Source organism: Micromonospora sp. NBRC 101691 (genome assembly GCF_030269285.1).
GTDB lineage: Bacteria > Actinomycetota > Actinomycetes > Mycobacteriales > Micromonosporaceae > Micromonospora > Micromonospora echinospora.
In genome coordinates this window covers 1-57459 of record NZ_BSTB01000025.1, presented here as the reverse complement: position 1 = coordinate 57459, position 57459 = coordinate 1, and the positions used below count along the sequence as shown (strand labels likewise).

The 57459-nt window shown below is 70.8% G+C and carries 50 protein-coding genes and 2 pseudogenes (1 of these 52 only partly in view); 24 read left to right on the top strand and 28 right to left on the bottom strand.

Features of this window, described 5'->3' with window-relative positions; translation table 11 throughout:
- Positions 1–108, bottom strand: partial view of a carbohydrate ABC transporter permease gene (locus QSK20_RS28430; protein WP_285791691.1) — the start only. 801 nt of this gene lie to the left of the window's left edge; the window shows 108 of its 909 coding nt (coding positions 1–108); it begins with the start codon at positions 106–108; the stop codon falls past the left edge of the window.
- A gap of 55 nt (positions 109–163) precedes the next feature.
- A complete protein-coding gene (gene ngcE / locus QSK20_RS28425) occupies positions 164–1579 on the bottom strand; it encodes an N-acetylglucosamine/diacetylchitobiose ABC transporter substrate-binding protein (RefSeq protein ID WP_285791690.1) in 1416 nt (471 codons plus the stop codon).
- 488 nt (positions 1580–2067) lie between these two features.
- Between ngcE and QSK20_RS28420 the strand changes: the two genes are divergently transcribed.
- The 5 genes and pseudogenes from QSK20_RS28420 (at position 2068) to QSK20_RS28400 (ending at position 4853) form a co-directional block, all read left to right on the top strand.
- Complete coding sequence (locus QSK20_RS28420; RefSeq protein WP_285791689.1) at positions 2068–2502, top strand: hypothetical protein; 435 nt, start codon at positions 2068–2070, stop codon at positions 2500–2502.
- 293 nt (positions 2503–2795) lie between these two features.
- Positions 2796–3614 carry an SAM-dependent methyltransferase gene (locus QSK20_RS28415; RefSeq protein ID WP_285791688.1) on the top strand — a complete coding sequence of 273 codons (819 nt, stop codon included), beginning with the start codon at positions 2796–2798 and terminating at the stop codon, positions 3612–3614.
- Positions 3615–3694: 80 nt separating this feature from the next.
- Positions 3695–3874, top strand: a complete 180-nt coding sequence (rpmF, locus tag QSK20_RS28410; RefSeq protein WP_285791687.1) for a 50S ribosomal protein L32 — start codon at positions 3695–3697, stop codon at positions 3872–3874.
- A pseudogene (locus tag QSK20_RS28405) lies at positions 3871–4086 on the top strand (GTP-binding protein); the annotation flags it as partial. The gene rpmF and the pseudogene QSK20_RS28405, both read left to right, overlap by 4 nt.
- A gap of 14 nt (positions 4087–4100) precedes the next feature.
- Positions 4101–4853, top strand: a complete 753-nt coding sequence (locus QSK20_RS28400; RefSeq protein ID WP_285791686.1) for a class I SAM-dependent methyltransferase — start codon at positions 4101–4103, stop codon at positions 4851–4853.
- Positions 4854–5096: 243 nt separating this feature from the next.
- Here QSK20_RS28400 and QSK20_RS28395 read toward each other — a convergent pair whose 3' ends face one another.
- A complete protein-coding gene (locus tag QSK20_RS28395) occupies positions 5097–5360 on the bottom strand; it encodes a type B 50S ribosomal protein L31 (RefSeq protein WP_285791685.1) in 264 nt (87 codons plus the stop codon).
- The gene (locus QSK20_RS28390; protein ID WP_285791684.1) at positions 5357–6658 is read right to left on the bottom strand and encodes a CobW family GTP-binding protein; all 1302 of its coding nucleotides are present in this window, start codon (positions 6656–6658) and stop codon (positions 5357–5359) included. The genes QSK20_RS28395 and QSK20_RS28390 overlap by 4 nt, the downstream gene beginning before the upstream one ends.
- Before the next feature lie 189 nt (positions 6659–6847).
- On the opposite strand from QSK20_RS28390, the gene rpmB reads away from it, so the two are divergent.
- From rpmB to rpsN, 3 genes are read left to right on the top strand one after another with little or no spacing between them, the layout of a single operon-like run.
- The gene (gene rpmB, locus QSK20_RS28385; protein ID WP_285791683.1) at positions 6848–7084 is read left to right on the top strand and encodes a 50S ribosomal protein L28; all 237 of its coding nucleotides are present in this window, start codon (positions 6848–6850) and stop codon (positions 7082–7084) included.
- The gene (gene rpmG, locus QSK20_RS28380) at positions 7084–7251 is read left to right on the top strand and encodes a 50S ribosomal protein L33 (RefSeq protein WP_013287204.1); all 168 of its coding nucleotides are present in this window, start codon (positions 7084–7086) and stop codon (positions 7249–7251) included. The genes rpmB and rpmG overlap by 1 nt, the downstream gene beginning before the upstream one ends.
- Entirely contained in the window at positions 7251–7556 is a 306-nt protein-coding gene (gene rpsN, locus QSK20_RS28375) for a 30S ribosomal protein S14 (RefSeq protein ID WP_285791682.1), read from the top strand. Before rpmG ends, rpsN begins: the two co-directional genes overlap by 1 nt.
- Positions 7557–7660: 104 nt before the next feature.
- Here the strand turns inward: rpsN and QSK20_RS28370 are convergent, their stop codons facing one another.
- Complete coding sequence (locus tag QSK20_RS28370) at positions 7661–9718, bottom strand: FAD/NAD(P)-binding protein (protein ID WP_285791681.1); 2058 nt, start codon at positions 9716–9718, stop codon at positions 7661–7663.
- A gap of 332 nt (positions 9719–10050) precedes the next feature.
- Here QSK20_RS28370 and QSK20_RS28365 point away from each other — a divergent pair, with 332 nt between their 5' ends.
- The 6 genes from QSK20_RS28365 (at position 10051) to QSK20_RS28340 (ending at position 15241) form a co-directional block, all read left to right on the top strand.
- Positions 10051–11013: a methionine ABC transporter ATP-binding protein gene (locus QSK20_RS28365; RefSeq protein WP_285791680.1), complete on the top strand. Its 963-nt coding sequence runs from the start codon at positions 10051–10053 to the stop codon at positions 11011–11013.
- On the top strand, positions 11013–11675 hold the full coding sequence (locus QSK20_RS28360) for a methionine ABC transporter permease (protein WP_285791679.1): 663 nt from the start codon (positions 11013–11015) through the stop codon (positions 11673–11675). The genes QSK20_RS28365 and QSK20_RS28360 overlap by 1 nt, the downstream gene beginning before the upstream one ends.
- 41 nt (positions 11676–11716) lie before the next feature.
- On the top strand, positions 11717–12532 hold the full coding sequence (locus QSK20_RS28355; RefSeq protein ID WP_285791678.1) for a MetQ/NlpA family ABC transporter substrate-binding protein: 816 nt from the start codon (positions 11717–11719) through the stop codon (positions 12530–12532).
- A 66-nt stretch (positions 12533–12598) separates the two neighbouring features.
- On the top strand, positions 12599–12940 hold the full coding sequence (locus QSK20_RS28350) for a tautomerase family protein (protein ID WP_285791677.1): 342 nt from the start codon (positions 12599–12601) through the stop codon (positions 12938–12940).
- 55 nt (positions 12941–12995) lie between these two features.
- A complete protein-coding gene (locus QSK20_RS28345) occupies positions 12996–13994 on the top strand; it encodes an aldo/keto reductase (protein WP_285791676.1) in 999 nt (332 codons plus the stop codon).
- Entirely contained in the window at positions 13991–15241 is a 1251-nt protein-coding gene (locus tag QSK20_RS28340; protein WP_285791675.1) for an amidohydrolase, read from the top strand. Before QSK20_RS28345 ends, QSK20_RS28340 begins: the two co-directional genes overlap by 4 nt.
- Before the next feature lie 68 nt (positions 15242–15309).
- On the opposite strand, the gene QSK20_RS28335 is transcribed toward QSK20_RS28340, so the two are convergent.
- A complete protein-coding gene (locus tag QSK20_RS28335) occupies positions 15310–16323 on the bottom strand; it encodes a glycoside hydrolase family protein (RefSeq protein WP_285791674.1) in 1014 nt (337 codons plus the stop codon).
- 319 nt (positions 16324–16642) lie between these two features.
- Between QSK20_RS28335 and QSK20_RS28330 the strand changes: the two genes are divergently transcribed.
- A complete protein-coding gene (locus tag QSK20_RS28330) occupies positions 16643–18988 on the top strand; it encodes a chitinase C-terminal domain-containing protein (protein ID WP_285791673.1) in 2346 nt (781 codons plus the stop codon).
- Between the two features lie 125 nt (positions 18989–19113).
- Here QSK20_RS28330 and QSK20_RS28325 read toward each other — a convergent pair whose 3' ends face one another.
- The 13 genes from QSK20_RS28325 to QSK20_RS28265 form a co-directional block, all read right to left on the bottom strand.
- Positions 19114–20814, bottom strand: a complete 1701-nt coding sequence (locus tag QSK20_RS28325) for a vWA domain-containing protein (RefSeq protein WP_285791672.1) — start codon at positions 20812–20814, stop codon at positions 19114–19116.
- Positions 20815–21110: 296 nt separating this feature from the next.
- The gene (locus tag QSK20_RS28320) at positions 21111–23405 is read right to left on the bottom strand and encodes an FtsX-like permease family protein (RefSeq protein WP_285791671.1); all 2295 of its coding nucleotides are present in this window, start codon (positions 23403–23405) and stop codon (positions 21111–21113) included.
- Entirely contained in the window at positions 23402–24097 is a 696-nt protein-coding gene (locus tag QSK20_RS28315) for an ABC transporter ATP-binding protein (RefSeq protein ID WP_285791670.1), read from the bottom strand. Before QSK20_RS28315 ends, QSK20_RS28320 begins: the two co-directional genes overlap by 4 nt.
- Positions 24094–24624 (bottom strand): PadR family transcriptional regulator, encoded by a 531-nt coding sequence (locus tag QSK20_RS28310; protein ID WP_285791669.1) that lies wholly within the window; start codon positions 24622–24624, stop codon positions 24094–24096. Before QSK20_RS28310 ends, QSK20_RS28315 begins: the two co-directional genes overlap by 4 nt.
- Before the next feature lie 128 nt (positions 24625–24752).
- Positions 24753–25094, bottom strand: coding sequence for an ArsR/SmtB family transcription factor (locus tag QSK20_RS28305; protein ID WP_285791668.1), 342 nt, complete (start codon positions 25092–25094; stop codon positions 24753–24755).
- Positions 25095–25269: 175 nt separating this feature from the next.
- The gene (locus QSK20_RS28300; protein WP_285791667.1) at positions 25270–25965 is read right to left on the bottom strand and encodes a pentapeptide repeat-containing protein; all 696 of its coding nucleotides are present in this window, start codon (positions 25963–25965) and stop codon (positions 25270–25272) included.
- Between the two features lie 126 nt (positions 25966–26091).
- Positions 26092–26304, bottom strand: a complete 213-nt coding sequence (locus QSK20_RS28295; RefSeq protein WP_285791666.1) for a hypothetical protein — start codon at positions 26302–26304, stop codon at positions 26092–26094.
- Between the two features lie 54 nt (positions 26305–26358).
- Positions 26359–27519 (bottom strand): cytochrome P450, encoded by a 1161-nt coding sequence (locus QSK20_RS28290; protein WP_285791665.1) that lies wholly within the window; start codon positions 27517–27519, stop codon positions 26359–26361.
- Positions 27516–28472 carry a CgnE/CgnB domain-containing protein gene (locus tag QSK20_RS28285; RefSeq protein WP_285791664.1) on the bottom strand — a complete coding sequence of 319 codons (957 nt, stop codon included), beginning with the start codon at positions 28470–28472 and terminating at the stop codon, positions 27516–27518. The genes QSK20_RS28290 and QSK20_RS28285 overlap by 4 nt, the downstream gene beginning before the upstream one ends.
- A 156-nt stretch (positions 28473–28628) precedes the next feature.
- Complete coding sequence (locus tag QSK20_RS28280) at positions 28629–28859, bottom strand: hypothetical protein (RefSeq protein WP_143740399.1); 231 nt, start codon at positions 28857–28859, stop codon at positions 28629–28631.
- 230 nt (positions 28860–29089) lie between these two features.
- Complete coding sequence (locus QSK20_RS28275) at positions 29090–30892, bottom strand: ABC transporter ATP-binding protein (protein WP_285791663.1); 1803 nt, start codon at positions 30890–30892, stop codon at positions 29090–29092.
- A gap of 254 nt (positions 30893–31146) precedes the next feature.
- Positions 31147–32508, bottom strand: a complete 1362-nt coding sequence (locus QSK20_RS28270; protein ID WP_285791662.1) for a glycoside hydrolase family protein — start codon at positions 32506–32508, stop codon at positions 31147–31149.
- A 765-nt stretch (positions 32509–33273) separates the two neighbouring features.
- The gene (locus tag QSK20_RS28265) at positions 33274–33960 is read right to left on the bottom strand and encodes a beta/gamma crystallin domain-containing protein (RefSeq protein WP_285791661.1); all 687 of its coding nucleotides are present in this window, start codon (positions 33958–33960) and stop codon (positions 33274–33276) included.
- Between the two features lie 364 nt (positions 33961–34324).
- On the opposite strand from QSK20_RS28265, the gene QSK20_RS28260 reads away from it, so the two are divergent.
- Positions 34325–36928 carry a helix-turn-helix transcriptional regulator gene (locus QSK20_RS28260; protein WP_285791660.1) on the top strand — a complete coding sequence of 868 codons (2604 nt, stop codon included), beginning with the start codon at positions 34325–34327 and terminating at the stop codon, positions 36926–36928.
- Entirely contained in the window at positions 36906–37400 is a 495-nt protein-coding gene (locus QSK20_RS32200) for a zinc ribbon domain-containing protein (RefSeq protein ID WP_352232324.1), read from the top strand. Before QSK20_RS28260 ends, QSK20_RS32200 begins: the two co-directional genes overlap by 23 nt.
- An 11-nt stretch (positions 37401–37411) precedes the next feature.
- Here the strand turns inward: QSK20_RS32200 and QSK20_RS28255 are convergent, their stop codons facing one another.
- A complete protein-coding gene (locus QSK20_RS28255; protein ID WP_285791721.1) occupies positions 37412–38050 on the bottom strand; it encodes an N-acetylmuramoyl-L-alanine amidase family protein in 639 nt (212 codons plus the stop codon).
- Positions 38051–38261: 211 nt separating this feature from the next.
- Here QSK20_RS28255 and QSK20_RS28250 point away from each other — a divergent pair, with 211 nt between their 5' ends.
- Positions 38262–38720 (top strand): hypothetical protein, encoded by a 459-nt coding sequence (locus QSK20_RS28250; RefSeq protein WP_285791659.1) that lies wholly within the window; start codon positions 38262–38264, stop codon positions 38718–38720.
- 131 nt (positions 38721–38851) lie between these two features.
- A complete protein-coding gene (locus QSK20_RS28245; protein ID WP_285791658.1) occupies positions 38852–41131 on the top strand; it encodes a hypothetical protein in 2280 nt (759 codons plus the stop codon).
- Between the two features lie 82 nt (positions 41132–41213).
- On the opposite strand, the gene QSK20_RS28240 is transcribed toward QSK20_RS28245, so the two are convergent.
- From QSK20_RS28240 to QSK20_RS28225, 4 genes are all read right to left on the bottom strand, one after another.
- Positions 41214–41645, bottom strand: coding sequence for an ankyrin repeat domain-containing protein (locus QSK20_RS28240; RefSeq protein WP_285791657.1), 432 nt, complete (start codon positions 41643–41645; stop codon positions 41214–41216).
- 41 nt (positions 41646–41686) lie between these two features.
- The gene (locus QSK20_RS28235; protein WP_285791656.1) at positions 41687–43639 is read right to left on the bottom strand and encodes a potassium transporter Kup; all 1953 of its coding nucleotides are present in this window, start codon (positions 43637–43639) and stop codon (positions 41687–41689) included.
- A 116-nt stretch (positions 43640–43755) separates the two neighbouring features.
- On the bottom strand, positions 43756–44439 hold the full coding sequence (locus tag QSK20_RS28230) for a TetR/AcrR family transcriptional regulator (RefSeq protein ID WP_285791655.1): 684 nt from the start codon (positions 44437–44439) through the stop codon (positions 43756–43758).
- A gap of 107 nt (positions 44440–44546) precedes the next feature.
- Positions 44547–45449 (bottom strand): alpha/beta fold hydrolase, encoded by a 903-nt coding sequence (locus QSK20_RS28225; RefSeq protein ID WP_285791654.1) that lies wholly within the window; start codon positions 45447–45449, stop codon positions 44547–44549.
- A gap of 141 nt (positions 45450–45590) precedes the next feature.
- On the opposite strand from QSK20_RS28225, the gene QSK20_RS28220 reads away from it, so the two are divergent.
- Positions 45591–46541 carry an extracellular catalytic domain type 1 short-chain-length polyhydroxyalkanoate depolymerase gene (locus QSK20_RS28220; RefSeq protein ID WP_285791653.1) on the top strand — a complete coding sequence of 317 codons (951 nt, stop codon included), beginning with the start codon at positions 45591–45593 and terminating at the stop codon, positions 46539–46541.
- 271 nt (positions 46542–46812) lie between these two features.
- Positions 46813–48915: a copper-translocating P-type ATPase gene (locus QSK20_RS28215; protein WP_285791652.1), complete on the top strand. Its 2103-nt coding sequence runs from the start codon at positions 46813–46815 to the stop codon at positions 48913–48915.
- Between the two features lie 375 nt (positions 48916–49290).
- Here the strand turns inward: QSK20_RS28215 and QSK20_RS28210 are convergent, their stop codons facing one another.
- Entirely contained in the window at positions 49291–49458 is a 168-nt protein-coding gene (locus QSK20_RS28210) for a hypothetical protein (RefSeq protein WP_285791651.1), read from the bottom strand.
- A gap of 4 nt (positions 49459–49462) precedes the next feature.
- Positions 49463–50866 (bottom strand): glycoside hydrolase family 43 protein, encoded by a 1404-nt coding sequence (locus QSK20_RS28205; protein WP_285791650.1) that lies wholly within the window; start codon positions 50864–50866, stop codon positions 49463–49465.
- A 567-nt stretch (positions 50867–51433) separates the two neighbouring features.
- On the opposite strand from QSK20_RS28205, the gene chvE reads away from it, so the two are divergent.
- From chvE to mmsB, 3 genes are all read left to right on the top strand, one after another.
- Positions 51434–52576, top strand: coding sequence for a multiple monosaccharide ABC transporter substrate-binding protein (gene chvE / locus QSK20_RS28200; protein ID WP_285791649.1), 1143 nt, complete (start codon positions 51434–51436; stop codon positions 52574–52576).
- Between the two features lie 77 nt (positions 52577–52653).
- Positions 52654–54192: a multiple monosaccharide ABC transporter ATP-binding protein gene (gene mmsA / locus QSK20_RS28195; RefSeq protein WP_285791648.1), complete on the top strand. Its 1539-nt coding sequence runs from the start codon at positions 52654–52656 to the stop codon at positions 54190–54192.
- Entirely contained in the window at positions 54189–55439 is a 1251-nt protein-coding gene (mmsB, locus tag QSK20_RS28190) for a multiple monosaccharide ABC transporter permease (RefSeq protein WP_285791647.1), read from the top strand. Before mmsA ends, mmsB begins: the two co-directional genes overlap by 4 nt.
- 58 nt (positions 55440–55497) lie before the next feature.
- Here the strand turns inward: mmsB and QSK20_RS28185 are convergent, their stop codons facing one another.
- Entirely contained in the window at positions 55498–57150 is a 1653-nt protein-coding gene (locus tag QSK20_RS28185; RefSeq protein ID WP_285791646.1) for a glycoside hydrolase family 27 protein, read from the bottom strand.
- Between the two features lie 97 nt (positions 57151–57247).
- Positions 57248–57459 (bottom strand): annotated as a pseudogene (locus tag QSK20_RS28180) (RICIN domain-containing protein); the annotation flags it as partial.

The following is a 57459-nucleotide window of genomic DNA, read 5'->3' as shown; positions in this document are numbered from 1 at the left end:
GGTGGAGATCTGGAACGCCTGCAGGTACGGCGAGACGACGAAGACGACGTACAGCAGCAGCGGCGGCACCAGGAAGGTGACGATCAGCGGGTACTTGCCGTGTTTCACAGGGCCTACTCTCCGACGGTGGCCGGGCGGGGCTGCCCCCGCCCGGCCGAAGGTGTCACGCCGCCCGCTTGTACTTCTTGATCGAGCTGTCCTGGGCGATCGAGTCGGCGCCCTTCTGGCACTGGTCCAGGAACTCCGCCGGGCCGATGCGCCCGCTGAAGAACTCGCCGCACGCGGCGTCGACCAGGTTGCGCTCCAGCTTGCGGTAGTAGTTGTTGTAGACCCAGTTGAAGCCGTTGGTCCCGGAGGCGTCCAGCGCCTTGACCACGGTGGTGAGACCGAACGGGAGCTCCACGCCCTCGGTCGCCCCGGCCACCACGGTCAGGCTGGATACCTTCTTGGTGAAGTCCTGGGCGCCCTTCTTCGACAGCATGGTGCGGAAGAAGTCCAGGCCGCCCGCGACGTTCTTGGCCTTGGCCGGCACCATGAACGGCTCGCCGGCGGTGCCACGGATCGCCTCGAAGGGCAGCTTGTCGCCGCTGCCGAGGCTCGGGGTCGGCGCCACGGTCATGTCGAACCCGGGCGGGGTGACCGACTTCTGCTCGCTCTCCAGCCAGGAGCCGCAGGAGATGAACGCGGCCTTGCCCTGGCACCACGCGGTCTGCGACTGGACGTGGTCCAGCCCCGGCGAGCCGTCGAGGATGTACTTGTCCTTGACGATCTGGTGCCAGGCGTCGGCGGCGGCCTTCATCGCGTCGGACTTCCAGGCGCCGGGCTCCAGGTTGTCGATCGCCGTGGCCACCGAGGGGCCGCCGAACTTGACCGCCGTGGAGATGACCGGCCAGCTCATGTAGCGGGGGTGCTTGCCCGCGTACGTCCAGGGGGCGACGCCCGCAGCCTTGATCTTCCTGCACAGGGCGATGTGGTCGTCCCAGGTCTTCGCGTACTCCCAGCCCCGGTCGGCGAAGAGTTTGGTGGAGTGCCAGATGCCGTAGACGGTGTAGGTGTAGTTCATCACCAGGAAGCGGCCGTCGTACGAGCCGACCTCCACCGCGCCCGGCAGCAGCGTCTCCTGGACCGTCTTGCCGGGAACGTCGAGGCTCGGGGCCGAGAGCAGTTCGCCGAGGTCGGCGAGGGCGTTCTGGGAGACCAGGCCGTTGAAGTCGATCTGGCCGGCGCCGGAGTTGTTGACGACGTCCGGCGGGGTGCCGTCGACGAAGCGGGGCTGGAGGGTCTTGCTGATCTCCTGGGTGGCCGTGTGCTTGATCTTCGCCTTCGGGTACCGCTCGGTGTACATGGCCTCGTGGGCCTTGGCGTAGTCCTCGCCGAACCCGCCGTTGAAGATCACGACCTCCAGCGGGGCGTCCTCCTTGACGCCCAGCGGGTTCTGCTCGCTCTTGGTGCCCTGGTACGCCTCGGTGCCGCCCTCGTCGCCACCGCCGGAGGTGGCGCAGCCGGCGAGCAGGCCGGCGGCGGGGGTGGCCAGCAGGCCGGCGGCGGCGCTGCGCCGCAGGATGTCACGCCTGTTCATGCTCTCTCCTCGAATCGGTACGGGCGGCCGTGGAGTTTCGGGGGTGACGGCCACCGCGCGAGGGGCGGGGGAGCTGTCGCTAGTCTTCAGTTCACCGAAAGTTACTGAAGAATTTCTACGGCAGGACCGCGCCGACTTCAAGACCCACGGCCCGGGCGTTGTTCCTTTGTGTCTTTGGCGCGCTCGTGGTCCCCCGCGGAACTCGCGGCCTCGCGCTGTGCCCGTTCCGCCACCGGACCACAAGAGTGCACGCAGACTGCACGACTGTGCGCGCAGCCGTAAGGACATCCCGCGCCACGGCTCGCATCCTCTTTCCAGACGGCACGGCCGGCGCGCCACGGCAGGTCGACCTGCCCGTCGTCGCACGGCGAGTCCTAGGAGGAACGGAGTTCCGCATGTCGCAACCAACGAGAGGTCCATCCAGAAGGCCCACCGGCAGAATCCGGCCGCCGCGCCCCCGGGCGCTGGCCATCATCGCTGCGCTGGTCATGTTGGTCTCGGTCGTCCCGACGACCACCCCGGCGCAGGCCACCGAGGCGACGCGTGAAGGGGCGTCGAGTACGACCGACGTGCGAGCGACGGCCTGGACGCCGGTGGTCAGTCCGTTCTTCAGCGACTACGAGAAGCGGTTTCCGCATGTCGACACGGACGGGCGGAACCTGCTCATCGACCTCTGCCCGAGCAAGCGGCTCTGCGTCGCCGCCGGCGAGGGGAACGGCCAGCACACCGTCTTCTACCTCTACTACTGCACCGAACGGTCGCTTACCAACTTCATCGGCGACGGCTCCGCCAAGAACGCCCAGACCGACGGCGCCACCGCCCGCCTGCTGAACCAGAATCGGGTGATCCGGGTATCCCTCGACCCTGACCCTGATCCGGTGCGCATCGACTGGGACCCGATCTACTACATCGATCCCTGCTGACGCAGCGGACCCGACGCCCGCCAGGTCTCCGGTAGGTGGTCCAACCAGGAGCGACCCACCGCCGGAGACCGCGTGGCCGCGAGCGTCCGGACTCGTGCTCGGCCCGCCACCGGACGGCCTGCCGTCAGGGCAACGTCCGCAAGGCACATGACGACGATGCAACGTTGCCTCACGGGGCACCAGCGTGAATAATCCGATGCCCAGGCCACGTTGTGGGCGTCCTGCCGGGCTGCCAGATCGCTCGGATCCTCGGCCAAGCATGTGGACGCGCCCGGGGAAGGACTCGGAGACAGTTGACCACGGACCGCTCCGGCTCGTCGGACGGCATCGACACCTCCGTCCCCACCGCTGCCGGGATGTACGACTACTACCTGGGCGGCAGGGGCAACTTCGCCGCCGATCGCCGGGCCGCGAACAAGGTGCTCGCAGCGGCTCCCGAGGTGATCCTCATGGCCCGGGAGAACCGTGGGTTCATCCAACGTGCCGTGCGGTTCCTCGCCCGGGAGGCGGGCATCCGCCAGTTCCTCGACATCGGCAGTGGCCTGCCCACCCAGGGCAACGTCCACGAGATCGCCCAGGCCGAGGCGCCGGACGCGCGCGTGGTCTACGTCGACAACGATCCGAAGGTGCTGGCCCGCTCGCGCCTGCTGAGAACCACCGAAGCCAGGACCACGAGCGTGATCACGGCGGACCTGCGCGACCCGGATGCCATCCTGAACCACCCCGAGACCCGGGCGCTGATCGACTTCGACCAGCCGATGGCCATCCTGCTGGTGGCCGTCCTGCACTTCATCGACGACGAGACCGACCCGTACGCGATCGTCGCCCGCCTGCGCGACGCCATGGCCCCGGGTAGCTACCTCGTCGTCAACCACGCCACCGCCGACCCCAGGCCGGACAACGCCGGTGGCGCCAAAGAGGTCTACAAGAACACCAGGTATCCGGCCACCCATCGTTCGCGCGAGCAGATCGCACGCTTCTTCGACGGCGTGCGCCTCCTCGACCCCGGCCTGGTGTTCGTGCCCGCATGGCGGCCCGACACCGAAACCGACATCACTCCGGAGGAGGTCTGGATCCTCGGCGGCGTGGGCCGGAAGCCGACGGTGGACTGACCTCGGGCGGCCGCGCCCCCCGGGTTCTAGATGGAAACGGTAACCGTTAGCATCTAGTCGACCCGGTGAGGAGACCCTTCATGGCCGTACCCAAGCGCAGGATGTCCCGTTCCCACACCCGTCACCGCCGCGCGCGGTGGACGGCGAGCGTGCCCGGGACCGTCCCCTGCCCCTGCCCCCGCAAGGCGCCGGTGGTTCCCCACCGGGCCTGCACGTCCTGTGGTCTGTACAAGGGCCGTCAGGTGGTGGACGAGCCGTGACCGGGCGGCTGCCGGTCACGGTGCTCTCCGGTTTCCTCGGCGCCGGCAAGACCAGCCTGCTCAACCACGTCCTCGCCAACCGGGACGGGCTGCGGGTGGCGGTGATCGTCAACGACATGAGCGAGGTCAACATCGACGCCACGCTGGTTCGCGACGGGGCGGCGCTGTCGCGGACCGAGGAGCGGCTGGTCGAGCTGACCAACGGCTGCGTGCCGGCCCGCTCCACGTGACGACCGCGCTGCCCGCCGCGGCGACCTGTCGGTGGCGGCGGGACTGGGACCCGATGATGGACGACTACCTGCCCGGCCGGGACGCGTGCCTCACGGCCGGCTTCGACGCCGTCGACCAGATCCTCGGGCGACCCCCGTCCGCCGTGCTGGACCTGGGAGGTGGACCCGGCACCACCGTCGAGGCCGTGTTGCGCCGCTGGCCGTACGGTCGGGCGGTACTGGTGGACGTCGATCCGGTGTTGCTGGCGCTGGCCCGTGCCGCGTTGCCCGCCTCGGCGTCCGTGCTGCGGGCCGACCTCGGCTCGCCCGCGTGGCGGGCCGGCGTCGGCGGGCCGTACGACGTCGCGCTGCTGGTGATGACGCTGCACTACCTGCCGGAGGAGCGGGTCAGGGAGCTGTACGGCGAGATCCGTCGGGTCCTGACGCCCGATGGCGTGCTGCTCGTGGCCGACACGGTGCCCACCACCGACAGCTCGCCGCGACCGGAAGGGACGACGGGACGGAACGGCACCGGCAATCCTGACCCGTGGTCACGATGGTGGAGCGGCATCGCCGGCGAGCCGGCGCTGGGCGAGCCGCTACGCGAACGGACCGAGACCATGACGGGCGTGACGTCCGCGGAGTTCGTCGCCGATCTGGCGTGGCATCGGGCCGCCACCCTCGCCGCCGGCTTCGGCGCCTGCCGCACCGTCTGGCGCAGCGGCGAGCATGCCCTGCTCGCCCTCTACGACGACACCCCGCGTCGATGATCGCCGCCCGTCCGGCCGCCGGACGCGGTCGGCGTCACGGTGGTCGTGTGTGACAGCTGTCGCCGCCTTCGTGGTGTGCGACGGCGAGAGCCCTTCCCGGCGCTGCCACAGCCGGCGTCGCCCGCGAGCCGGTCGGTGGGACCCACCGGCTCGCGGGCGATCGTCAGCGCCAGGTTCGGCCGTGCCAGGCGGCGTCGACCAGCTGCGGCGCGCGCTCGGACCGGTCGACGGGCAGCGCGGTCGTCACCTACCGGCCCGGCCCGGTTGGCGGGCGTACTTGTTGCGGAACTTCTCGACCCGGCCGGCGGTGTCGAGCAGGCGCTGCTTGCCGGTCCAGAAGGGATGACTCGCGGCGGAGATCTGGACGTCGATCACGGGGTAGGTGTTGCCGTCGGTCCACTCGATCGTCTGGTCGCTGGTGGCGGTGGACCGGGTGAGGAAGGCGAAGTCGGCACCCTTGTCGCGGTAGACGACGGGCCGGTACTCGGGGTGGATGCCGGGCTTCATGCGGGCTGAGCTCCGTCGGTGTCGGTGTCGGTGTCGGTCAGCTCCTCCGTGCCGAGCGGGAAGCAGCCGGCGAACGGGTCCTGGTAGCCGCGCCACGTCTCCTCGCCGTCGGCGAGTTCGGCGTCGGTGAGCAGGCAGCCGGCGAGAGTGCGGTGCAGCTCGACGGGGTCGACGTCGATGCCGATGAAGACCAGGTGCTGGTGCCGGTCTCCGTAGTAGGGATCCCACTCCAGGGCGGCGGCGAGCCGGCGCTGGTCACAGACGTGCTCCCAGCGGTCCTGCGGGAGGCTGACCAGCCAGTGCCCGAGCGAGCCCATGGCCAGGCCGCCGCCGGCGAACTCCCAGGCCACCACCGTGTCGGGTTGGCTGGCCAGCCAGAGGTGGCCCCGGGAGCGGATCATCTCGGCGTTGACGTCCTCCAGGACGTCGTGCAGCCGCTGCGGGTGGAAGGGACGGCGGGCGCGGAAGACGGTGGAGACGACGCCGCAGTCAGCCTCCGGCTCGTGCGTGCCCAGCGCGTACCCCTGGAGGCCGCGCGCGAGGATCCCGGGGGTTTCCGGCCGGTGCCGGTGGGTGTGGCGTAGTTGGCGGGTGAGGGCGGTGGCGTCGACGAGGTCGCCGTCGACCCCGAAGTGGACCGCCCACGGCGCCATCCTCTTCAGCAGGACGGTCAGCCTGCTGGTGTCGAACGCGCCCTCCCGGGACTGTCCCCAGAGCACCAGGGTGTCGGCGTACTCGATCTGTCGCACCACGACGTCCGCCAACCCGCGGTGGTCGTCGTCGGCGACCTGGATACCGCGCGCGGCGAGGTCGTCGGTGCTGGCGAGCGCGTCGAGCAGGTGTTCGGCGTCGACGACGGTCACGAAGGAGTCGACGTGGATCAGGTCGGTGATCGGAGCGCCGTCGACGAGGCAGTGCGTGCAGGCGGCGGCGACGCCCTCCGGTTCCACCACCTCGGGCAGCATCAGCACCAGGTCGTGACCGGGGTTGCTGCGGGCGAGCCGGGCGAGGGTGGGCAGGACGTCCTCGCGGAGGGTGCAGGAGACGCACCCGTGTCTCAGGCCGACCCGCTCGTCCTCGACGGTGCCGGCGCCGGAGCGGACCACACGACGGACGACGCCGTCCCGGAGCCTGGTGAGGTCGTGTCGCACCAGCAGCAACGACGGGTCGGCGGCGAGCAGCGTGGCGGCGACGGCGAAGGTCGCCGCCGGCCAGAACCCGGACAGCACGGTCAGCGAGGGGCGGGTGTCGGCGTCGGCTGTCGCGGCGGCGGTCGGGGCCTGGGGTGACGACGGCATCATGATCCTCTCGACGACGTTATTGGAAACGATTGTCAGTCTAAGCAGATCGGGACCGGCGGGGCCAGGGGTGGTCCGGGGTCGCGGCTGGTGGGGTCGCCCGGGGTCCGGTGCGCTCCGGCCGGAGGGGTGGTGTAAGAATGAAAACCGTTATCGTTACCACGATGGTCTGAGCAAGGAGCTCTCACTGTGTCCAGACGCTGTGCCGTCACCGGCGCGCAGCCGAGTTTCGGCAACGCCGTGTCCCACTCCCACCGGCGCACCCGGCGTCGCTGGAATCCGAACCTGCAGAACCACCGCTACTGGCTGCCGTCGGAGCGGCGGTGGGTCAGCCTCACCCTCACCGCGAAGGCGCTGAAGACCGTGGACCGGAAGGGCATCGAGAAGGTGGTCGCCGAGCTGCGCGGCCGGGGGGTGAAGGTCTGATGGCCCGCCAGACCGACGTGCGCCCGATCGTGCGGCTGCGCAGCACCGCCGGCACCGGCTACACGTACGTGACCCGCAAGAACCGCCGTAACGACCCGGACCGACTGGTGCTGCGCAAGTACGACCCGGTCGTGCGCCGGCACGTCGAGTTCCGCGAGGCGCGTTGATGGCACGCAGGAGCCTGGGCAACCGGCAGGCCCGTCGCGAGCACCTGGTGGCCCGGTACGCCGGGACGCGTGCCGCCTTGAAGAGGATGATCGGCCATCCGGACACCGGGCCGGTCGTACGTGCCGAGACGGTCCGCCGGCTCAGCCGGCTGCCGCGGGATTCGAGCCCGGTGCGGCTGCGTAACCGGGACCAGGTCGACGGCCGCCCGCGCGGCGTGCTGGCCCGGTTCGGGCTGTCCCGGGTCCGGTTCCGTGAGCTGGCCCTGCGGGGCGAGCTGCCCGGGGTCCGCAAGGCCTCGCGGTGACGCCGGTGACCGCCGCCCGCGCACGGGCCACCGTTTTCGACGGGCGCCGCCCAACCGGGGCCACGCCACACGCGTATGGAAAAGGGAGGGTATGCACACGACGGTCAGCCCCACGACACGGCCTGCTGACCAGACGGTGGCGGCGTCCGGACGGAGGTGGCGGCATCGGCGACCACCCGCAGGGCGCTACGGGCCACGCGGTCGGTCTCCCGCAGCATCGTGGGATCGGTGCGTGGCATCGGGCTGATGACCGTGTCGCCCAGGACGTCGTCGAGGGGGATGCCGGCGACGTGGAACGCGGCGTCGCGCGTGCCGTCGGGATGGACCAGTAGACCGGTCCCGGGGTCGACGTCGAATCCGCGGGTGAGGTGCGGACGTCCGTCCCGTCCACGGACGCGGAACGGACGTGTGCGGCCCGCCGCCGCGAGCGAGTGGGTCAGGGGGTCGGCGCTGGCCCTGACGTCGTGCGCGTGCATCCACGCGTCGACGAGCACGGGAGCGGTGACGGCGGAACCGGCGACGGCGGGCGACTCGGCGCGGAACAGGCCGAGCTCGTCGTCGGCGACGACGAGCGCCGCAGGCCCGACGAACCGGACGAGACCGGCGTCCACGAGCGCCAGCAACTGCCGGCTGCGGAAGGCCGGTGGGCCGCTGCCGACCATGCCGCCGAACGCCTGGAGGGTGCGGAAACCGCTCGCGCGGGACTCGGCGTCGAAGCCGCCGAACGCGCCGATGACGTGCGCCGGCTTGCGCGCCGCGCTGATCGACCACAGTCCGGCCTTGATGGCGCTGTCCCGTCCCTTCGCCGACTCGGCCAGGTCGTCGGCCATGTGGTCGACGACCCGGGCGGTGAACGTCTCGGGGTCGGGGAACGGTCCACGGACCGGTGACATCGCCGCCGGCAGGTCGAACCGGTCCGTGGCGTCCGGGACGTGTGACGCTATCGCGGCGTCGAGCGCCGACGGCAGGCCTTCGGTGGTGTCGATCGCCGCGAGGACCCTGGCCAGTGGGGCGGCGAACGCCTCGGGGCGCACGCGGTGCAGGGTCTCGTAGTAGTCGACGAACGCGTCCTTGACGATGAGCGGCCACAGCTGGCGGTCGAAGTCGATGGGGCGTGGGACCGTGGACCAGTCGACCGACCGGAGGTGACGCTGCGCCGCTGGGGGCGGCAGCGCGCCGTAGAGCGACTTCGCCCGGTACGGGACGCCCCGGTGGGAGGTGACGTACATCGTCGGCTCGCGGCCCGACGGTTCGTAGCGCACGCCCGCCCGCGTCCGTGGGTCGTCGACGAACCGTCCGCCACGGCCGACGGTCAGCAGCGTCATCGCGTCGAAGAAGCCCATCCCGAGCCCCCGTACGATCGCGGTCGCCCCGTCCGGGACATCCCCGAGGGCCTGGTCGATCGGGTTGTCGGGGGGTACCCACGTCAGCCCGGGGTGCCTGGCCAGCGCCGCCAGGAAGCGGTGCTCCTCGTCGGTGTGGGCGCGCGGCATCCACCCGGTCGCGGCCACCACGGCGTCGCACGTGAGCACCGCGCCGGTGCTGAGCTCGACGAGCTGGCGCCCGTTGGCCTCGCGTACGGCGACGGCTCGCGCCAGGTGGGTGGTGACCCTGACGCGCTCCGGCAGGGTGCGGAGCGCCCGCTCGAAGCACCAGCGGAGGTACTCGCCGTAGAGCGGTCGACTCGGGTGGGACGCGACCGTGATCGCCTCCAGCTCGTCGCGGTAGTCGTCGACGAAGCCCGGCCGGACGGCGGTGGAGGCGAACGCGGCGCGGTGGGTCGGATCGATGTCCGCCACCCGGCGTGTCGAGGAGGGCGACGGGTACGCGGCATCGAGCGCGAGCCGGCACCACTCGAACAGCGTGGGCCCGGGTACGACCGGGCCGGCCATCGTCACGCTGTCGTCGGTGAAGAGTGTCACCGCCCCCGCGAGGGTGTTCATGCACATCTGACGTGTCTGGTCGGTACGCCAGATACGCCCCGCGCCGGGTTGCGTGTCGTCGATGACATGGATGTCGAGGTGGTCGACCTCGGGGAAGTCCGCGAGATTGGCGGCGATCCGTTCGAGCAGTGACACCCCTCGGGGGCCGGCGCCGACGAGTGCGACGGCGGGGCGGGCGGAAGTTGTCCATAGTGGACGAATGTCTATGAACCGGGTCACATGAATACCCTACTAGGCCGCTGGGTTTAGTATGGTTCCGGCATGGTGAAGTTGCTGGTCATCCGGCATCCGCGAGCAGGATAGCGGCGTGACTCCGGCGGCGCGGAGGGCATGGCCGCCTGCGGGACGTCGGCCGCTCTCGGCGAGGACGTCACCCGCCGTCAGTCCGGCGGCTGACTTCTCCTCGCGGTTCTCAGCGCAGAGAAACGGTGCCGGCGGCGAGGGGCCGAACGGGTTCACCAGGGGGTGACCGCCCACGTCGGCGCGCTTTCGCCCACCCCTTTCCGAATGGTGTCCGAGGTCGAAACGAGCGTGCAGGAAGGGTGGCGACGGTGATCGAGTTCCGTGACCTGAGGAAGTCCTACGGCGATCACGTCGTGCTCGACCAGATCAACCTGCGCATCGACCAGCGGGAGATCTTTGGTCTGGTCGGCGTGAGCGGCGCCGGGAAGTCCACGCTGCTGCGGTGCATCAACCGGCTGGAAGGGATCGACAGTGGCAGCCTCGTCGTCGACGGCACTGACGTACGTACCATCGGCGACCGGGACCTGCCCGCGTTCCGCCGCCGGATCGGCATGGTGTTCCAGCAGTTCTCCCTGATGGAACGCAAGAACGTCTACGACAACGTGTACTTCCCCCTCAGGTGCCAGGGCGTGCGCCGGGCGGCGGCCGACCGTAAGGTGCGTGACCTCCTCGACCTCGTCGGACTCGGCGAGAAGCTCAAGGCGTTGCCCCGGGAGTTGAGCGGCGGGCAGAAGCAGCGGGTCGCCATCGCGCGGGCCCTGGTGAACGATCCGACGATCCTGCTGTGCGACGAGGCCACCTCCGCGCTCGATCCGAACATCACCGAGGCGGTCCTCGACCTGCTCAAGCGCATCAACGCCGAGCTCGGCCTCACGATCGTCGTGGTGACCCACGAGGTGGCGGTCATGAAGTCCGTGTGCACCCGGATGGGTCTGCTCGGCGACGGCCGCCTGCGTGCGGAGGGGGACGTCGAACACTTCTTCCTGGAGAAGCCGGAGCTGCTGGGGGACTTCATCCGCGACGCGGGGCGTCGCCCGGACGTCGCTCCCGGCACCTCGCTGGTCCGGGTCGTCCAGCGGGAAGCGGCGGGAACGAGTCTGCTGTCGCAGCTCGCCATCCGCACCGGCGTGCCGTTCGAGATCTCGTGGGGCGGGCTCGACCGCTACCGGGACCGCGTCTCGGGCTCGTTCCTGCTGCACGTGGCCGACGCCGACCTCCGCGCGGTCTGCGACGGCCTGACCGCTCTCGGCGCCGACTGGACGGAGGTCTGATGTACCAGTACGAGTTCTCCGAGCTTTTCGAGCGGATCATCCTGCCCGGGTTGCTCGACACCGTCGTCATGCTGCTCGGTTCGTTCGTCACCTGCACCCTCGTGGGGTTCACGCTCGCCCTGGTCCTCGTGACGACCGACGCGCACGGGCTCCGACCCAACCGGGCGGTCCACGAGATCGTGAGCACCGTCATCAGCATGCTGCGGTCGGTGCCGTTCATCATCCTCGCCATCTCGATCATTCCGCTCACCCGTCTGGTGGTCGGCACGTCGATCGGCGTGTGGGCGGCGGTCTTCGCCATCACCTTCGCGGGCAGCCCGCTGATCGCACGACTCCTCGAAAGCGCCTTCAAGGAGGTCAATCCGAGCCTCGTCGAGGCGGCACGATCCTTCGGCGCGAGCGACTGGCAGATCACCTTCCGGGTCATCGTCACCGAGTCGGTGCCGGCGATCGTCTCGCAGATGACGCTCGGCGTGATCTCGCTGCTCGGCTTCACCGCGGTGGCCGGCACGATCGGCGCGGGCGGCCTGGGCGCCGTCGCGCTGACCTACGGCTACCAGAACTTCAACGACCAGATCATGTACGGCACCGTCGCGATCCTGGTCGTCATGGTGATCGGCATCCAGCTCGGCGGCAACGCCCTCTACCGCAGACTCCGGTGACCCCGGCTCCACGATCCGCCCAGCACGAAAGGCAACACCCCATGAGAAATCCCCTCAGCAGAACGATTCCGCTGCTCGCCGTCGCCCTGGCCGTGTCCGTCGGGGCCTGCTCGTCCGGCTCCGCCGCCGAAGGCGACGGCAGGACGGTCACGATCGGCGTACTCGCCCGCGAGGAGCCCGACCTGAACTTCGTGGCCGAGCATCTGGCCGAGCAGGGCTACCAGATGAAGGTCCAGGTGTTCGACGACAACATCGCCATGAACCGGGCCACCGAGGACGGCAGCATCGACGCCAACTTCTTCCAGAACGCCAACTACCTGAAGAGCTACCAGCAGAGCAACGGGTCGTCGCTGGTCACGTACGGCCCCTGGTTGCAGACCACGGCCGTGCAGTTCGTCTCGAGCAAGCACGCCTCGGCCGACGCTCTCCCGAACGGCGCGCGCATCGGCATCGCCAACGACTCCGCCAACCGCGCCCGGGAGCTCCAGCTCCTCGCCGTCAACGGCCTCATCGAACTCGCGGAAGGCGTCGAGGCGCCCACGATCCTCGACGTCACCGCCAACCCGAAGAACCTCCGCTGGGTCGAGGTCAATCCGCGCAGCAAGGCCGCGGCGTTCCCCGACCTGGACGCGATGACCGCTCCGTCGATCACCGTGTACCTGATGAAGGACCCCTCGATCAAGGCGCTCTACGAGGAGACGCCGGAGGTCTACGGCACGTACGGGGGCACGCTCTGGGTCGTCCGGGAGGGCTACGAGAACACCGCCTGGCTCGACGAGGCGACCACGTTCATGCAGTCCGCGGAGTACAAGACCTGGATCGCGAACACCTACCAGGGCCTCAAGAAGACGCCCTGAGTCCTCACCAGCCCATCGCACCACGACCCCCGAAGGAAGGGGAACCCCATGGTCAGCGTCGTCGGCATGACCGATCTCCCGCTCGACAAGGTCGATCTCCCCACGTTCGTCGACGAGATCGGGCGTGCGGCGCACACCGCCTTCGAGTTGCCCCCGCACATGCGCAGCGTCTACCTCGTGCCGCTGCCACCCGAGAACTGCACGGTGAAGGACGGCTACGAGATCACGTTCTTCCTGTACACGGCGCCCGACAAGAGCGTGGAGCTCAAGCGCCGGATGGTGAAGGCGCTCCACGACGTCGTCCAGGCCACCGACTGGGGCGACACCGTCAAGGTGGTGGTCGTCATCAAGGAGCACGCCGCCGAGAACGTGGGAGTCGGCGGAGTCCTCCGCCTCGACATGACCTGACACCGGCCGACAGTCGCCCCGTCTCGTGGAGCGAGACGACCCGAAGGAGCATCGCATGAAGTACCGCCCGATCGGCCGGACCTCGCTGAAGGCGTCCGTGGTCACCTTCGGCGCCATGGGCGTCGGCGGCGGATTCCGCTACCCGGACGCCGACGACGCGGTGTCGGTCCGCGCCGTACGCGCCGCCCTCGACCGTGGTGTCAACGTCATCGACACCGCGCCGGTCTACGGGTTCGGCCACAGCGAGGAGGTGATCGGCGAAGCCGTCCGCGGTCGTCGCGACGAGGTCGTCATCGCGACCAAGTGCGGACTGTGGTGGGGAGACGACGAGGGCAGCTACCGCTTCACGTGGGACGGTCACGCCGTCAAGCGCAACCTCAGTCCCCGGACCATCCGGATCGAGGTGGAGGAGAGCCTGCGCCGGCTCGGCACCGACCGCATCGACATCTACTACACCCACAACCCGGCGATGCCGCCGTTCATGACGCCGATCGAGGACACGATCGCGACCCTCCTCGCCCTGCGCGACGAAGGGAAGATCCTCACGATCGGCGCGTCGAACTGCCCTCCCGAGGACGTCGAGACCTACCTCGCGCACGACGCGATCGAGATCGTGCAACGCAGGTACAGCCTCCTCGCCCGCGAGGTGCGGGCCGACATCCTGCCGCTGTGCGCGTCGACGGGGCTGTCCCTGCACGCCTACTCACCGCTGGCGAACGGGCTGCTCACCGGCGCGTTCACCAGGTCAGCGCCGCCGGCGCGGGAAGGGTCCCGGCGTGACGACCCGCTGTTCGGCGACCGTTTCGGAGCGGCCATGGACCTGGTCGAGGGGCTGACCGTCGTCGCCTCGTCCCTGGGCGCCACCCCCGGTGCGCTGGCGATCGCCTACCTGCTCGCCTCGTCGGACGCCGTCAACGTCATCTGCGGCATCCGGCGCGAGGCGCATCTGGACGACGTCGTCGCGGGCGTCGAACTCGAACTCGACGCGAGCGTCACGGCCGCCCTCGACGAGCTGGCGCAGAGCTTCGAGGCCACCGCCCCGGTGACGGCGTGAACCGGGCGGGTCCGGTGGATGCCGTCCTGAGCCGGCTCTGGACCGGGAGCCGGCTGGCGGCGTCGCTGTCCGTCTACCACCACCTGCATGCCCACCCGGAACTGTCCGGGCAGGAGCACCGGACCGCCGAGTTCGTCGAGGCGCGACTCGCCGAGCTGGGCGTCGAGACGTTCCGGTGCGGTGGTACGGGCGTCGTCGGCATCCTGCGCAACGGGGCGGGACCCGTCGTGGCCTACCGCGCGGATCTCGACGGGCTTCCGATCCGCGAGGAGTCGGGCGTGGCCTACGCGAGCACCGACCAGGGGCACTTGCCGGACGGATCGGTGTCCGGGGTGATGCACGCCTGCGGCCACGACCTCCACACGACGGTCGCGCTCGCGGCCGCCGGCGTGCTCGCCGGGAACCGGGCCGCCTGGGCCGGCACCGTCGTCTGGATCTTCCAGCCGGCCGAGGAGACGGCCGCGGGGGCGGCGGCGATGGTCGCCGACGGGCTGTGGGAGAAGGCCCCGCGTCCCGGGGCGGTGCTGGCGCAGCACGTGACGTCCCTGCCGAGCGACCAGGTGCGGATCGGCGTCGGGAACGTCATGAACCTCGGCGACTCGTGGCGCGTGCGCCTGCGTGGACGCGGCGCGCACGGGGCCCGCCCGCACGAGTCCATCGACCCGATCGTGCTCGGCGCCCACCTCGTCACCCGCCTGCAGACCGTCGTCTCCCGGCAGGTGGAGCCCGGGTCGCCGGCCGTGCTCACCGTCGGCACCTTCCACGCCGGCACCAAGGAGAACATCATTCCCGCCGAGGCGACCCTCTCGCTCAACGTCCGCACGCCGGATGCCGAGACGCGGGAGACCGTGCTCGCCGCCGTCCGGCGAATGATCGCCGCCGAGGCGACCGCGAGCGGCGCGCCCGAGCCGGGAATCGAGGAGATCAGCCGCTTTCCCCGGTGCTTCAACGCGCCGGAGCAGACCGGTGCGGTGGCGGCGGCCCTCGATGCCGTCTTCGGGTCGGACAACGTCGCGCGCGACCTGCGGGCGACCGGCAGCGAGGACGTGGGTTGGCTCGCCGACGCGATCGGTGTGCCGCTCGTCTTCTGGATGTTCGGCGCCTACCGCCCCGGCCGGGACCCCGGCGACATGCCCTCGAACCACACGCCGCACTTCGCCCCGGACCCGGGGTACGCGATCCCCGCCGGGGTGCGCGCCGCGCTCGCGGCGCTCGGCACCCGACTCGACGTTCCGTTCCGGCCCTGAGGGCCCGGTGACACCGGTCGCCCGTCGACGACCGGTGTCACCGCGGCCCAGGTCCGCCCGGAGGGCGGTCAGACCGCGCGGGCCACGCAGATCCTGGCGTCGAGGCGGTGCCCGGCCTCGTAGAGCATGTAGGAGACTCCGCCGTCGGTGCCGAACGTCGGCGCCGCCACCCGGCCGTTGTCCGACGCGATCGGCCGGTGGAACACTCCGAGGTGGACCTCACGGTCGAAGTTGTTGCCGATCTCGGTCAGGTACATGTTGCCGTTGTTGCCGTGATAGGCGACGTACGTGGTGCCGTTGCGCTTCAGCAGGTGCGGCGCGGAGATGTCGGTGAGCCCGTCGCCCGCTGGTGACACCAGCGGGTTCGGGTCGAACTGCCAGCCGCTCCACCCGTTCGGCGACCAGCCCCAGAAGATCTTCCGGCTGCCCCAGCTGCCGTTCCCCGGGGTGTTGCCCATGAACACCATCACGTAGCGGTTGCCCTTGCCCGCCACCGAGTGCTCGAAGACCCGCGCGTACGAGGTCTCGGTGGTGTTGGGCACCAGTCTGGTCGACAGGATCGGCGTCTCGTCGGTGAAGCGGATGCCGTCGGTCGACCGGGCGACCCGGGTCGTGTGGTTCTCGCCGTGGAAGTAGAGGTAGAACTGCCGCGTCGGCGCGTCCCAGACGACGTGTGGCGACGACACGTGGCTCACCGTGGTGGTCGGGAGGTGCCGGTCGACGATGGGGTTGTCGGGATACTCGGTGTACGGGCCCTCGAGCCGGTCGGCGTAGGCGAGGCAGATCCCGCCGGGCGCGTCGTGCGGGGCGTAGTAGAGGTAGTAGCGGCCGCGATAGTTGCTGATCTTGTCGTAGACGCCACGTACACACGGGAAGATGAACTCGCCGGTCGGGTTGTAGCGCAACGGTTGGGCGAACGCGTCACGTACGTACCGGTAGTTGGGGAAACCGGCCGGTCCGGCGAGCGCCGGCGTGGGTGTCGCGGCGAGGCCGGCGCCGGTGGTCGCGGTCGCGACACCGGCCGCCGCCGCGCCACGCAGCAGCGCGCGTCGGGAGAAGAAGCCGTCAGGGGTACGCGTCATCGCGTGCCCTCCATTCGTGGGACGAGCCGGCGGATGGCAGGGGGCGGGCCGTGACGGGCCCGTGTCACTCGATCTCGTCGAGTGGCCGGACGGTACGAGGGCTCGCCACGGACGGTTCGTTGATCGATGAGTCTGGTCGCGTCGCCTCGGCGGCGTCAAGATGCTAATACGAATTAGCAACGTCGCTCGATGGGTCGGGCGGGTGCGCCGGCGACGCGGTGGGCCCCGTGGACGGCGTCGCCCTTGTCACTGCATCTACCTCGATATATATTCGTTAACCCAACTGTTAAGTTTCCTTACTGAAGCTGGGAGGTGTCTCATGCGTCGGAGGCGACTACCGCATCTCATCGCCACGAGCGTCGCCGGCCTGCTGATCGTGCCGGCGATCGTGGCCGTGGCGGGTCAGGCGAGTTCCGCCGAGGTGGACCACGCGCAGTGCCGACCGGACGGGCTCTACCGCACGCCCGGCGTCACCGTGCCCTACTGCGACGTCTACGACACCGACGGCCGCGAGGTCATGGGTGCCGACCACAAGCGCCGGATCATCGGGTACTTCACCAGCTGGCGCACCGGCAAGAACGGCGCTCCGGCTTACCTGGCGAACCAGATCCCGTGGAACAAGATCACGCACATCAACTACGCCTTCGCCCACGTGGACCCGACGAACAAGATCTCCGTCGGCGCGCCCACCGCGCCCGACAACCCCGCCACCAACATGACCTGGCCGGGCGTGGCGGGCGCGGAGATGGACCCGCAGTACTCGTACACCGGTCACTTCAACCTGCTCAACAAGTTCAAGAAGCAGCACCCGGACGTGAAGACGCTGGTCAGCGTGGGTGGCTGGGCCGAAACCGGCGGCTATATCGACGCCGGTGGCACCCGGGTCGACGCCGGCGGCTTCTACCGGATGACCACGACCGGCAGCAACACCGTCAACACCGCGGGCATCAACACCTTCGCCGACTCGGTGGTCAGCTTCCTGCGCACGTACGGCTTCGACGGCGTGGACATCGACTACGAGTACCCGACGTCGAACAACAAGGCCGGCCACCCGCAGGACTTCGCCCAGGCCGACGCCAAGCGGGCCGGACTGAACGCCTCCTACCAGGTGCTCATGCGGACCCTGCGGGAGAAGCTGGACGCGGCCGCGGCCGCCGACGGCAGGTACTACATGCTCACCATCGCCGCACCCGCCTCCGGCTGGCTGCTGCGTGGCATGGAGTCGTACCAGACCCTCCAGTACCTGGACTACGCCAACATCATGAGCTACGACCTGCACGGGGCGTGGAACCACTTCGTCGGCCCGAACGCCGCTCTCTACGACGACGGGCAGGACGCCGAACTCGCCGCCGGCGGCGTGTACGGGGCGTACCAGAACATCGGGTACCTCAACACCGACTGGGCGTACCACTACTACCGGGGCGCGATGCAGTCCGGCCGGATCAACATCGGCGTGCCCTACTACACCCGTGGTTGGCGGGGCGTGACCGGCGGCACCAACGGACTGTGGGGCCGCGCGGCGCTGCCGGACCAGACCAAGTGCCCGGCCGGAACGGGCGGGACCATCGGCTCGACGGTCCCCTGCGGCAACGGCGCGATCGGCATCGACAACATCTGGCACGACCTGGAGAACGGCAACGAGGTGTCCGCCGGCGCCAACCCGATGTGGCACGCGAAGAACCTCCAGGACGGGCGCGGCGGAAGCTACCTGGAGTCCTACGGGCTGACCCCGGGCACCGACCCGACCGACCGGCTCACCGGCGCCTACACCCGCCACTACTCGCCCAGCCTGGTCGCCCCCTGGCTGTGGAACAGCCAGAAGCAGGTGTACCTCTCCACCGAGGACGAGCAGTCCATCGCCGCGAAGGCGGACTACGTGGTCGCCAAGGGCGTCGGCGGAATCATGATCTGGGAGTTGGCCGGCGACTACGCGTGGGACGCGCAGCGCGGCGAGTACTTCATGGGCAACACGATGACCAACCTGATCTACGACAAGTTCCGCGCCGCCAGCCCCTACGGGCAGCGGAAGGCGGGCATCACCATGCCGACGCAGACGCTGAACGTCGGGGTGACGATGGGCGGCTTCGCGCTCGGCGACAACAACTACCCGATCAACCCCGAACTGCGCCTGACCAACAACTCCGGTGCCCCGATCCCGGCCGGGGCGCAGCTCGAGTTCGACTACCCCACCTCGGCTCCGGGCACGCTCGGGCAGCAGTCCGGGTGGGCGCTGTCGGTGGTGTCCACCGGGCACACCGGCAGCAACGTCGGCGGCCTCAAGGGAGACTTCCACCGGGTGCGGCTGACCGTGCCGACGGCCATCGCGCCGGGCTCGTTCGCCGAGGTCACCCTCAACTACAGTCTGCCGATCGCCGGCCCGTCGAACTTCACGCTCACCTTCGGCGGCCAGACCTACGCACTGGCCGCCGACCACACCCGGGGCGGGGTCGCACCGTCGCCCACACCGACGGCGTCGCCCTCGGTCACGCCGACCGGCGGCACCAACTGCGCCGGACTCGCCGTCTGGAACGCCACCACCAGCTACACGGGCGGCAGCGTCGTCCAGCACGACGGCCGTCGCTACCGGGCCAAGTGGTGGACGCAGGGCGAGAACCCGGCCACCAGCGGGCAGTGGGGTCCCTGGGAGTCCCAGGGCGCCTGCTGACCCACGGGCGCCCGGTCCTTGCGGGGTGGGCGCTGACACGACAAGGTGGGGTGTGCCCGGTCCGGCCGGGCGCACCCACCTTCCGGTACCGGCTCCCGGACGCGGAGCGCCCGGCCCACCCGGCGCTAGAAGCTGCTGACCAGCTTGACGAACGCGTCGTCGATCTTCGCCGGGTCGCGGGCGTCGAACGCCTTGCCCGCCGACGCCTTGGCGATCCGGTCCAGCGTGTCGAAGTCGGACTGCTCGTCGAAGGCGATGCAGAAGATCTTGATCGGTCGCTCCGGGTCCAACGCGACATCCCGGAGCAGCCGGGCGAGGTCGGTGTCCTTGTGGTACTCGTTCTTGCCGTCGGTCAGTACGACGACCGCGTTGATCCGGGACTGGTCGTAGTGGTCGAGCATGTGCCGGTGCGCGGCCCGCACGGTGGCGTACAGAGCGGTGCCGCCCTCGACGTGGAGGCTGTCGAGCTCGTCGGTGAGCGCCTTCTGGTCGAACGCCGACAGCCGGACCTCCTCGCTGTACGGCGACCTCGGCCGCTGCCCCGTCTCGGACGAGAACGACCAGAGCGCGACCTGGTCCTCGGAGTTCAGGAGGCCGAAGCCCTTGGTGGCGGCCCTGGTCGCCACCTGGAACCTGGTCCGGTCACCGATCTTCGCGTTCATCGAACCGGAGGTGTCGACGGCCACCAGGATGTTCGCCTTCTTGCGCAGCGTGCCCCAACCGGTGAGGATCGCCTTGACCACGGTGGGATCCGGCTGGTCGAAGTAGGTGAGGTCCTGGGCCCCGCGACCGCCGACGGAGGCGACCACCGGGTCGGACGCGGTCCGCTCGTGGTCGCGGAACCCGTGCCGGCTGAGGCTCTGCTGCTGCGGCGTCTCCCGGAGGAACGTCAGGAAGTCGGCCGCGGCGTCACGTTGCTCCGGAGTGGCCGAGGGGAGCACCACGTACGGGTGGTCGAGGTTGAACGTGCCCTCCTTCGGATAGATCGCGACCAGCGGAACCTTCGGCTTCTCGCCCCGGGTGGGGCTCAGTTCCCCCTCGTTGTACTGGTAGACCAGTTCCTCCTGGGTCACCACCGCGCTCATGTCGGTCGGGGCGGCCGCGCCGGAGAGGTCCGCCTCGGCGCGGTTCCTCAACAGTTCCACGATGTCGTCGCTGTAGTGGGAGACGTTGGCCTCGATGCGGCGGACGAACTGGGTCACCGCCGGATTCGCGAGGTCGTTCTCGGTGAGGTCACTGGCCCGGCTGATGGCCGCGTAGTACGTGGCGATCGTGGCCGCCAGCCCGGAGGTGGACTGGTGCGGGTTGACCTTACCGAAGGTGAACCGCCCCCACTCGGGCCGACCGAAGGCGGCCCAGCCGGTGCGCCCCGACGAGCCCAGGATCTCGCCCCAGCCGAGTGGACCCTGCTGTTGGATCAGCTCACCCTTCGGCTGCGGCATGGCGATGACCAGCGGACTGTTCGCGATCGACGGGTACCGGCCGGGGGTCTGCGCGGGGCGCCCGGCAGCCTCGTCCAGCAACGTCAACTGCCCGGTCCACAGGCTCGACGTCGGCAACCACACCTGTGGTCGTGGCAGGCCGGGCTGCTTGACCTCCCATCCGCCGGCCAGCGCGTCCGTCGCCGCACCGGAGGCGAGCCCGTGCACCGTCACGACGACGCACCCGCCGCCGACCCGCCGATCACTCTCGTTGTAGCGATCGGCCAGCTCGCCGAGGAGCACGTCCTTCTCGATCGACGAGCTGACCTCCAACGGCGTGCACTCGACGTCCGCCGCCGGCCGGGCGATCAGGTAGGCCGCCGTGATGACCGCGAATCCGGCCACGACGGCCGCCGTGTACGGCAACCACGGCCGGGAAGTCGATCGACCTGAAACCATCGTTCCTCCAGGGTGTCGGCTGACGGCACCGATGTCAGCCGTCAGCCACCAGCCCGGCCGCAGGCGTGGATCGACCGGATCGTGTTCGCGGGCCGGGGGCCGAACCGGAGCAATGGTGTCACGGCGTCGCCTTCGGCAGACACCCGCCTTTCGGAGTGTCGAGATCGGACCGCGCCGACGGTGACCGGACGGCCCGCGCGCGGACGGCGCCGCCCCGTGGTCGACGCCGCCCGCTCCGCGACCTACTCGGCGCGCAGCCCTTCGGCCCTGGTCAGCCGCCAGAGCAGCGGCAGGGTGGCGGCCGTGACGGCCAGCACCATCACTGCGGCGGTGCCGGCGACCCCGCCGATCGCCGCCCAGTCGAACGCGATGGGCTCGTCGACCACGGCGAGCAGGATCGCGGCGAGGGCGCTGCCGGTGGCGACGGCCAGGGAGAGCCCCAGCAGCACCGGGATGGCCACCTGGTAGAGCACCGATCCGGAGAGGGTCCGGCGGCGGGTGCCGAACGCGGCGAGCACCGCCAGCAGCCGCCGCCGCTCCCGGAGCTGTTCCAGGACGTTGACCAGCAGGCTCGCGCCGATCAGCAGCAGGAGGGCGACCGCGCCGGCCCGCAGCGCCCGTTCGACCATGGCGAACATGCTGTCGTGGTACGGGTCGTCGAAGTCCAGCAGGTGGGCGAACGGGTCGATCCGGTGCACGGTGTTGCGGAGGTGCTCGATCGCCTCCGGGTCGACGGGATCCAGTCCCACCAGGAACGTGTACGGGACGTGCGCGGCGTCGAAGGCTCCCGGGGTGACCAGGATGTCGGTGCCGAGGAGCGGGTCGTACTGCGCGACACCGCGCATGCCGGCCGGGACGGTCCACCGGGACTCCACGCCCTCGTCGTGGAACGTCAACGTCGTCCCGGGGGCGATCGCCGGCCGCTCCCGCCCGGCGGCGACGAAACTGTCGCCATCGGCGCAGGTCGGCAGGTCGGCGTAGTGCCGCAGCGCGTCACAGCCGGCGATCCGCACGCTGACCGGGTCCGGCGCGTCCGGGTCGGTGCGCAGCTGTGAGACGGCCTCGACGGCGTCGATTCCGGGGGTGTCGGCGAGGGCCGAGGCGGCGCGTCCCGCCGGCCACCCCGCCGGCTGACCGTAGAAGGAGACGGAGGCCTGGAACCGGTCGGTGTCGCCGTGCCGGCCCGCGAAGGCCGTCTGCGTCGAGCCCAGCAGGCCCTGGACGGCGATGACGCCGGCCACGGAGACCGCGATGCCGGCGACCGCCCGTACCGCGGTGTCGTTGTCGAGTTGCAGCCGGCGCACCGCGAGCTCCCAGGCGACGCCACCACCACCGAGCCGACGGACGACCACCTGGACCAGCCAGGGCAGCAGCAGCACGACGCCGACCAGCAGGAGGGTCGCCCCGGCGGTGATCCGCGCCTCGACCAGGGTGCCGCCGTTCTCCGGCAGCCCGTCGAGCAGCGGGAGGAGCAGGAGCAGGCCGACCGCCGGGGGCAGGAGCCGCCACCAGAGCCGGCGGTGTCGCTCACCGCCGCGCCGGACCACACCGAGCGGCTCGATCATCACCTGCCTCAGCGCGGAGAGGGTGACCAGGACCGCGGCGGTGGGCACGGCCAGCGCGACCAGCACGACCAGCGCGGGCACCGGACGCAGGTCGGCGGGGAAGAAGTCGTACCCGGCCGGGAGGAGGCCGCCCACCAGGTGGCGGGACGAGAGGAAGAGCACCGCGCCGACGACCATCCCCAGCAGGGTGCCGGCCAGGGTCTCCCCGGCGGCGATCCGGCGGGTCGTGGCGCCGTCCGCGCCGACCAGGCGGATCGCGGCCAGTTGACGGTCCCGGCTCTCGCTGCCGAACCGCACCGCGGTCGTCACGAAGATCATGACCGGCAGCAGCAGGACCACCAGCCCGAGGATGGCCAGCACCAGCAGGGCCGGCGGCAGCCCCCCGGGCTCGCCGAAGTCCTGCCCGCCGAACCTGTCGATCCGGGTCACGCCGAAGGAGTCGGCGTCGAGGTGGTCGGCGCCCTGGTAGAAGAGGTGGTCGCTCGGGCCGGCGAGTCCCTCCGGCGCGATGGTGCCGACCACCCGGGCGTCCCACCGCTCGCGCAGCAGGCCGGCGTCCGGGGAGGCCAGCAGCTCGGCGAGGGCCGGCGAGACCACCATCTCCCCGGGGGCGGGGTGCCGATCCAGGCCGGGTGGCACCGGAGCCCGGTCCCCCTCCGGCTGGAGGAGGCGACCGTCGATGCGGATCGCCCCCCACTGGGAGGGCGCCTTGCCGTGGAGCAGGGTGTCCGGGCCGGGCGCCGTCACCCGGGGGCCCGGCTCCCGCGCGGCGCTCCGGTCGGAGCGGGCCGCGCCGACGGTGGGCATGGCGGTGGCGGCCAGCAGCATCGCCACCCCCAGCCCCACCCCGGCAGCGATCATGGCGAGTCGGGCCCAGCCGGACCGACCGCCGGCCACGCTCAACCGCACCCCGAGCGCCAGGTCGTCGATCCAGGCCGTCGGGCCGCGACGCGTGGGCGTGCCGGCGCTCACCGCGCGTACTCCGGGTCGCGGACCCGGCCGTCGCGGACCACGACCTCCCGATCGGAGTACGCCGCCACCCGCGCCTCGTGGGTGACCAGCACGACCGCCGTGCCGGTCGCGCGGGCCGTCGTGACCAGAAGCTGCATCACCCGCTCGCCGTTGAGCGAGTCGAGAGCGCCGGTCGGCTCGTCGGCGAAGATCACCTTGGGGTTGGTGACCAGCGCGCGGGCCACCGCGACCCGCTGGCCCTGGCCGCCGGAGGCCTGGCCGGGCCGCTTGCGCGCCACGTCGGCGACCTCGAGGCGGGTGAGCAGGTCGGTCGCCCGTCGGTGCGCCTCCCGCCGGCCGACACCGGTCAGGCGCAGCGGCAGGGCCACGTTCTCCAGGCAGGTCAGTTCGGGCACGAGCTGTCCGAACTGGAAGACGAAACCGAACTCGGTACGACGCAGCGCGCTGCGCCGTACGTCCGACATCGTGGAGACGTCCTGGCCGGCGTAGGTCACCCGACCGGAGTCCGGGGCGACGATCCCGGCCAGGCAGTGCAGCAGGGTGGACTTGCCGGAACCGGAGGGGCCCATCAGGGCCAGCACCTCCCCGGCGTGCACCCGCAGCGAGGCGCCGTCCAGGGCGGTGGTGACGCCGAAGGTCTTGGTCAGGTTGTCGGCCACCAGCAGCGGCGTGCCGGTGCTCGGGGCGGTCATCGGGTCTCCTTCCGCACCTGGGCGCGGAGCTGGTCCAGCCGGGCAGCGGTCAGCTCCAGCCAACGCAGATCGGCCTCCAGGTGGAACAGGGCGTGGTCGCAGACGAGTTGGTCGGCGAAGTCGCCGGTGAGTTTGCGGTTGGTCAGTTCCCGCATGTGCCTCAGGTGTGTGGCCCGCTGGACGTCGAGCAGGTCGGCCGCATCCCGGTCGGTGAGCAGCGCCAGGACGACCTTGGTGTAGAGCCTGCTCTGCAGGTAGCTCTCGGGCTGCTCCGGTTGCGCGAGCCAGCGCTCCACATCGGTGACGCCGGCGGCGGTGATCGCGTACCGCTTCCGGTCCGGGCCGTCGCCGGGCTCCGACTCGACCTCGACGAGGCCGTTCTTGAGCAGTCGGGCCAGCGTCGAGTAGACCTGACCGTAGTGCAGCGAGCGACCGTGGCCGAACTGGTCGTCGTACGAGCGCTTCAGGTCGTAACCATGTCGGGGACCGCGCTCCAACAGGCCCAGCAAAGCGAAACCAACAGACATGAGGGCGACTATACACTCAGGTTATACACCGAGTGTCTACCCAGGTTGCGGCGTTCTGGTTCGGTCGGTGTCGGCTGGCGGTCGTCAGCGTCGGGCGGTTGCGCCGAAGGCGGTGGGGCGGTCGCGCGTCAGCGGGTTCTCCGCGTCGACCGCTTGCGGGGCGGAGTCAGCAGGTCCGCGACCGTGGCGATCGCGCTCGGCACCAGCCGGTAGTACGCCCAGACGCCGCGCTTCTCCCGCTCCAGCAGGCCGGCCTCGGTGAGGATGCGCAGGTGGTGACTCACCGTCGGCTGCGAGAGCCCGAGCGGGGCGGTCAGGTCGGAGACGGGCGCCTCGCCCTCGGGGGCCGACTGGATCAGGCTGAGCAGCCGCAGCCGCGCGGGGTCGGCGATGGCCTTGAGGACCCCGGCGAGCCGCTCGGCGTCGGCGCGTTCGATCGGCTCGCCGGCGAGGGGCGAAATATGCGGCATCGTAGCTCCAGTCGGTACATCTCCCACGTATGCCATCTTTCCACCAGCAGGATCCATCCACGCGCATATCGGCCATGGACGATGACTGCGGCTCCACCGGCGGCCGTCCGTCGACCTCGGCACCGGGCACCAGGCACCGGACACACGGTCGACGGATGACCCGGTCGGGCCCGGTCTACTCGTCGCCGGTGCCCTCGATCCGGATGCCCAACGCCCCGGCCAGGGTGTACGACAGGGCGGCCAGGTCCTGCTGGGCGAGGATCGCCCCGCTCATGCTGGTCACCCCGCCGATCCCGGCCAGCACGCAGTCGGCGAAGCGGGTACCCGTCATGGCCGCCTGGGAGAACTGCGCCCCGGTCAGGTCGCAGCGGGTGAACCGCGCGCCGCGAAGGTCCGAGTTCTGGAAGTCCGCCCGCGTCAGGTTGCACCCCTCGAACGTCACCCGCGAGAAAGTCGTGAACCGCCACGACGACAGGTCGATCCGGCAGTCCGAGATCGTCACGTCCCGGACCGCGCCGTTGATCCACTGCACGCCGGTCATGCGCACGGTCGACAGCCGGACCCGTTGCATCGACGACTTCTCCGCCCGCAGGTTCGCCAGGTTCGTGTTCTCGAACAGGCAGTCGGCGAACCGCGCGCCGGTCAGCCGGACACCGCTGAGATCCGTACGCCGGAACCGGCACTGGACGAACTCGACCTCGTCCGCCGACTGCCCGGACAGGTCGAGGTCGACCAGGCCCAGCCGCCGCGACGTGGTGTCGTCGGCGAGGACGGCGTGCTCGGCGGTGGCCAGGTCCAGCGTCGCCGGCGGCTTCGGCGGGGCCGGTGGTCGCCAACCGTCCGGACCGCGGCGCGTCGACCGGTCCACCATCCCGGCACCGTATCCGACGGGTTCCGGCACGTCAGCGGCGGGCCGGGGCCGGCACGACGGTGACCGGTACGGCCGTCGGAGCCGCGGCTGACGCGGCCGGGGAGCGCGTCGAGCGCCGGGAGACGGTCAGAAGGGCACGCCGCACGGGCAGCCCGGACGGTAGAACAGGCAGCCCTTCGGTTCCCCGTCACCGGCCGGCGGGCCGTCGGTCGGCGCGCTCGCCCGGGCCACCGGGTAGGTGCCGTGCGGGGTGTCGATGGTGCGGGCCGGTCGGCTCCCGCTGCCGAAGAAGGAGAGTTTCCGGATCACTGGCCCCGAGTCGGTCCCGGCATCGGTCACGTCGGCTTCACCTCACTACGGTCGGTCCGGTCCGGGCTCCGGCCGGGACCACGGTCAGTCCCAGGTGACGGGGAGCGTCCGCACGACGCCCCCGTCCCGGCGGATCCGGCTGAGCAGGTCGTCGGTCGGCACGGCGAGCCTGATCGTCGGCAGCCTGCGGAAGACGGCCCGGTAGAGCAGTTCGAGTTCGAGCCGGGCCAGGTTGGCCCCGGGGCAGCGGTGCCGTCCGTAGCCGAACCCCAGGTGCGGGTTGGTCGGCCGACGCCCGTCGAAGTCGTACGGATCGCGGAACTGGGTCTCGTCGAAGTTCGCCCCGTGCGTGTCGAGGATCATCAGGTCCCCGACGTTGATCTGCGCGTCGGCGAGCTGGAAGCTGGTGTTCGCGTAGCGGGACAGGCCGTTCGGTGGGTCCGCTCCCGGTCGGGGCGGCGCGAAGGAACGGACCCGGACGATCTCGTCGATCAGTCCCGGAGCGAGGTCCTCGTCGTCGAGCAGCGGCCGCTGCTCCGGATGGCTGAGCAACAGCACCAGCCCGTGATCGATGACCGAGGTGGGGGTGACGCTGCCGGCGATCAGGATCAGGGCGGCGAGGTTCTGCATCGGCGGGGCGGGGCTGCCGTCACCGGACCGGTCCCCCCGGGACAGCACCGTCAGCAGGTCGTCCCGGGGTGCGCGGACCCGCTCCCGGAGCTGCCGCAGCATGTAGCCCTGCAACTCCGACACCGCCGCGCTCGCGCCCCGCCGGTCGTGGTCGTCGTGGGTACGTTCGACGAGTACGCCGAGGTGCTCCTGATCCTCGTCCGGTACGCCGAGGATCGCGCCGGCGACGGCCCGGGGCACCGGGACGGCGACGAGTTCGTGGAAGTTCGCCGGCTGTGGAGCCTCGGCGAGACGTCGCACGTGAGTGTCCACCACCGTCTCGACGATGTGCCTGAGCCGCTGGGAGGCACGCCAGCTCGCGATGGTCTGCATGACCTGCCGCATCAGGTCGTGCTGGGCGCGCTCCTGTTCCGGTGTGACGTCGAGGGGCCCGACCATCGGCGAGTCCAGCAGGCGGGAGGCGAGCCGTGGCACCGGGTGCGCCAGGCCGAGCCGCTCGTCCCCGAGCAGTGACCGGACCAGCTCGTAGCAACTGACGTGCCAGGCGAGCGTCCCGCCGGAGGCCCGGACGATCCGTAGGCACTCGTCGTGCGCCGCGTCCCGGATCTCGGTCATGCCAGCGTCACCCTCGGCGCCACCAGGTCGATGTGCGCGCCGGTCACCCCGTTGCCGAGGCCGATGTGCAGCCCACCGACGGCTTCGTTGAACTGCGAGTTGATCGTCCAGTCGACGTCGTCGGTGGGCCACGTGGTGGCGGCGAACCCGAACTCGCTGACGTACTCCTTCTTGTTCGGGTCGACGAAGGTCAGCACCTCGGCGAGGACGGACTCGGTGCCGCAGGTCAGGGAGACCGGTCGGGAGTCCTCGATCTCCACGACGATCGGGGCGTGGTGGTTGCGCGCGCGCAGCTCGGTCAGGTAGTTCCAGGTGCGTTCCGCGGTGCGTTTGATCCGGTCGGCGTAGAGCCGGTGGTGCGCGACGACGAAGCCCTCGGCCACGAAGGTGCCGTTCATGTCGTGGTGTGGTCGCTGGGTCTCCGGCGAGGACACCAGGCCCACCTCGAGGTACTGGGCCACGCTGACCCACTCGCCGCGCTGGATCACCACGTTCCCCTTGGGGCTCATCAGGTTGACCTCGTCGCCGAGGACCACCTCGACGTCCGTGCCGCCGCCGGTGAGTCGCAGCCGGGGGGCGGTCTCCAACTGGCCGAGCCAGAACTGGACCCCGTCGACGCACCGCCGCAGGTCGATGTCGGCGAGGTAGCCGAGCATGTACAGCGCGCCGCGCTCGGTGCCGCAGAACGAGGCCACCGGGAGCACCAGCATGGCCGAGTTCGCGAAGTACCGCTCGATGACCGGTCCCGGCGGTGTGGTGGCGAAGTCGACGGGGATCGCGACCACGTCCCGTAGCAGGTGAGGGTCGGTCGTGGGTAGTTCGCCGTAGTGGCGGGCGGTGAGGCCGTGCTGTCGCAGGACGTCGACCACGGCGGCCGAGTCGCTGACGAAGGTGGGCTCCCGGCCGGAGAAGGCCGGTCGCAGACTGGACCCGAGCGAATCGAGGCGGGGCACGTGCTCCTCACAGAGGGGTGTCGTCGGGAGTGCGTGACCCGGTAGGGCGGGACGGTGTCGCCGGGACCGGGCCACGAACCGCGGGGACGCGGCGCTGCCGGCCCGACGGTGTGCGCACCGGGCCGGCAGCGTCTTCGGGGAGCTAGCGGATCCTGGTCAGAAGGTGGCGCTGCACGGGCAGAGCTGGGGCTCGGCCGGTGCGGCGAACTCCACGTCGTCCGAGGCGGAGATCTCGTCGTAGACGCCCTGGACGTAGGACTGGGTGTACGTCTCGCGGAGAACGAGTGGTGCGTTGTCCACGTCCCAGGTGCTGGTCGACGTGGTGACCGTGTTGTCGCCGTGCATGCCGTCACCGAGCATGCGCAGCTTTCGGCTTTCGACTGCCATTGTTGCACCTCCCGTGCCCGCAGGCAACGCTGGTCAATACGCAGAACGTAGCCGACAATTTCCCCAGACTCAACCTTCGGCAAATGATCCTATTAAGAATAGATAGAGGAACGACAATGTGATCTTCGGAATTCCGGATGACGGGGTCGGTGCGCCGGCTGCCCCGGCCGCCCGCCGGCCTGCGGCAACCCCTCCAGATCCGGGGCAACCCGCGAGCGGCGTCCCGTCGTCTACACGTAGGCGGAAGCCTGCTGTGAATACATCCGCGCGTAGGTCCCGCGCGCTGCCATCAGTTCGTCGTGCGTGCCCTGTTCGGTGAGTCGACCGTGCTCGAGGACAAGAATTCGGTCGGCCGCCCGTACGGTGGAGAACCGGTGGCTGATGACGACGACTGCCCGCCGGCCGCGCATCCGGGAAAGCGTCGCGAACAGCTTCGCCTCCGCCTCGGCGTCGAGCGAGGCGGTCGGTTCGTCGAGGACGACCAGGGACGGGTCCCGGTACAGCACCCGGGCGATGGCCAGGCGCTGCCACTGCCCGACGGAGAGATCGACCCCGCCGGCCAGTTCGGCGGCGAGGAGCGTGTCGTACCCCCGGGGAAGCTCCTCGATGAACGCGTCGGCCTCGGCCTCCCGGGCCGCCGCACGGACCCTCGCCAGGTCGGCACCCCCGGGGTCCGGGACCGCGCCGACCCGGATGTTGTCCGCCGCCGAGAACCAGTAGCGGGCGAAGGTCTGGAACACCGCGCCGATCTCGTTTCCCGGATGCTGTCCCTGGATCGGCCCGCCGTTCCACCGGACCTCTCCGGACTGTGCCGTGTACAGCCCGCACAGCAGCTTGGCGAGCGTCGTCTTGCCGGAGCCGTTGTGCCCGACGATCGCCACCATCTCGTCGCCGTCCAGGGCGAAGGTGACGTCCCGCAACGCGGGCCGGTCGGCGGCCGGATAGCGGAATGTGAGGTGGTCCACCTCCAGGCGGCGCAACGGGCGGGCCGCCGGGACGTCCCGCCGGCCACCCGGCAGCGTGTCCAGGAGCCGCATGGTCGCCAGGAAGTCGGCCATCTGCCCGGAGTGTTCGCGCAGCGCTCCCGCGTTGGCCGCGATGGTCTGCGACTGGTTGGACAGGATCAGCACGGAGATCCCGACGGTCGCCGCCGCCAGCAGGTCGACGTGGCCGCGCGCCAACAGCCAGGCCAGCGAGACCAGCAGGACGGTCAGGCTGACCGCGACCCCGAGCGCCGCGACGACGGCCCGCCGCAGGAACCCCCGGACCAGGGCGGCTATCTCTGCGATCCGCTCGTCGTACAGTTGCCGCCACCGGTCGGCGAGGAACTCCTGGACACCGAAGACCCGGATCTCCGCCGCCTGGTCACGTGCTTCGAGGATGTTCTCGATGTGCTGGCGCTCCCGGTCGCTGGGGGTGTGCCCCCAGGTGAAGGTCAGCAGTCGCTCGCCGAGGGCCCGGCCGGTGAGCAGGACCGGCAGCCCGGACAACAGCGCCACCGGCAGCAGGACCGGCGCGGTGAGCGCCACGGCGACCACGAGACCGGCCACGGTCAGGGCCGAGGCGATCACCCGGGGCACCGCCAGGGTGATCTGGAGGGCCGACGTCGAGGCCCGACGGGCCCGGACGAGACGGTCGTGGAACGCCGGCGAGTCGAACTCGATGAGATCACTGCGGGCCGACAGCAGCGTGATCTGTTCCTCGCACCACCGGATGACCCGCTCGGTGAGCAGGCGGTGGAGCCCGCCGCCGACCATCCGGCCGAACGCGATGACCGACACCAGCAGGATCACACCGGCGAGCAGGACCCACACCGACAGGCTCGCCGGCCGGCCCTGGTGGCGGGCCAGTTCGGCGGCGAGGCCACGACCGAGGACCAGCACCGCGGCGAGACCGAGCCCGGTCGCGCACATCGTCGCCAGGACCCCGTAGAAGGACGGACCGCCGGCCCGCGCGACCAGTCCGACGACCTGCCGGAGCGAGGCCCGGGGCGGTGCCCCGGGGGGACCGTCGTCCGCGCCCGGCGCGGTCACCGACCGGCACCGGTGGTCAGAGGGTGCGCGTTCGTGTCCCGGACCACGTTCCCGTGCGGGATCAGTCGAGACACGAATCGAAGGTACTCCATGAATATGCGCAGGGCAACCATGAGGAAACCCTGCGCGACGGGCGCCGGATGCGGCGCCTTCGTCGCGATGACCTTCGACCGGGCCGGAACCGGAGCGGGCCCGGTCCTGGCGCCACCGTGGACGGGGGTGCCAGGACCGGGCCCTGCGGCGCGACTGCCGGGTCAGCCCGCGCTTCGGTCGTGGGGAACGGTGACGGTGACGGTGCAGCCGAGCGGCCGGCCGATCTCGTCGTGGCCGGCGTAGGTCAGCTGGTAGACCCGGTCGCCGCCGTTGCCGGGGCGACTCGCGCGGAGTCGCCCGCCGAAGTCCGGCGTTCCGTCGACGAAGCCCTCGACGTCCTGGGCCGCGCCGCCGGTGACCCCGGTCAGGGTGAGCGCGTTCGGGCCGAGCACGCCGTCGGGCAGATCCGCCGTCACGGTGACGTCGACCATGCGGTGGTTCGGGGGCCAGAGCACCGGTCGGTCCACCACGCAGTCCACCGTACGGGTGGGTGGCGGTTCGGGCAGGTTGGCCACTGCGTGGCCGATGGTCGCGGTGAGCCGCCCGCCCGCCTCGTAGTACATGTGCACGGTGCGGCCGTCGAAGTAGAAGGTGGGCGCGGCCGAACGGCCCAGGTCCGGCGCGCCGGTCATCGAGTCGTGCACCATGCCGAGGTGGATCTCCTGGTCGAAGTCCGCACCGACGTCGACGGCGTGCATGTTGCCGTCGGCCGCGTGGAAGATCACCAGGTTGCGGTTCTCCCAGCGCAGGAAGAACGGGCCCGAGGCGTTGGGGCCCTGGATGCCCTGGGGTGTCACGAGCGGCTCCGGTTGGATCGTCCAGGTCCGCGCGTCGTGGGACACCGCCCAGCGGATCCGGCGCGAGACGGGTCCGGTCGGGCCGGGCAGCGCCGCCGTGGGGTTGTCCATGAACACCATCAGGTAACGCGTACCGAGCCGGGGTACGGACTGTTCGAAGACCCGGGCGTAGGAGGTCTCGCCACCCGTGGTGGCGTCGCGGCTGATGGCGGTGCCGCCGTAGCTGAAGTGGATGCCGTCCTCGGAGGTGGCGTACCGGGTGATGGAGTTCTCGCCGTGGTAGTAGAGGAAGAGCTTCCGCTCGCCCTCGACCCAGATCGCGTGCGGTGAGGAGACGTGGCTGACCGTCGAGTAGTGCGGCAGCCAGGTGTTGCTGATCAGCGGGTTGGCGGCGTACTCGGTCCAGGGGCCGTTGATCGAGTCGGCGTAGGCCAGGGCGATGCCGCCGGGGCGCTCGTGGGGGGCGTAGTACAGGTAGTAGGTGCCGAGCGGGTTCGGGAAGTAGTCGGCGGCCCGGATGATGCTCGGGAAGATGAACTCGTTGGTCGGGTTGTAGTCGAGGGTGCTCTTGTCGAAGGCGTTGCCGACGTAGCTGAACTGCGGGAAGGCGAAGGCCGGGTCGGCCGCGGCGGCCGGCGGGGCGCCGGCGAGGGCGGTGACCAGCAGACCGGCGCCGGCCGCTGCGGCGGCGGCACGGCGGCGCGGCACGAGAGATGTTCGCGTCATGCGTCTTCCTTTCGGGGGTGGGATCGGACGCTGGGCGGTACCGGGGCGGGCGGCACGGGGACGGGCGCCGATCGGAAACGCGGACATGGTTCGGCGTCGGCCCACGACTGCCGCGATGCCGTTGAGTGGTAGAGCTCAACGTGACACTCCGTGATGCATCGGCAGGGCGTGAGCTGACTGCGAATGGCTCGGAACGGCTTGCTAATACGTATTAATAACTTGTTTCTCGAATCTTGCTCGGCGAGCTGGTGCCCTGTCAAGGGGTTGCGGTCGAAGCGTCTCCCCAGGCGGGATCGCGGCGCGCCGTGTTGGCGGCGGTGTTCGGGGTCGCTCGTTAATCCGCATTAGTTCAGGGAGTTCATCGGCCCGAAATCTTGCGTCATCCTCGTGACGTTGACCGGGTCGGCCCGCGAGGCCCGCTTCCGGTCCCGGGTGCCGATGCGCGTCAGGGGCCGTGGGTGGATGCCACCGTGCCCCTGCATCCCGGCGCGTCACCCATGGTGACGGAGCGGAGTTGGCGGGCGTCATTCGGGCGATCGTGTCGCGGGTGCTCGACAACCACGCGACGCCGACGCGTGAGTCGCCCCGGGCCCGGAACGGAAGCTGCCGGCGACCGCCGAGACCGGACACGCTGCCGACCCGCACGAGCAGGTCGAGAACGCAGATCGGACGGGCCTGCCGATGATGGCAGGCCCGTCCGGGGTGTGACATCAGGAGGTCGCGTCGGCAATGTCAGAGTCGACGCTGCTTGGCGCGATCAGAAGTTCATCGGTACGAGGCGAATGACGAGATCCGGTCGTTCCAGCCGATGGCTTCGAGGTAGTTCTGGGTCGTACCAGGCGGCCACCAGAGCATCGATCCGCTGTAGTTGGCGTGCTCCCAGACGAACAGGTAGGACACGGCGGATGCCCATACCGAAGACGCCTTGTCATTGTAGGAGCCGCAGAAGAGGCAGGGCATCGACACCTTCGACAGATCCGCATACCCCCAGCCGTCCTCCACCCAGAGCCCGTAGCCTCCCAGGTGCATGTGCTCCCACAGCACCGAACCGGTGTAGGGCCATTCCTGCAGCGACGGGTCGGTCGCCTCCTTGCCGGCTTCGACGAAGCCCCAGCCCCGTCCCGGCGTGCGGGGGTCGACGTTCCGCACCGGCTTGGCCAGCGCGTGTGCTGGCCCACCCCGACCGGTCACGAACCGCTCGAAGTCGGCGGGCCTGGTGAAGACGGCAAGCCGCCCCTCCGGAAGCGCGGCCATGTAGAGCGGCTGTCCGTTGTACCTGGTGATGGTGTCCGGACTGACCGACCTGCCGTCGATGGTGATCGGAACGCGCGGTACCCGGTGCACGATTGGTCTGTCTCCTGCTTGACCGTGACCGGTCGCCGAGGGGCTGTCGGTCGGGGCGGCGGCAGCCGGGGTGCCGGCACTCAGTGCCGTGGTGGCGATGAGTGCCACGGCGGCGAGAGCCGTCACGAGTCGCCCAGGAAGCCGTGAATCGCGACGTGGCCGAATTGCGTTGGTGGGTGCTTTCATGAGTTTCCTCTCCGGGGGTCGGGACGGCGACTCTCCGCAGGACTCCGTCACCGTCGGGGCGGCCCGAGCGGGCACGTAATGGAAGCTATTTGTGGCGCAGGACGATGTCGTGAGTAGTGCGGTACTCATCTGCCAGGGTGCGCCGGGGCGATCGAGGAGAAGGCGCGGCCGGTGTGGGGCGACGTCGGCTGCTGGCGTAGGTCGGCGTCCCCGCCGGGAGAGGCCGACATGGGACAGTCGCCTTCCGGCACTGTCGAATCACCTACGGTGACATTAGTCTTCGTCCATGAGGCGAGCGTGGCCGTTCGTGGGACGCCAGGAAGAGCTACGTGCGATCGAGGCCGTCATCCGTACCGGTGCTGGACGCGGCACACTGCTGGCCGGACCGGCCGGGGTGGGAAAGACCAGGCTGGCTCGCGAAGCGGTCACACGGGCGGGGCGGCAGGGCGTCACCACTCGCTGGGTCGTCGGCACCGCGTCGTCGCGCGGGCTCGCCCTGGGGGCGTTCGCGGGGCTGCTCGGCGTGCTGCGCGGCGACCCGACCGGGGTCATGGCCGAAGCCGTCCGGGCGTTCTCGTCAGGCACGAGCAACGGTCAGGTGGTCCTCGGGGTCGACGACGCCCATCTCCTGGACGACATGTCGGCGCTCCTGGTGCACCAACTCGTCGTGCAGGATGCGGCGGTGGTGGTGGTCACCGTGCGTACCGGCGAGGCGGTGCCGGAACTCGTCACGCGACTGTGGAAGGACGGCCACATCGAGCGGTTCGAGGTGGGGTCGCTCGGGCGGCAGCAGACCGGATCGTTCCTGGAGGCGGTGCTGGGCGGTCCCGTGGAGCGGACGAGCGTGCACCGCGTATGGGAGATCACCCAGGGCAACCTGTTGTACCTGCGGCATTTCGTCGCCGGGGAGGCCGAGGCCGGCCGGCTGCAGCCGGTCCGGGGCATCTGGCGGTGGTCCGGTACGGCACTGATGTCACCTGGACTGACAGATCTGGTGGCGACTCGAATGGGTGAGTTGACCGAGCCGGAGGGCCTGGTGGTCGACCTGCTCGCCATCGCGGAACCGCTGGATGTCCGCCTGCTCGCCGGGCTCGCCGAACCGTCGGCGGTCGAACGGGCCGAGGAGACCGGACTCATCCGCGTCGAGGAGGTCGGACGACGGCTCGAAGCGAGGCTGGCGCATCCCCTCTTCGGAGAGGCCAGGCGGGCCCGCATGGGGACGCTGCGGGCGCGGCGACTACGGGGACGCGTCAGCCAGGCGCTCGCCGATGCCGGATACCGCCAGGCCGACGACATCCTCCGTCGCGCGGTGCTGGCCGTGGACTCGGACCTCGAACCGGACGGGCGGCTGCTGATCGACGCGGGCCGCCGTGCCGGTCAGCTCTGTGACCTGCCACTGGCGGTACGGCTCGGGCGAGCGGCGGAGGCGGCCGGCGGCGGGTTCGAGGCATCCATGATCGTGTTGGGTGCCCTCCACGGGCTGAGTCGTCCCTCGGACGCGGACTCCGCAGTGCTGACGGCGACTGCCGGGACAGATGCCGAGCTGGTCCGGGCCACCGTGGCGCGGACCATGGACCTGGCGTGGGCGTCATCCCGGCCAGCCGAGGCGGAGGCGATTCTCGAAGCCGCCGAGTCGCAGGTCTCGGAGGAGGACGGCCGACGGCAGCTCATGGCCCTACGCGCGATGTTCGACGGACAGTTCGCCCGCCCGGTCCGAGCGATCGAGGCTGCGGAGACGGCACTCGAATCGCCGCTGCTGCCCGCCGAGTCCGTCCTCCTCGCCACGGTCGGATACGTCATCGGCCTGGCCACCGTCGGCCGGGCCGACGAACTCGCCACCCTGGCGACGCGGGGCGTGGCTGCGGCAGGCCGCGCGGGGGAGTACGCCTTCCTGCAGTTCCCGCTGATCACTGCACAGCTGGCCGGTCTGCGCCTGGCCGGCTACCTCGGGGAGGCCGCGGACGTGGCACACGGTTGCTGGGAGTCGGTCCAGGGACTGGAGTTGCCGACGGCGATCGCCAGCGTGCTGATGGGAGACGTGCTCCTGGCCCAGGGCCGGCCGGTCAGCGCCCTGCGCTGGCTGCGTGAGGCATACGCCGCCTTCGAGCCGTTCGACCGGGCGGGTGGCTTCGAACACGTGTGCCTGATCCCGCTCGTCCGCGCGCTGGCCCTCACGGGTGACCTGACGGCCGCGACGGAAGCATCGGCGAAGCTGCGTGCCCGGGAGCACCCGATGATCCGGTGCCTCCGGCCGGACATGCTGCTGTCACAGGCATGGCTGGCTGCGGCACAGGGCGTGTCGAGCGAGGCGATCGGGCTCGCGCGCGAGGCGGCGTCGGTGGCGGCGGTGACCGGACAGTCGGCCCACGAGGTCCTGGCCCTGCACACGGCGACCTGCCTCGGCGACCGGTCGTCCGTCGAGCGGCTCGCCGCGCTGACCCGTCAGGTGGACGGCCCGCGCGCACGGGCCGCCGCAGCGCACGCGAGCGCGTTGGCGGCAGACGACGGCGATGCCCTCCGGGCGGCGTCGGACATGCTGGAACGAATGGGAGACCTGCTGGCTGCCGCCGACGCGGCCGCGCAGGCGACCGTCGTGTACCGCAGAGCGCGGCGGCGCGGGGCCGCGTATCAGGCTGAGGCGCGGGTGCGACGGTTGATCCAGAGCTGCGAGGGGATCGGGACGCCCGCGACGAGGGCCACGGTCCACCCGCTGCCCCTCACCGGGCGGGAACGGGAGATCGGCACCCTGGCCGCGCAGGGCATGTCCAACCGGGAGATCGCGCGACGGCTGGTGGTGTCGGTGCGCACCGTCGAGAACCACCTCTACCGGATCAACACCAAACTGGGCATCAGCAGCCGGGACGAGCTTGCCGACGTGCTGGGCAGCTAGGCGCGAGGACCTCCGGGGCGCACGGTGCTCTCGACAAGCTCCACCCCGCCCCGGAGACGACAAGGCCACCCTCGCGGGTATCACCGTGCACCTGGTGGACGAGCGCGGTACGTCCTCGACCTGCCCCGCATGCCGCAAGCGGGTGTCGAAGCCGCGTGGGCGGACCCTGTCGTGCCCGCACTGCCAGTTCTCCGGTCACCGCGACGTCGTCGCGGCGGCCAGCATCGCCACCCGCACACCGGGCGGCGGACCCACCACCCCCACGGCTGTCGTATTGCCCGGGGTGGTCACGCACCGTCGAGTCGGCCGGCACCTACCCGGTGCCGGCCGGTCCCGACGTGACCCCCGCCGCCCACCCGGCGGCGGGAGAGTCAGAATGGCCCGCTGTGGCCCGCCCCACCAGCTGGTGGGGAGTCGCTCGCCCAACCAGCGAGGATCCACAACAACCCACCGGAAACCCGGTGAACGTTAGCGGACACAGCACTAGAGGCCGAGGTAGCTGGCGATGCCGTTGGCGTGCCCGCGCGCGGTGGCCGTGATGAACGCGGCGCTCTTGAGCAGGTTCGCGTTGGCCACGGTGTCGATGAAGAGGTTCTCGGTGAGGACCGCGGGCATGGCGGTCGCCCGCAGCACGTGGAAGTTCGCGGTCTTCATGCCGCGGTCGGTGACCGAGGCGACGGAGCGCATGCTCGACAGGATCCGGGAGTGGAGCGCGCTGTGCAGCGCGGCGGTGTTGCCGGTGGTCCCCGGGTACCGGTAGGTCTCGAAACCCGTACCGCCGCCGGAGTTGATGTGGATGCTGACGAAGATCGTGGCGCCCCACGCGTTGGCGTCGTCGGTGCGGTACGTGAGACTGCGGGTGACATCGGTGGTGCGGGACATCCGCACGTCGACGTTCCAGTTGGCCTTCAGGATGTCGCGGGTCTGGAGCGCGATGCTGAGGGTGAGGGCCTTCTCGGTCAGGCCGTTTCCGACCGCGCCGGGATCGGTGCCCCCGTGTCCGGGGTCGAGGTAGACCTTCGGGACCGCCGCGTGCGCGGTTCCGGCCACCCAGGGCGCCGCGACGAGACCAGCGGCGGCGGCGAGCAGGGTGCGGCGACGCGCTGAGGAGTTACCGATCATGAGCACCTCTCCACGGAAGTAGGATGCCGGGAAGCCGCCGGGGCCGTCCCGTACCCGTGCGGGCTGACACGGCGCAACTGTAATACATGTCGATATTGAAATAAATAGATGCGACCGATGGGGCGTGGGCGACGCACCCGCAGTGTGGTTACGGGCACGGGCGGTCGGATCGGAGACAGTGCCGAGCGGGTGGTCTCCATACCGTGCCGACATGACTGACAACAAGCCGACAGCCGGAGAGCAGGGCTGGTCGTTCCGACTCGGCCCGGACGAAGCGGGCCGGGTCGTTCGCGCCCTGCGCGAGTACGAGGTCGCCCACCCGGGGGAGCCGGTCCCCGTGGGTGACGTGATCCGGAAGATCACCGGCCGGGAACCCACCCGGTCGGACGTGCTGCCCCCGAAAGTGGACCCGGCGGCGGTGGGGCCTTCCTGGGAGGTGGGACCGTTCAAGATGGGACTCATGCCGTCCGCGCAGCTCGCCGGGCTGGAGTTCACCGCCGACGACGGCCGGGTCCAGGTGGCGGTGTTGACGTTGCGGGAGCTGGCGGCGTTGGGCCCCCTGTTCGAGCAGTTCACCGAGCAGGTGGCGAGAGTCGGGAGCCGGCACGTCGACGTGGCGGCGGCGTGCCGGGACCTGATCGGGCGTGACCCGTTCGAGAACGCCGGGTAGCCGGGTGACCGGGGCGGCACCAGCCTGCCGGCGGTGCTCACCGAACCGGCGGAGTTGGCCGAAGTGGTCACGTGACAGCAGGTCAGCGCACTACCGTGAATCCGGATCGGCATCTGCCGGGAGGCGGGACAGTGGCGCACGAGGTGGTGGAACTCCGGGTGCACGGTGTCTCCGGGGCCACTGCCGAGACACTGCTGGACCACCCGGTCGTGATCCGGGTGGCCGGCGACGACAACGCCGGCTTCTACCGGCCCCGGCCCGGGTTCGGACCTGACGGCCCATGGGGCGGGCTGCGGACCGAGGCGTACCGCTGGGGTTCGCTGACCGCCGGGGCCGCCGTACGGACCGTGTCCCTGCTGTTCCTGCTGCCGTTCATGCTGATCAACCTCGCCGTGTGGACGCGGCCGGCGACCGGCGGGGCGGGCGGGATCATCGGGCCGCTGTGCCGGCTGCTCGCTGCCAGCCTGACCGCCGCGTACGTCCTCTCCGTGGTGGGAGCGACCGTCGACATCGTGGGGTGGCAGTGCGTTCCCTACCGTCCCTGCACCCATGGCCGCGGCTACCTGTCCTGGCTGGGGGAGCTGCCCCTCGGCCCGCGCCTGGCCCTGCTCGCGCTGCTGCCGATCGGCGCGCTGCGCCTGCTGTGGTGGCTCGGGGAGCGGTCCGCCCGGGCCTTCGAGGCGTTCTCGGTGACGGGCGGGCAGAGCGGCGCCGGTGGCGAGGACCGGATCGACCGTCCCGGCTTCTGGAACGACGCGCTCGTGGTGCAGCGGTTGCGCGCCATCCACGTGGCGGTCGGGCTGGGCGTGCTCGCCGCGATTCTGCTCGGCGCGCAGATCCACATCCATCCCACGCTGGTCTCGTACGTGCTCTTCGTCGCCGTCTGGTTCCAGCTGGCGGCCTGTGCGGTCCTGCTCTGCGTGCCCGCCCGACTGGCCCGGAAGGGGCCCGGCCGGGGCCTGGTCGGCATGCGTGGCGTGCAGGCGTTGCGACGGGTCGCGATCGGGCTCACCCTGCTGGCCCTCGGTTCCACCGCGCTGCCGTTCCCGTCGGATCCACCGCGCGGACAGCTGCCCGGCCACGAGGGCGCGGTGGCCGCGTTGGTCGGGGTCCAGGCAGGACTGCTGGGCGTCCTCGTCGTCACCACGCTCCACCAGCGCCGCAGGAGCCGGACGGCGGCCACGTCCTGGCTGGGTGGACTGGCCACCCCGGTGTTCGCCGCCGCGGCGGTCGCCTCCTCGTACGGGTTCGCCGCCGCCCTCGTCTACCGCGTCGCCGACGTGCTCGACCGGGGATCGATCCCCAACCCGGCGCGGCCCAACCCCGCCGGCGCGCCGCCGCTGGAGCCACCGGTTTCCTATCGCTGGGCGGCGCTCGCCGGACTGGTCGCCGTCCTGGTCGTCGCCGCGGTCACGCTCTGGCGGATCGGGACGACCCGGCGGCGGCGCCGTCGCCTGGCCGACGAGATCGTCGCGCGGGACTTCCCCGATCCGCCGCCGGACGCCCTGCCCCGGCGCGCCACCGTTCGGGAGACGGTCGCCCGGGCCGCGGTCGCCGAGCAGTTCGGGCCGGTCTTCACCACGTTCCTGGTGTTGTCGCTGCTGGGCGTGACGACGGTCGCGCTGGACCTGGTCGGGATCGGCCCGGCGGAACTGAGCCAGCGGCTGGCCGACACCGACGGGCAGGCGGCCACGCGACTGGCGCTCGCGACCGATGTCGGGATGTACGTCATCGGGCTGGTGGCGGTGGGAATCGTCGTGCTCGGGCTGCTGTCCTACCGTTCCGAGGAGACCCGTCGCACGATCGCGGTGATCTGGGACCTGGGCACCTTCTGGCCGCGTACGGTGCATCCGTTCGCGCCGCCCTGCTACGCCGAGCGGGCGGTGCCGGAACTCGCCAAGCGGATCACCGCGATGACCGCCCGGGGCGGGGTCGTCCTCTCCGGGCACAGCCACGGATCGGTCCTCACCGCCGCCGCTCTCCTCCAGTTGCCGGACGCGGTGCTGCCCCGGGTGGCGCTGCTCACCCACGGCAGCCCGCTGCACCGCGTCTACGCCCGGCTCTGCCCGGCCTTCCTCGGCGACGGAACGCTGTACGAGGTCGGTAACCGGATCGGCTGGCGGTGGGTGAACCTGTGGCGGGACACCGACCCGATCGGCGGCCCGATCTTCTCCGCCCACCGCCCGGACGAGCCGTCACGTGTGGCCGGACCCGCGGGTACGGTCGACCGGCGGTTGCGCGACCCCCGGGCGCTGACCGTGGAACCGGACGACACCGTCCCTCCACCGATCCACCAGCACTGGCCGTACCACACCGACGAGGCGTACGCGGCGGCTGTGCGCGAGCTGGCCGCACGGCTGGATCCGGACGCGCCCGCGCCGGACGCGGGAACCACGGGCCGATCGTCGTGACCGCCCTGGCGGACGTCTCCGCCGACTTCCCGGCGGAGCGACCGGGACGTCCCGGGCCACGTCGCGTGCGACAGGGCGCGTCTCAGATGCCCGTCGCGGGGGAGCGGGCACCGGCAGCCCGCAGCAGGTCAGCTGTCGACGAGTGGCCGCCGCGGAGCGCCCAGTCCAGTGGCGCGTAGCCGGTTCCCCGGTCCTCGCGGAGATTCGGGTCGGCGTGGTGGGCGAGAAGCTCTCGGACCACGTCGGTGTGTCCCCAGGCCGCCGCGGCGCACAGCGGCGTCCCCTCCTGGCCGTGGCCGCTCTCGGCGTCCGGCGTGGCGCCGGCCCGGAGCAGAAGCCGTACGAGCTCGGCCGCGCCGTGCACCGATGCCTGGTACAGCGGGGTGGTGCCGTCGGGGTCGGCCGCGTCGGGGTCCGCCCCGAGGCGCAGGAGGGCGCCGGCGACCGCCGCGTCGTCGCGGAGCACCGACTCCATCAGACGCCGGGTGAGCTTCTTCCGCCTGCGGGTGTTCACGGTTCTCAGGGTAGGCACGTGCGGCGCTCGGCGGACGTCCGCTACACCTCGATGTGGGAACCCATGATCACCGTGCGGTTGCGGGGCAGGCCGAAGTGTTCGGCGGCGTCGGCGGTGAGGTAGGACGTGGCGATGAAGAGCCGCTTGCGCCAGAGCGCCATCGTCGGCAGGTGACCCGGCCGGAGTTCGACCTTCGACAGGAAGTACGACGCCTCGTCCAGCCGCATCCGGCCCTCGGCGGCGGCCGGGTCGACCCGCCGGAGCACCTCGGGCACGTTCGGGGCCTCCATGTAGCCGAAGCGGGCGGTGACGTGGACGATCCCGTCGTCGGCGTAGCCGAGATCGTCGACGACGATGTGCTGGTCGGCGGCGACGCGGGGCACCGGTTCGGTCAGGATCGACAGGATCAGCAGGTGTTCGTGGCGAACGTGGTTGTGTTCGACGTTGGCGCGCATGGCCAGCGGCGCGGTCTGGGCGCGGGGGTTGAGGAAGACCGCCGTGCCGGGAACCCGCCGGACGTCGCGCGGGTTGTCGCGCAGCTCGTCGACGAAGTCGCGCAGTGACCCCTCGCGGCGCTGACGCTCCGCGGCGACGATCTGGCGACCGCGCTGCCAGGTGGTCATGATGGTGAACGCGGTCAGGCCGATGAGCAGCGGCAACCACGCCCCGTGGATCAGTTTGGTCGCGTTGGCCGCGACGAACAGGAGGTCCACCACCAGCAGCGGGGCGGCGCCGAGGGCGAGCAGCCACGGCGGGACGTGCCACCTCCAGTGGCTGATGTAGAAGAACATCAGGGTGCTGATGGTGATCGTCGCGGTCACCGCCATGCCGAAGGCGTACGCCAACGCCGCCGAACTCCGGAAGGCGAACACCAGGGTGAGCACCGAGACCATCAGCAGCCAGTTGATCCACGGCACGTAGATCTGCCCGATCGTGGACTCGGAGGTGTGCGTGACGCGTAGCCGGGGCAGGTAGCCCAGTTCGGCGGCCTGCGACGCGACCGAGTACGCGCCGGTGATCACCGCCTGGGAGGCGATCACCGTCGCCGCGGTGGCCAACACGACCAGCGGCAGCCGTCCCCAGTCGGGCACCAGCCGGAAGAACGGCGCGCCGACGTTCGTCGGGTCGCTCAGGATGAGTGCTCCCTGACCCAGATAGCTCAGCACGCACGCGGGGAACACCAGGGCCAGCCAGGCCCGCGTGATCGACCGGCGACCGAAGTGCCCCATGTCCGCGTACAGCGCCTCCGCGCCGGTCACCGCGAGCACGATCGCGGCCAGGGCGAAGAACGCCACCCCGAAGTGACCGGCCAGGAAACCGAGCGCGTAGGTCGGTGACAACGCCCGGAGGATGTCCGGGTGCCGGGCGATGCCCGCGACGCCGCACCCGGCTATGGTGACGAACCAGACGATCATGATGGGACCGAAGAGCCGGCCGACGGCGCCGGTGCCCCGCCGCTGGAGCAGGAACAGCACCACGATGATCACTGCGGTGATCGGCACGACGAGGTCGGTCAGCGCCGGTTCGACGATCTTCAGCCCCTCCACGGCGGACAGCACCGAGATCGCCGGGGTGATCATGCTGTCGCCGAAGAACAGCGCGGCGCCGAAGATGCCCAGGGCGGCGAGTGCCGACGCGGCGCGTCCGCGTTCTGCCGCCGATCGCCGCAGCAGGGTGATCAGTGCCATGATGCCGCCCTCGCCCTGGTTGTCGGCGCGCATCGCCAGCAGCACGTAGGTGACGGTGACGATGATCATCACCGACCAGAACACCAGCGAGACGACCCCGTACACGCTCTCCGGGCTGACCGGCACGGGATGCGGATCGCCCGGATTGAAGACGGTCTGCATGGTGTAGATCGGGCTGGTGCCGATGTCACCGAACACCACGCCGATCGCGCCCACCACGAGCGCGTTGACCCGCGGACCGCGGGCCGCCAGGGAGCGCGATGCGGCACCGCTGTCCGGCCCGTGCGATCCCTGCGCGTCCGTCACGGCGAGCCTTCCTCCGACGCATCGGGGTGGTCGTCGCATTGTCCCAGCAGGTCAGGGCGGCCACCGCCGTCTCCGGGCAGGTCACCGGACCGGGTCGTGCGGTCGGGTCGTGCGGATCAGCGCAGCATGTTGCGGGCGAGGGTGGCGTACTGGTCGGCGAGGTCGTCGACGGTGATGCCCAGGGCCGGGGTCCACCACTCGGCGACCCGGATGCCCATGGCCCCGATGGCGGCGACGGCGATGAGCGGGTCGACGTCGGCGCCGAACGCGCCGAGCTGCCGGCCGCGGTTGATGACGTCCAGGATCAGCCGTTCGGAGTCCAGCCGGACGGCGGCGATCTCGTCGCGGGCCGCGCCGTCCAGCGTGCCGAGTTCGCGGTTGGCGACCCGGGCCAGCAGCGGGTACTCGGCGTGCATGCGGACGTGGGCCCGGGTGAGCGCGGCCAGTTGGTCGCCGGGGTCGGATCCGCAGTCGAGAAGGGCCTGGCGCAACCGGTCGCGGTGTTCGACGTGCCCGAGGCGCAGCAGGTCCGCCAACAGGTCGGCCTTCGACGGCACGTGCGCGTAGATCGAACTCGCGTGGATGCCGACGCCCGCCGCCAGGTCGCGCACCGAGACGGCGTGGTAGCCGCGTGCGGCGAACTGACGCAGCGCCTCCGCCTGGATGCGTCGAAGCGTGCCGCCGGCCGTCGCGCGCGGTGGCAGCGGATCCGTCGCGTTCCGGGCCGGGGGGCTGGCGGCGACGATCTCGGTCAGCAGCCGGGCGGTGTCGGCGGCCGGGGCCGGACGCTTGCGTGCCACGCCTCCTGCTCCTTCACACCGTGCTCGACGGACGTGCCACTACCCTGGCACACCGGGTCGCCAGGCGGGAAATCCGGCGGGATGTCCCTCATGGTCGACCGGTCACCTCATCTGCCGCACCGCTCGGCGAACGCGACCAGCGCGTCGGCGCAGCTGGTCGCGCCGTGGTCGGCCAGCGCGACGGTGTAGTGCGTGGTGCCCGGGATCCGCTGGTGCGTGAACCGACCCACCGCGCCGCCTTCCGCCCGTACGACCGCGTCGGGGTACAGCGGCGGCTGGTCCGGATAGAAGCCCTCCTCGGCGGTCAGCAGCGTCACCGGTACCGTGATCGCCGCCAGCCGCCTGCGCAACAGGTCGGCGTCGAGGGTGTCCAGGTAGTCCGCGCGAATCGCCGCCTCGGACGCCCGTGGCCTCAGGTGCGGTGCGGTGCCGCCGAGGTCGTAGTCCAGGTACGCGTGCACCCACGGTCCCCACACGTCGGCCGGGAACGCCGGCAGCGCCCGCCAGTAGTCGTGGTACTCCTCCCGGCTGGCGAACTCCCGCCGTAGCCGGGCCAGTTGCGGACCCAGTACGACGTCCAGCAGCGCGGCCGGGTCGACGCCGGGCGGGACCGTGAGCGGCAGCCCGCCGTCGACCATCATGACGCCCGCGACCCGGTCCGGGTGCTCGGCGGCGAGAGCGACCGCGGCGAACGCCCCCATGGAGTGTCCGACGACGACACAGTCGTCGAGCCCGAACGCCTCCATCGCCGCGGCGACGTCACGGGCATGCTGACCCATGCCGTGGGGTCCCTCCGGCTTGTCGCTGCCACCCCGGCCCCGCAGGTCCAGGGCCAGCAGCGGACGCCGCCCGGCCAGCCGCTCGGCGATGCCGACGAAGTTGACGTAGGACGCGGTGATCCCGTGCAGGGCCACGATCGGCCGGCCACGCCCCGGCCAGAACCCGAACGCCAGCTCCACGGCGTCCCCGGCGACCCGCCCCTGTGCTTCCCGGTTCGCCACCACGCCCATCGCGCTCTCCTCGTCTCCTGACGAACGAACGTTTGGCAGGAAGACAGTCTCGGATCTGCGACGTGCCCCGTCAACACCTTGACATATACGTGGATGGACTTCAATGTTCCAAACAAACGACCGTTTGGAAGGGGTTCGATCATGACCGTCAACCCTGGCCGGTGGCTGCGGACGCTGGCCGCCGCTCTCGCCCTCGTCGCGGGAGCCGTCGTCGCCCCGCCGCCCGCGCACGCGGCGACGGGAACGTTCTTCCACGGCACCTACGTCTCGATCCACGGCATCAGGGACTACCACGGCTACGTGCCCTCGACCTATCGGCCCGGCACGCCGATGCCGCTGGTCGTGGCGCTGCACGGCTGCACCGAGAACGACGTCGGCTTCGACGTCCTCACCGGTTGGAGCGCCCGCGCGGAGCAGAAGGGTTTCGCCGTCGTGATGCCGGATCAGAACAACCTGGCCAACCCGGCCGGCTGTTGGAACTGGTTCCTGCCGACGAACCAGCACCGCGGCTTCGGTGAGCCGGCGATCATCGCCGGCATCACCGACCGCGTCGCGAGCCGCTACGGCGCCGACCGTCGCCGTGTCTACGTCACCGGCATCTCGGCGGGCGGGGTGATGGCCAACATCATGGCCGTCTCCTACCCCGACGTCTATGCCGCCGCGAGCGTCGTCGCCGGTTGCGAGTACCTCTGCGACGTCCTGCAGAACACGACGCCGCAGCAGTCCGGTCGGGCGGCGTTGCAGGAGATGGGCAGCCGTGCCCGCGCGGTGCCGGTGGTCATCTTCCAGGGCACCGGCGACATCGTCGTGCCGCCGTCGACGGCGTACCGGGTCGCGGGGCAGTGGACCACCGTCGCCGGAACCGACGCCACGCCCGACGACACCGTCGACGGTCAGGTGCCGGGCGGGCGCGGCTACACGCTGCTGCGCCACCGCGACGACGCCGGCCGGACGATCGTCGACCAGTACATGATCAACGGTGCCGGGCACGCGTACCCGGGTGGTTGTTCGTGCAGCCTCTACGGCGACCCCGCCGGGCCCGACGCCACCGGCATCTCCTGGGACCACTTCGTCGCCCACCCCATGCCGTAGTCCGGCCGCCCCGTCCGCCCCGCCCGGGCCGACACGTCGGACGGCAGCGGGGCGGACGCGCGGCGCGTCCGGTGGGACCCGACGCGCGCGGCGGCGTTCTGCGGGGCATGGAGTCCGGCGCAGGGGGTAGCCGCAGGCGGAACCGGACCGAAGGAGCCCGTGCCCGGCGCCGGTCGCCCGCCGCGAGGCGAGTGATCCGCGAGACATCGACACGCCTGGGCGGACGATACCCCCTGGGGGTATGTTCGTGTCCCGAGGGAGGCGATGACGGATGTCGCACGAGCACCACGCCCCGCCGACGCGGGCGGACGGTCACACCGGAACCGGCGGGCAGCAGGAACACCACGGCAGCCAGGTCCACCACCGCTCCGGGCACGACAAGCACGCCGGGCACGACCCGGGGATGTTCCGCCGCAGGTTCTGGCTGAGTCTGGCCCTGACGGTCCCGATCGTGGCGACCAGCCACATGGTGATGGACTGGTTCGGCTACCGGCTCGACTTCCCCGGCGTCGGCTGGGTGGGGCCGGTGCTGGGCACTGTGGTGTTCGCGTGGGGCGGGTGGCCGTTCCTGCAGGGCGCGGTCCGGGAGGTCCGGGACCGGGCACCGGGGATGATGCTGCTGATCGCGATGGCGATCACCGTGGCGTACGTGGCGTCGCTGGCCACCTCGTTGGGCGCGTTCCACCTGGACTTCTGGTGGGAGCTGGCCGCCCTGGTCACGATCATGCTGCTCGGGCACTGGCAGGAGATGAAGGCGATCGGCCAGGCCCAGGGCGCGCTGTCCGCCCTGGCCGCGCTGCTGCCCGACGACGCCGAACGCCTCGACGCGCAGGGCCGGCCGACGCGGGTGTCCGTGGCCGCGCTGGGAGTCGGGGACGTGGTCCTCGTCCGCCCGGGCGCACGGGTGCCGGCCGACGGCTCGGTCGTCGACGGTGGTGCCGAGATGGACGAGTCGATGATCACCGGGGAGTCCCGGCCGGTCCCTCGGACGGTCGGCGACCGGGTGGTCGCCGGCACGGTGGCCACCGACGCGGCGATCCGGGTCCGCGTCACGGCCGTCGGCGAGGACACCGCCCTGGCCGGCATCGAACGCCTGGTGACGCAGGCGCAGCGGTCCAGCGGCCGGGCGCAGGTGCTCGCCGACCGGTTCGCCGCATGGCTGTTCTACGTCGCCACCGCCACCGCCGTGGTGACCGTGCTGGCCTGGACGGCGCTCGGCAACCCCGACGAGGCCGTCCTGCGCACGGTGACGGTCCTGGTGATCGCGTGCCCGCACGCCCTCGGGCTGGCCATCCCGCTGGTGATCGCGCTCTCCACCGCGGTGGCGGCCAAGGGCGGCATCCTGGTCAAGGACCGGATCGCCCTGGAGCGGATGCGCACCGTCGACGCGGTGCTGTTCGACAAGACCGGCACCCTGACCCGCGGCGAACACGTCGTCACCGGCGTGGCCGCCACCGCCGCCAGCGACGACGAGGTCCTGGCCATCGCCGCGGCGGTGGAGGCCGACAGCGAGCACCCCCTGGCCCGCGCGATCGTCGCCGCGGCCGCCGAGAAGGGCGGTGTCCGCCGGGCCACCGGATTCCTGTCGCTGACCGGACGCGGTGTGCGCGCCGACGTCGACGGCGCCACCTACGCCGTGGGCGGACCCGCCCTGCTGCGGGAACTGCGGGCGACCGTCCCCGACGACCTGCGGCATCGCCAGGACGACTGGTCGCGACGGGGGGCGGCGGTGCTCCACCTGCTGCGCCTCGACGACGACGCGACGACGGTCGTCGGTGCCCTGGCCCTGGAGGACCAGGTCCGCCCCGAGGCCCGGCAGGCCATCAGGGAACTCCGTGAGCAGGGGGTCCGCAAGATCGTGATGATCACCGGTGACGCCCGGCCGGTCGCCGAGGCGGTCGCCGCCGACCTGGAGTTCCGCCCCGGCGAGGACGAGGTGTTCGCCGAGGTGCTGCCTGCCGACAAGGACGACGCCGTCGCGGACCTGCAGAAACGGGGTCTCCGGGTGGCGATGGTCGGCGACGGCGTCAACGACGCCCCCGCGCTGGCCCGCGCCGACGTCGGTATCGCCATCGGGGCCGGCACCGACGTCGCGATCGAGTCCGCCGGTGTGGTCCTGGCCTCCTCCGACCCGCGCGGGGTCACCGGGGTGATCCGGCTGTCCCGGGCCTCCTACCGCAAGATGATCCAGAACCTGGCCTGGGCCGCCGGCTACAACGTGGTGGCCCTGCCCCTGGCCGCAGGCGTCCTGGCCTGGGCCGGCGTCACGCTCAGCCCGGCAGTCGGGGCGGTGCTGATGTCCGCCTCCACCATCGTCGTCGCGCTCAACGCCCAACTTCTGCGCCGGGTGCGGCTGCGTCCGGTGGCCGGGTAGGCGACCCGCTGCCGGATCCTTCCCGGCCGGCACCGCCGCCGCGTCGCCCCGGTGGCCGACGTCCCGGAGACCAGGATCCCGGCGAGGTCGGGGTGTCCGGTCGTCCGGAGACCCCGACCTCGCCGAAGCGGTGTCGATCACCGGCGCGACGCTGCGGGCCGACCGGGTCAGCCCGGGTGGCCGGCGGCGGCCTGGCGGACCTGCCGGCGGGCTGCGGCGCGGGGCACCCCGGTCGCCCGGAGCAGGTCGTGACGCCGCCCTGCTGCTCCTGGCCCTGTTCCGCCTCGGTCACGCCGAGGAGGGCCGCCGCTACCGGAATGCGGGCCGGTGCTCCGGTCTTCAGGCCGGGGGTGAAGGCCCGCGCTGGGAGGGCCGCTAGGCCCGAGCAGTACCTTGACCGGGACGGTTCTGCTGCTCGATGTACTGCTTCATGAGGAGCGCGGCCCCGACGGCGGCGCACTGGGCAACCATCCGCAGGCGTTCACCCACCTCGCCCTGATCGAGGCCGCGCTGAACCTCGACGCCGCCGGTGACCGCGACCATCCGGTCACGCCGGGGCGCCACCCCGGCCGAACTGCCACCAGTCGACGTTGAACAGGTGGCCGCCGCCGCCGGCGAAGCGCAGGTACAGGTCCCGCGTACCCGTGGCTCCGCTCACCCCGCAGGTGGTGGTCGTCCAGTTCTGCCAGCCGCCGGTGCCAACGACGGCGCAGGTGCCGACGATCGGGCCGCCCGCGCTGTCCAGCCGCACCTCGATCCGGCCGCCGCTGGTGGCGGAGGCGACCCGCGCGGAGAAGGAGGCGGCGCCGGTACCGAAGGCGACGCCCTTGACCTTGATGTGGTCTCCGTTCTCGATCCAGCCGACGTTCATGCCGCCCTCGCGGGACGGTTCGGTCTCGATGCCGGAGCCCCAGGCGATCGTCTCGGCTTCCTGCCGGACGTACGGGTTCAGCGTGCCGACCTGGGAAGCGCCCACGGTGGTCATGTTGATCGTGGGGAAGGTGCCGTTGGAGTTGTAGGTGAACCTCTCCAGCGCGACCGAGCGCGTGAAGCCGCCCCCGCCGGGTAGCGCGCCGTTGTGGTAGAAGAAGTACGATCCGCCGTTGAAGTCGATGACACCCGCGTGGTTGGTGAAGCTGCTGCCCTGCCGGGGCATGATCGTCCCTCGGTACGTCCAGGGTCCGGTGGGGCCGGGCGCGGTCGAGTAGGCGATGAACTCGGAGCAGCACTCCGCCGCGAAGACCATGTAGTAGAGCCCGTTGCGCTTGTAGACCCAGGGGCCCTCTTCGTAGAGGGTGGGGCGGCCGGGGTTGCCGGTGCGGGTGCCGAACCCGGCGGTGGTGAGCGGGATCCGGGTCGGGCTGCCCGAGAACGAGACCATGTCGGGGTTGAGTCGCACGTACCACAGGTTCGGGTTGCCCCAGTACAGGTACGCCTGCCCGTCGTCGTCGACGAAGGCGTGCGGATCGATCTCGCCGTTGCCGACCAGCGGGCGGCCGAGCGCGTCCCGGAACGGGCCGGTCGGGCTGTCCGCCACCCCGACCCCGATCACCATCTGCCCGTTCGAGCGCTGCCGGACGGGCACGTACCAGTAGAACTTCCCGTTCCGGGGGATGACGTGGCCGGCCCACGCGTTGGCATCCGCCCAGGCGAAGGTCGCCAGGCTCATGGGCACGCCGTGATCGGTCCAGTTCACCATGTCCGCGGACGAGAACACCCGCCACTCGCGCATGGTGAAGTAGGTGGAGCCGTCCTCGTCGTGTCCGGTGTAGAGGTACACGCGACCGTCGTGCACCAGCGGTGCCGGGTCGGCGGTGTAGATGTGCTGGACGATCGGGTTGTCGGCGTGCGCGGTGCCCGGCAACAGGGCGATCGCGCAGACCAGGCCCGCGACCGCGGCGACGGCGCGCCGGAGTCCCTTTCCGGCCCGGAGCGGAGCTCGCAGCTTCACGACTTACCTCCAGGGTGTCGAGCGGTTTCCCTACGCGGCGGTCCGGGCCGACAAGCCTGCTCCGGTTCGGCGAGCATGCCGGCGATGAACGCCGATTGTTATCGATAACATCCCAGGCTTCGAGTGCAGGAAGCCTTGCGGCGTCGGTTTGAGCTGGCTGTATGCCTCGGTCGCCCCGGTGCCCGGCTGGGGCGGAAACGAGATCGAATTAACGCTGACATCGAGCGTTCACGATGCACCGTACTGGTCGGGCTGGTGTCCGTCAACGGAGCCTCGCCGCGTGGGGTGGGCGTGGCGGGCCCGGTCGTCGGGCGGTCCGTCCGCGCCGGGCGGGAATGTCTCAAGTCATTGACATCCAGCTCTGTTAGCGCTAACATGCTGCATCACGGGTTGGCCGCCCCCGGAGACACGCACCGCCACCACGGCTCGCGCGAGCGGCACCGGTTGCGACCGCAGTCGGTCGCACCTGCGACGGCGGTGTCGCCAGGGCCCACGCGACCCGGCACCCCGTCCGTCGTCCCCGAACGAAGGGTTCTTGTCCAGGAGTACGGAGGGGAGAGGAAACTCGTGCGCAGACGAATTCTGGCCGCTCTCGGTGGGGCGGCACTCGCCATCAGCCTGGCCGCCTGTAGTGGCGAGGGAGCGGGAGGCGGCGGAGACACCGGCGGCGAACGGGCCGCCGAGCTGACGATCGGTGTCTCGATGCCGACCCAGACCTCGGAGCGGTGGATCGCCGACGGCAACTCGGTGAAGGAGAAGTTGGAGGCGAAGGGATACCAGGTCGACCTCCAGTACGCCGGGGACGACATCCCGACGCAGTCGCAGCAGGTCGACCAGATGATCACGCGGGGCGCGGACGTGCTGATCATCGCGGCGATCGACGGCACCGCGCTCAGCGGCCAGCTCCAGGCGGCGGCGGACGCGAAGATCCCGGTCATCGCGTACGACCGGCTCATCCGGGACAGCCCCAACGTCGACTTCTACGTCAGCTTCGACAACTACAAGGTCGGCGTCGCCCAGGCGAACGCGCTGCTGGTCGGCCTCGGCCTGCTCGACAGGAACGGCGGGAAGGGCACCGCGACCGGGCCGTTCCAGGTGGAGCTGTTCGCCGGCTCGCTGGACGACAACAACGCCCACTTCTTCTTCCGGGGCGCGACGGACACCCTCAAGCCGTTCGTCGACGCCGGCACGCTGAAGGTGAAGTCCGGGCAGGTGAAGATCGAGCAGGTGGCCATCCTTCGGTGGCAGCAGGAGACCGCGCAGAAGCGCATGGAGGACCTGCTCACCTCCAGCTACAACGACGGCAGCACGGTCGACGGTGTGCTGTCGCCGTACGACGGCCTGTCCCGCGGCATCATCACCGCCCTGCAGAACGCCGGCTACGGCACGGCGGCCAGGAAGATGCCCGTGGTCACCGGCCAGGACGCCGAGATCGCATCGGCCAAGCTCATCAACGACGGAGTCCAGAGCTCCACCATCTTCAAGGACACCCGGCTCCTGGCCGAGCAGGCCGTGGTGGCGGCCGAGGCGTTCGGAGAGGAGAAGAAGCCGGAGGCCAACGACACCAGGACGTACGACAACGGTGTCAAGGTCGTGCCCTCGTTCCTGCTGCCGGTCCAGACCGTCTACAAGGACGACATCAAGCCCGTGTTGATCGACTCCGGTTACTGGACCGCCGAGGAGGTCGCCGCCGGGCAGGCGAAGGGTTGACCCGGATCCGCCGGCCCGGTGGCGGGGACCCCGCCGGGCCGGCGACACCCACCACGACAGCTCGGAGCAGGACGGTCATGCGCGAGAACATCCTCGAGATGCGCGACATCACGAAGACCTTCCCCGGAGTGACGGCACTCCAGGACGTCTCGCTCGCCGTGCGACGCGGTGAGATCCACGCGATCTGCGGCGAGAACGGAGCCGGAAAGTCCACCCTGATGAAGGTGCTCTCCGGGGTGTACCCGACCGGCGACTACGACGGCGAGATCGTCTTCGACGGCGAGCCGGTCCACTTCCGGGGCATCCGGGACAGCGAGTCGCACGGCATCGTCATCATCCACCAGGAACTCGCGCTGGTGCCGCACCTGTCGATCGCGGAGAACATCTTCCTCGGCAACGAGCGGCGCGGGTTCGGCGGCCTCATCGACTGGAACCGGACCAACGCCGAGGCCGCTCGCCTGCTCACGTCGGTCGGGCTGACCGAGAATCCGGTGACCCCGGTGGTCGGGCTCGGCGTCGGCAAGCAGCAGTTGGTGGAGATCGCCAAGGCACTGTCGAAGAAGGTGCGACTGCTGATCCTGGACGAGCCGACCGCAGCCCTCAACGACGTCGACTCGGCGCACCTGCTGGACCTGATGCGCCGGCTGCGGGACGAGGGCCTCACCTGCATCATGATCTCCCACAAGCTCGGCGAGATCACCTCGATCGCCGACTCGACCACGGTGCTCCGGGACGGCCGGACGGTCGAGACGCTCGACATGCGCGACGACACGGCCACCCAGGAGCGGATCATCCGCGGCATGGTCGGCCGGGACCTCGCCGCCTTCTACCCCGACCGGGTGTCCTCCCCGGGCCGGGAGGTGCTCCGCATCGAGAACTGGTCGGTGCGGCACCCGACCCAGGACCGGTTGGTGGTCGACGGCGCGTCGCTCCACGTCCGCGCCGGTGAGGTGGTCGGCATCGCCGGGCTGATGGGCGCCGGACGCACCGAGCTGGCGATGAGCCTGTTCGGCCGCTCGTACGGCCGGGACGTCACCGGCCGGCTGTTCGTGCACGGAAGCGAGGTCAGGGCCCGTACGGTGGCCGAGGCGATCGAGCACGGCATCGCGTACGCGACCGAGGACCGGAAGCGCTACGGCCTCAACCTGATCGACGACATCAGGGGCAACATCTCGGCTGCGGCGCTGGGCCGGCTCGCCCGGTTCGGCTGGGTGGACGGCAACCGGGAGATCAAGGTCGCCGAACAGGGCCGGCGCGACATGAACATCAAGGCCCCGACGGTGATGTCGGTGGTCGGCAATCTCTCCGGCGGCAACCAGCAGAAGGTCGTCCTGGCGAAGTGGCTGTTCACCGACCCGGACGTGCTCATCCTGGACGAGCCGACCCGGGGCATCGACGTCGGCGCGAAGTTCGAGATCTACACGATCGTCAACCGGTTGGTCGCCCAGGGCAAGGCCGTCGTCATCATCTCCTCCGAGCTGCCCGAGCTGCTCGGCATGTGCGACCGCATCTACACCCTCGCGGGCGGCCGGATCACCGGCGAGCTGCCGGTGGGCGCGGCCACCCAGGAGAACCTCATGGAACTCATGACGAAGGACAGGGGTCCGGTCGGATGACCAGCACGAAGCCTCCCACCACACCGAAGAGCGGCGCGTCCCCCGCGGCCCCCGCCGCCGCCCTGCACACCGGCACCAGCGATCCGCGGACGCTGCTCCTGGGCAACCTGCGGCAGAGCGGCATCTACGTCGCCCTCGTGGTGATCGTCGCGCTGTTCGCGGTCCTCACCGACGGCGTCTCGCTGAGCCCCGGCAACATCACCAACATCGTCCTCCAGTACTCCTACATCCTGGTGCTCGCGATCGGCATGGTCATCGTGATCATCGGTGGGCACATCGACCTCTCCGTGGGCTCGGTGGTGGCGCTCACCGGCGCGGTCTCCGCCGTGCTCGTCATCCGGGAGGGCCTGCCCTGGTGGGTCGGCATCCTCGCCGCGCTCGCCGTGGGCGTCGCGGTCGGCGCGTGGCACGGTCTCTGGGTCGCGTACGCCGGGATCCCGGCCTTCATCGTCACGCTCGCCGGCATGCTGCTGTTCCGCGGCCTCACCCTGCGGGTGCTGGACAACGTCTCGCTGTCGCCGTTCCCGGCCGAGTACCAGCGGCTTGCCGCCGGCTTCCTCAACGGGCTGCTCGGCGGGGAGGGTTTCGACGCGTTCACGCTCTTCATCGGCGCGTTCGCGGTGGCCGGATACGCGGTGAGCGTCTTCCGGACCCGGGTGGCGCGCGTCCGCTACGAGCAGCCCGTGGAGTCCTTCCCGCTCTTCGTCGCGCGGGTGGCTCTCGTCGGCGCGGTCGTCATGTACTTCGCCTGGCAGTTGGCCCACGCGCGGGGCCTGCCGATCGTGCTGATCGTCCTGGCCGTGCTGGTGCTGGTCTACGGCCTGCTCACCCGGCGTACCGTCTTCGGTCGTCAGGTCTACGCGATCGGCGGCAACCTCCCGGCGGCGATGTTGTCCGGCGTCCGGGTGAAGACGGTCAACTTCTGGGTCTTCGTCAACATGGGCTTCCTGTCCGCCGTCGCGGGCGTCATCTACTCGTCGCGCTCCAACGGCGCGCAGCCCGCCGCCGGCAACATGTTCGAGCTGGACGCGATCGCGGCGGCGTTCATCGGCGGCGCGGCGGTCACCGGTGGGGTCGGCACGGTCGTCGGCGCCATGGTTGGTGGTCTGATCATGGCGGTGATGAGCAACGGCATGCAGCTCATGGGCGTCGACCAGTCGGTGCAGTCGGTGGTCAAGGGCCTGGTGCTCCTCGTCGCCGTGGCGTTCGACGTCTACCACAAGCGGCGCGCCGCCGGCAGTCGCTGACCGGCCGGCCGGGTGGGCACGCCGCCCACCCGGCCGGTCCGTCACCGGTGGGCGAGGCTCACACCCGGCTCCACCGCTGGTTGGCGTTGCCGTGGCAGGACCAGACGAGCACGGCCGTCCCGTTGGCCGTGCCGCCGTTGTCGACGTCCAGGCAGAGGGACGGGAAACGGACGTTGCCGACCGTGCCGTTGCCGTTGACCGTCCACTGCTGGTGGGTGCCGCCGTTGCAGTCCCAGATCCGCGCCCGGGTCCCGTTGACCGCGTTGGTGGGGACCTCCAGGCACTTGCCGAGGATCCGCAGCGTCTGCCCGTTCTGGCTGATCTGCTGGTTGGGGTTGCCGTGGCAGTCCCAGATCAGCGTCCCGGTGCCGTTGGCGGTGTTGCCGTTGTCGAGGTCGAGGCACCGTCCGGCCGACTCGCTGCGCAGCCGGAACGTGGTGGGCGGCGGCGGGTCGGTGGTGCCGCCGCCACTGACCCGGTACACCACCGTGCCGTGCGCCGGAACGCTCGCCGAGATGGTTCCGGTCGTGGTGGAGGTGGCGTTGGTCCACGCGTCCCGCAGGGTGAACGGGCCACCGGTCTTGCCGATCGCCGCCGCCGTGGTGGAGACCGTGGTGGTGGAGCCGCCCTGGTTGAACAGCGCGACCGCGACGTCGCCGTTGGCCAGCCGCTTGGCCAGGACCCGCCGGGTGCCGTCGTGGGAGACCTGGACGGCCTGCCGCCCGAGCGGGTCCTGGTTGATGGCGACGAGGTTCTGGTTCTTCAGGATCGTCAGCGTCGCGGCGTTCGCCGAGCGCAGGTCGTTGCCCATCATGAGGGGCGCCGCCATGATCGACCACAGCGCGAAGTGGCTGCGCATCTCGGTGTCGTTCATCCCGCCGTTGCCGACCTCCAGCATGTCCGGGTCGGTGAACCCGCCGGGCGCGGCGTAGCCGGCCAGCGGCACGTTGACGTTGACGATGTTCTGGATGCCCATCGGGTACCCGTTGGTCTGGCCGGTGTCCCACGCGTTGGTGATGTCCTCGGTGGTCCGCCAGAGGTTCGCCACGTCGCTCCAGTTGCGCTGCGGCCCGGTCTTCTCGTGGATGCTGTTCGGGTTGATGCTGTAGACGATCGGCCGTCCGGTGGACGCGAGCGCGTCGCGCATGATGCCGAACCGCGCCACCTGGTCGTTGATGGTGCCGGTGGGGGAGCACCAGTCGTACTTCAGGTAGTCCACGCCCCAGGCGGCGAACTGCCGGGCGTCCTGGTACTCGTGCCCGAGGCTGCCGGTGGAACCGGGAAAGGAGTCGAAGTACTGGGCACAGGTCTGGTCCAGCGGTGACTGGTAGATGCCGAACAGCAGGCCCCGCGAGTGCAGGTAGTCCCCGAGCGCCTTCATCCCGCTCGGGAACCGCTGCGGGTGGGCCTGGAGGTTGCCCTGCGCGTCCCGGTTCGGGTCGAACCAGCAGTCGTCGACGACGACGTACTTGTACCCGAGGTCCCGCAGGCCGTTCTGCACGATCGAGTCGGCCATCTGGCGGATCAGGGTCTCGTTGATGTTGCAGCCGAACGTGTTCCAGGTGTTCCAGCCCATCGGCGGGGTACGGGCGACGCCGTTGTTCAGCGCCTGGGCCGGGCGGGGCGCGACGACCCCGTCGGCGACGCTCGCCGCGAGCGTCAGCGTCAGGACGCCCAGGACGACGGTCAGCCATCTCTTCGGTCTGCGCATGCTGCTTCTCCTCTGCGGGTGAGGTGTTCGACACCGGCGGCCGCCCGGCCGCCGGTGTCGGGGACGTCGGGCAGTCACATCCGGGATGTCCGCCTCAGCCGACGCGGACGAGTCGCCACTGCTGGTTGGCGCCGTTCCAGTCGTCGTACTGCACGATGCTGCCCCCGTCGGCGGTCGAGGCGCCCTGCACCTCCACCACCTTGTTGCTGTTGCGGTTGATCAGACGGACGTGGCCACCGTCGGAGTCGGCCAACCGGAACTGCTGGTTGGAACCGTTGCCGTCGGCCCACTGCACGATGTTGGCCCCGT

Excerpts from the sequence above, each read along its gene's own strand:
- ngcE (WP_285791690.1), bottom strand. The coding sequence starts at position 1,579 with ATGAACAGGCGTGACATCCTGCGGCGCAGCGCCGCCGCCGGCCTGCTG.
- QSK20_RS28420 (WP_285791689.1), top strand. The coding sequence starts at position 2,068 with ATGTTGGTCTCGGTCGTCCCGACGACCACCCCGGCGCAGGCCACCGAG.
- rpmF (WP_285791687.1), top strand. The coding sequence starts at position 3,695 with ATGGCCGTACCCAAGCGCAGGATGTCCCGTTCCCACACCCGTCACCGC.
- QSK20_RS28395 (WP_285791685.1), bottom strand. The coding sequence starts at position 5,360 with ATGAAGCCCGGCATCCACCCCGAGTACCGGCCCGTCGTCTACCGCGAC.
- QSK20_RS28390 (WP_285791684.1), bottom strand. The coding sequence starts at position 6,658 with ATGCCGTCGTCACCCCAGGCCCCGACCGCCGCCGCGACAGCCGACGCC.
- rpmG (WP_013287204.1), top strand. The coding sequence starts at position 7,084 with ATGGCCCGCCAGACCGACGTGCGCCCGATCGTGCGGCTGCGCAGCACC.
- rpsN (WP_285791682.1), top strand. The coding sequence starts at position 7,251 with ATGGCACGCAGGAGCCTGGGCAACCGGCAGGCCCGTCGCGAGCACCTG.
- QSK20_RS28360 (WP_285791679.1), top strand. The coding sequence starts at position 11,013 with ATGTACCAGTACGAGTTCTCCGAGCTTTTCGAGCGGATCATCCTGCCC.
- QSK20_RS28355 (WP_285791678.1), top strand. The coding sequence starts at position 11,717 with ATGAGAAATCCCCTCAGCAGAACGATTCCGCTGCTCGCCGTCGCCCTG.
- QSK20_RS28350 (WP_285791677.1), top strand. The coding sequence starts at position 12,599 with ATGACCGATCTCCCGCTCGACAAGGTCGATCTCCCCACGTTCGTCGAC.
- QSK20_RS28345 (WP_285791676.1), top strand. The coding sequence starts at position 12,996 with ATGAAGTACCGCCCGATCGGCCGGACCTCGCTGAAGGCGTCCGTGGTC.
- QSK20_RS28335 (WP_285791674.1), bottom strand. The coding sequence starts at position 16,323 with ATGACGCGTACCCCTGACGGCTTCTTCTCCCGACGCGCGCTGCTGCGT.
- QSK20_RS28330 (WP_285791673.1), top strand. The coding sequence starts at position 16,643 with ATGCGTCGGAGGCGACTACCGCATCTCATCGCCACGAGCGTCGCCGGC.
- QSK20_RS28315 (WP_285791670.1), bottom strand. The coding sequence starts at position 24,097 with ATGACCGCCCCGAGCACCGGCACGCCGCTGCTGGTGGCCGACAACCTG.
- QSK20_RS28310 (WP_285791669.1), bottom strand. The coding sequence starts at position 24,624 with ATGTCTGTTGGTTTCGCTTTGCTGGGCCTGTTGGAGCGCGGTCCCCGA.
- QSK20_RS28305 (WP_285791668.1), bottom strand. The coding sequence starts at position 25,094 with ATGCCGCATATTTCGCCCCTCGCCGGCGAGCCGATCGAACGCGCCGAC.
- QSK20_RS28300 (WP_285791667.1), bottom strand. The coding sequence starts at position 25,965 with ATGGTGGACCGGTCGACGCGCCGCGGTCCGGACGGTTGGCGACCACCG.
- QSK20_RS28290 (WP_285791665.1), bottom strand. The coding sequence starts at position 27,519 with ATGACCGAGATCCGGGACGCGGCGCACGACGAGTGCCTACGGATCGTC.
- QSK20_RS28280 (WP_143740399.1), bottom strand. The coding sequence starts at position 28,859 with ATGGCAGTCGAAAGCCGAAAGCTGCGCATGCTCGGTGACGGCATGCAC.
- QSK20_RS28270 (WP_285791662.1), bottom strand. The coding sequence starts at position 32,508 with ATGACGCGAACATCTCTCGTGCCGCGCCGCCGTGCCGCCGCCGCAGCG.
- QSK20_RS28260 (WP_285791660.1), top strand. The coding sequence starts at position 34,325 with ATGAGGCGAGCGTGGCCGTTCGTGGGACGCCAGGAAGAGCTACGTGCG.
- QSK20_RS28255 (WP_285791721.1), bottom strand. The coding sequence starts at position 38,050 with ATGATCGGTAACTCCTCAGCGCGTCGCCGCACCCTGCTCGCCGCCGCC.
- QSK20_RS28250 (WP_285791659.1), top strand. The coding sequence starts at position 38,262 with ATGACTGACAACAAGCCGACAGCCGGAGAGCAGGGCTGGTCGTTCCGA.
- QSK20_RS28225 (WP_285791654.1), bottom strand. The coding sequence starts at position 45,449 with ATGGGCGTGGTGGCGAACCGGGAAGCACAGGGGCGGGTCGCCGGGGAC.
- QSK20_RS28220 (WP_285791653.1), top strand. The coding sequence starts at position 45,591 with ATGACCGTCAACCCTGGCCGGTGGCTGCGGACGCTGGCCGCCGCTCTC.
- QSK20_RS28215 (WP_285791652.1), top strand. The coding sequence starts at position 46,813 with ATGTCGCACGAGCACCACGCCCCGCCGACGCGGGCGGACGGTCACACC.
- QSK20_RS28210 (WP_285791651.1), bottom strand. The coding sequence starts at position 49,458 with ATGGTCGCGGTCACCGGCGGCGTCGAGGTTCAGCGCGGCCTCGATCAG.
- mmsA (WP_285791648.1), top strand. The coding sequence starts at position 52,654 with ATGCGCGAGAACATCCTCGAGATGCGCGACATCACGAAGACCTTCCCC.
- mmsB (WP_285791647.1), top strand. The coding sequence starts at position 54,189 with ATGACCAGCACGAAGCCTCCCACCACACCGAAGAGCGGCGCGTCCCCC.
- QSK20_RS28185 (WP_285791646.1), bottom strand. The coding sequence starts at position 57,150 with ATGCGCAGACCGAAGAGATGGCTGACCGTCGTCCTGGGCGTCCTGACG.